The organism is Lederbergia panacisoli, assembly GCF_024626525.1.
Lineage (GTDB): Bacteria > Bacillota > Bacilli > Bacillales > Bacillaceae_C > Lederbergia > Lederbergia panacisoli.
Map to the genome: position 1 here is coordinate 1 of NZ_JANJGU010000016.1, position 57,671 is coordinate 57,671.

Annotated in this window: 48 protein-coding genes and 4 pseudogenes (1 of these 52 running past the window's edge); 16 read left to right on the forward strand and 36 right to left on the reverse strand. The window is 36.4% G+C overall.

Translation table 11 applies throughout. From position 1 onward, the window contains the following. Positions 1-357 precede the first annotated feature (357 nt). Both NQ185_RS16745 and NQ185_RS16750 read left to right on the forward strand, forming a co-directional pair. A complete protein-coding gene (locus NQ185_RS16745; protein WP_257583165.1) occupies positions 358-1,341 on the forward strand; it encodes an outer membrane protein assembly factor BamB family protein in 984 nt (327 codons plus the stop codon). A 447-nt stretch (positions 1,342-1,788) separates the two neighbouring features. After that, positions 1,789-2,028: a hypothetical protein gene (locus NQ185_RS16750; protein WP_257583166.1), complete on the forward strand. Its 240-nt coding sequence runs from the start codon at positions 1,789-1,791 to the stop codon at positions 2,026-2,028. Between the two features lie 102 nt (positions 2,029-2,130). Here NQ185_RS16750 and NQ185_RS16755 read toward each other — a convergent pair whose 3' ends face one another. Continuing rightward, positions 2,131-3,339 (reverse strand): ATP-binding protein, encoded by a 1,209-nt coding sequence (locus NQ185_RS16755; RefSeq protein ID WP_257583167.1) that lies wholly within the window; start codon positions 3,337-3,339, stop codon positions 2,131-2,133. 240 nt (positions 3,340-3,579) lie between these two features. Here NQ185_RS16755 and NQ185_RS16760 point away from each other — a divergent pair, with 240 nt between their 5' ends. Beyond that, positions 3,580-6,390, forward strand: a complete 2,811-nt coding sequence (locus NQ185_RS16760) for a DUF8487 domain-containing protein (RefSeq protein ID WP_257583168.1) — start codon at positions 3,580-3,582, stop codon at positions 6,388-6,390. Between the two features lie 71 nt (positions 6,391-6,461). After that, positions 6,462-7,058, forward strand: a complete 597-nt coding sequence (locus NQ185_RS16765; protein WP_257583169.1) for a DJ-1/PfpI family protein — start codon at positions 6,462-6,464, stop codon at positions 7,056-7,058. Positions 7,059-7,269: 211 nt separating this feature from the next. Here the strand turns inward: NQ185_RS16765 and NQ185_RS16770 are convergent, their stop codons facing one another. From NQ185_RS16770 to NQ185_RS16825, 12 genes are all read right to left on the reverse strand, one after another. After that, positions 7,270-7,875 (reverse strand): lysozyme inhibitor LprI family protein, encoded by a 606-nt coding sequence (locus tag NQ185_RS16770; protein ID WP_257583170.1) that lies wholly within the window; start codon positions 7,873-7,875, stop codon positions 7,270-7,272. A 154-nt stretch (positions 7,876-8,029) separates the two neighbouring features. Beyond that, positions 8,030-9,505, reverse strand: coding sequence for a multicopper oxidase family protein (locus NQ185_RS16775; protein WP_257583171.1), 1,476 nt, complete (start codon positions 9,503-9,505; stop codon positions 8,030-8,032). A 287-nt stretch (positions 9,506-9,792) separates the two neighbouring features. Beyond that, positions 9,793-10,890: a signal peptidase I gene (locus tag NQ185_RS16780; RefSeq protein WP_257583172.1), complete on the reverse strand. Its 1,098-nt coding sequence runs from the start codon at positions 10,888-10,890 to the stop codon at positions 9,793-9,795. A gap of 95 nt (positions 10,891-10,985) precedes the next feature. Continuing rightward, positions 10,986-11,609, reverse strand: coding sequence for a DUF1102 domain-containing protein (locus tag NQ185_RS16785; protein WP_257583173.1), 624 nt, complete (start codon positions 11,607-11,609; stop codon positions 10,986-10,988). Between the two features lie 161 nt (positions 11,610-11,770). Continuing rightward, positions 11,771-12,406, reverse strand: a complete 636-nt coding sequence (locus NQ185_RS16790; protein ID WP_257583174.1) for a LuxR C-terminal-related transcriptional regulator — start codon at positions 12,404-12,406, stop codon at positions 11,771-11,773. Next, positions 12,403-14,130, reverse strand: a complete 1,728-nt coding sequence (locus NQ185_RS16795; RefSeq protein WP_257583175.1) for a sensor histidine kinase — start codon at positions 14,128-14,130, stop codon at positions 12,403-12,405. The genes NQ185_RS16790 and NQ185_RS16795 overlap by 4 nt, the downstream gene beginning before the upstream one ends. Before the next feature lie 4 nt (positions 14,131-14,134). Next, the gene (locus tag NQ185_RS16800; RefSeq protein WP_257583176.1) at positions 14,135-15,229 is read right to left on the reverse strand and encodes a DUF5305 family protein; all 1,095 of its coding nucleotides are present in this window, start codon (positions 15,227-15,229) and stop codon (positions 14,135-14,137) included. Between the two features lie 33 nt (positions 15,230-15,262). Beyond that, positions 15,263-15,811 (reverse strand): hypothetical protein, encoded by a 549-nt coding sequence (locus NQ185_RS16805; protein WP_257583177.1) that lies wholly within the window; start codon positions 15,809-15,811, stop codon positions 15,263-15,265. A gap of 1,466 nt (positions 15,812-17,277) precedes the next feature. Then, positions 17,278-18,459: a hypothetical protein gene (locus tag NQ185_RS16810; protein ID WP_257583178.1), complete on the reverse strand. Its 1,182-nt coding sequence runs from the start codon at positions 18,457-18,459 to the stop codon at positions 17,278-17,280. Between the two features lie 13 nt (positions 18,460-18,472). Continuing rightward, the gene (locus NQ185_RS16815; protein ID WP_257583179.1) at positions 18,473-19,303 is read right to left on the reverse strand and encodes a hypothetical protein; all 831 of its coding nucleotides are present in this window, start codon (positions 19,301-19,303) and stop codon (positions 18,473-18,475) included. Continuing rightward, positions 19,300-19,989, reverse strand: coding sequence for an ABC transporter ATP-binding protein (locus NQ185_RS16820; RefSeq protein ID WP_257583180.1), 690 nt, complete (start codon positions 19,987-19,989; stop codon positions 19,300-19,302). Before NQ185_RS16820 ends, NQ185_RS16815 begins: the two co-directional genes overlap by 4 nt. 11 nt (positions 19,990-20,000) lie before the next feature. Beyond that, positions 20,001-20,369, reverse strand: a complete 369-nt coding sequence (locus tag NQ185_RS16825) for a GntR family transcriptional regulator (RefSeq protein ID WP_257583181.1) — start codon at positions 20,367-20,369, stop codon at positions 20,001-20,003. Positions 20,370-21,003: 634 nt separating this feature from the next. On the opposite strand from NQ185_RS16825, the gene NQ185_RS16830 reads away from it, so the two are divergent. From NQ185_RS16830 to NQ185_RS16840, 3 genes are all read left to right on the forward strand, one after another. After that, positions 21,004-21,270 (forward strand): adhesin, encoded by a 267-nt coding sequence (locus NQ185_RS16830; RefSeq protein WP_257583182.1) that lies wholly within the window; start codon positions 21,004-21,006, stop codon positions 21,268-21,270. A 15-nt stretch (positions 21,271-21,285) separates the two neighbouring features. After that, positions 21,286-21,627, forward strand: coding sequence for a rhodanese-like domain-containing protein (locus NQ185_RS16835; RefSeq protein WP_257583183.1), 342 nt, complete (start codon positions 21,286-21,288; stop codon positions 21,625-21,627). Positions 21,628-21,894: 267 nt separating this feature from the next. Continuing rightward, entirely contained in the window at positions 21,895-22,104 is a 210-nt protein-coding gene (locus NQ185_RS16840) for a hypothetical protein (protein ID WP_257583184.1), read from the forward strand. Between the two features lie 165 nt (positions 22,105-22,269). Here NQ185_RS16840 and NQ185_RS16845 read toward each other — a convergent pair. From NQ185_RS16845 to NQ185_RS16895, 11 genes and pseudogenes are all read right to left on the reverse strand, one after another. Then, a pseudogene (locus NQ185_RS16845) lies at positions 22,270-22,817 on the reverse strand (LysE family transporter). Between the two features lie 54 nt (positions 22,818-22,871). Then, positions 22,872-23,198, reverse strand: a pseudogene (uraD, locus tag NQ185_RS16850) (2-oxo-4-hydroxy-4-carboxy-5-ureidoimidazoline decarboxylase); the annotation flags it as partial. A 646-nt stretch (positions 23,199-23,844) separates the two neighbouring features. Then, positions 23,845-24,132 carry a hypothetical protein gene (locus NQ185_RS16855; RefSeq protein ID WP_257583186.1) on the reverse strand — a complete coding sequence of 96 codons (288 nt, stop codon included), beginning with the start codon at positions 24,130-24,132 and terminating at the stop codon, positions 23,845-23,847. Between the two features lie 173 nt (positions 24,133-24,305). Further along, a complete protein-coding gene (locus tag NQ185_RS16860) occupies positions 24,306-25,184 on the reverse strand; it encodes a DMT family transporter (protein ID WP_257583187.1) in 879 nt (292 codons plus the stop codon). A gap of 259 nt (positions 25,185-25,443) precedes the next feature. Then, the gene (locus NQ185_RS16865; protein WP_257583188.1) at positions 25,444-26,919 is read right to left on the reverse strand and encodes a chlorohydrolase family protein; all 1,476 of its coding nucleotides are present in this window, start codon (positions 26,917-26,919) and stop codon (positions 25,444-25,446) included. 688 nt (positions 26,920-27,607) lie between these two features. Then, positions 27,608-29,263: an extracellular solute-binding protein gene (locus NQ185_RS16870; protein ID WP_257583189.1), complete on the reverse strand. Its 1,656-nt coding sequence runs from the start codon at positions 29,261-29,263 to the stop codon at positions 27,608-27,610. A 58-nt stretch (positions 29,264-29,321) separates the two neighbouring features. Beyond that, a pseudogene (locus NQ185_RS16875) lies at positions 29,322-30,029 on the reverse strand (carbohydrate ABC transporter permease); the annotation flags it as partial. A 1,085-nt stretch (positions 30,030-31,114) separates the two neighbouring features. Then, positions 31,115-32,155 carry a sugar phosphate isomerase/epimerase family protein gene (locus NQ185_RS16880; RefSeq protein WP_257583190.1) on the reverse strand — a complete coding sequence of 347 codons (1,041 nt, stop codon included), beginning with the start codon at positions 32,153-32,155 and terminating at the stop codon, positions 31,115-31,117. A 38-nt stretch (positions 32,156-32,193) separates the two neighbouring features. Next, the gene (locus NQ185_RS16885; RefSeq protein ID WP_257583191.1) at positions 32,194-32,475 is read right to left on the reverse strand and encodes a hypothetical protein; all 282 of its coding nucleotides are present in this window, start codon (positions 32,473-32,475) and stop codon (positions 32,194-32,196) included. Next, entirely contained in the window at positions 32,475-33,014 is a 540-nt protein-coding gene (locus tag NQ185_RS16890) for a PIG-L deacetylase family protein (RefSeq protein WP_257583192.1), read from the reverse strand. The genes NQ185_RS16885 and NQ185_RS16890 overlap by 1 nt, the downstream gene beginning before the upstream one ends. An 813-nt stretch (positions 33,015-33,827) precedes the next feature. Continuing rightward, complete coding sequence (locus NQ185_RS16895; RefSeq protein WP_257583193.1) at positions 33,828-34,502, reverse strand: GntR family transcriptional regulator; 675 nt, start codon at positions 34,500-34,502, stop codon at positions 33,828-33,830. A 171-nt stretch (positions 34,503-34,673) separates the two neighbouring features. Here NQ185_RS16895 and NQ185_RS16900 point away from each other — a divergent pair. Next, positions 34,674-34,961 (forward strand): annotated as a pseudogene (locus NQ185_RS16900) (DUF2628 domain-containing protein); the annotation flags it as partial. A 599-nt stretch (positions 34,962-35,560) separates the two neighbouring features. Beyond that, the gene (gene dacB / locus NQ185_RS16905; RefSeq protein WP_257583194.1) at positions 35,561-37,159 is read left to right on the forward strand and encodes a D-alanyl-D-alanine carboxypeptidase/D-alanyl-D-alanine endopeptidase; all 1,599 of its coding nucleotides are present in this window, start codon (positions 35,561-35,563) and stop codon (positions 37,157-37,159) included. 260 nt (positions 37,160-37,419) lie between these two features. Here the strand turns inward: dacB and NQ185_RS16910 are convergent, their stop codons facing one another. From NQ185_RS16910 to NQ185_RS16935, 6 genes are all read right to left on the reverse strand, one after another. Then, a complete protein-coding gene (locus tag NQ185_RS16910) occupies positions 37,420-37,875 on the reverse strand; it encodes a hypothetical protein (RefSeq protein ID WP_257583195.1) in 456 nt (151 codons plus the stop codon). A gap of 181 nt (positions 37,876-38,056) precedes the next feature. Continuing rightward, on the reverse strand, positions 38,057-38,479 hold the full coding sequence (locus tag NQ185_RS16915; protein WP_257583196.1) for a hypothetical protein: 423 nt from the start codon (positions 38,477-38,479) through the stop codon (positions 38,057-38,059). After that, positions 38,466-39,707 carry a replicative DNA helicase gene (locus NQ185_RS16920; protein ID WP_257583197.1) on the reverse strand — a complete coding sequence of 414 codons (1,242 nt, stop codon included), beginning with the start codon at positions 39,705-39,707 and terminating at the stop codon, positions 38,466-38,468. The genes NQ185_RS16915 and NQ185_RS16920 overlap by 14 nt, the downstream gene beginning before the upstream one ends. Further along, on the reverse strand, positions 39,704-40,594 hold the full coding sequence (locus NQ185_RS16925) for a DnaD domain-containing protein (RefSeq protein WP_257583198.1): 891 nt from the start codon (positions 40,592-40,594) through the stop codon (positions 39,704-39,706). Before NQ185_RS16925 ends, NQ185_RS16920 begins: the two co-directional genes overlap by 4 nt. A gap of 386 nt (positions 40,595-40,980) precedes the next feature. Further along, entirely contained in the window at positions 40,981-41,205 is a 225-nt protein-coding gene (locus tag NQ185_RS16930; protein ID WP_257583199.1) for a hypothetical protein, read from the reverse strand. Between the two features lie 103 nt (positions 41,206-41,308). Continuing rightward, entirely contained in the window at positions 41,309-41,515 is a 207-nt protein-coding gene (locus NQ185_RS16935) for a YwbE family protein (RefSeq protein WP_257583200.1), read from the reverse strand. A 489-nt stretch (positions 41,516-42,004) separates the two neighbouring features. On the opposite strand from NQ185_RS16935, the gene NQ185_RS16940 reads away from it, so the two are divergent. The 7 genes from NQ185_RS16940 (at position 42,005) to NQ185_RS16970 (ending at position 50,668) form a co-directional block, all read left to right on the forward strand. Further along, on the forward strand, positions 42,005-42,670 hold the full coding sequence (locus NQ185_RS16940; protein WP_257583201.1) for a lysozyme inhibitor LprI family protein: 666 nt from the start codon (positions 42,005-42,007) through the stop codon (positions 42,668-42,670). Between the two features lie 78 nt (positions 42,671-42,748). Next, positions 42,749-44,470 (forward strand): sensor histidine kinase, encoded by a 1,722-nt coding sequence (locus tag NQ185_RS16945; RefSeq protein ID WP_257583202.1) that lies wholly within the window; start codon positions 42,749-42,751, stop codon positions 44,468-44,470. Beyond that, on the forward strand, positions 44,471-46,069 hold the full coding sequence (locus NQ185_RS16950; protein ID WP_257583203.1) for a response regulator transcription factor: 1,599 nt from the start codon (positions 44,471-44,473) through the stop codon (positions 46,067-46,069). A 179-nt stretch (positions 46,070-46,248) separates the two neighbouring features. Beyond that, positions 46,249-47,742: an ABC transporter substrate-binding protein gene (locus NQ185_RS16955; RefSeq protein ID WP_257583205.1), complete on the forward strand. Its 1,494-nt coding sequence runs from the start codon at positions 46,249-46,251 to the stop codon at positions 47,740-47,742. A gap of 232 nt (positions 47,743-47,974) precedes the next feature. After that, a complete protein-coding gene (locus NQ185_RS16960) occupies positions 47,975-48,844 on the forward strand; it encodes an ABC transporter permease (protein ID WP_257583235.1) in 870 nt (289 codons plus the stop codon). 18 nt (positions 48,845-48,862) lie between these two features. Next, entirely contained in the window at positions 48,863-49,750 is an 888-nt protein-coding gene (locus tag NQ185_RS16965; protein WP_257583206.1) for a carbohydrate ABC transporter permease, read from the forward strand. A 57-nt stretch (positions 49,751-49,807) separates the two neighbouring features. After that, the gene (locus NQ185_RS16970; protein ID WP_257583207.1) at positions 49,808-50,668 is read left to right on the forward strand and encodes a sugar phosphate isomerase/epimerase family protein; all 861 of its coding nucleotides are present in this window, start codon (positions 49,808-49,810) and stop codon (positions 50,666-50,668) included. 169 nt (positions 50,669-50,837) lie between these two features. On the opposite strand, the gene NQ185_RS16975 is transcribed toward NQ185_RS16970, so the two are convergent. From NQ185_RS16975 to NQ185_RS17000, 6 genes are all read right to left on the reverse strand, one after another. Next, complete coding sequence (locus NQ185_RS16975) at positions 50,838-51,824, reverse strand: HNH endonuclease domain-containing protein (RefSeq protein ID WP_257583208.1); 987 nt, start codon at positions 51,822-51,824, stop codon at positions 50,838-50,840. 8 nt (positions 51,825-51,832) lie between these two features. Beyond that, the gene (locus NQ185_RS16980; protein WP_257583210.1) at positions 51,833-52,162 is read right to left on the reverse strand and encodes a nucleoside triphosphate pyrophosphohydrolase; all 330 of its coding nucleotides are present in this window, start codon (positions 52,160-52,162) and stop codon (positions 51,833-51,835) included. A 446-nt stretch (positions 52,163-52,608) separates the two neighbouring features. Continuing rightward, positions 52,609-54,228: a DNA cytosine methyltransferase gene (locus tag NQ185_RS16985; RefSeq protein ID WP_257583236.1), complete on the reverse strand. Its 1,620-nt coding sequence runs from the start codon at positions 54,226-54,228 to the stop codon at positions 52,609-52,611. Positions 54,229-54,251: 23 nt separating this feature from the next. Further along, the gene (locus NQ185_RS16990; RefSeq protein ID WP_257583212.1) at positions 54,252-56,330 is read right to left on the reverse strand and encodes an AIPR family protein; all 2,079 of its coding nucleotides are present in this window, start codon (positions 56,328-56,330) and stop codon (positions 54,252-54,254) included. A gap of 17 nt (positions 56,331-56,347) precedes the next feature. Next, positions 56,348-57,286 carry a PD-(D/E)XK motif protein gene (locus NQ185_RS16995; RefSeq protein WP_257583214.1) on the reverse strand — a complete coding sequence of 313 codons (939 nt, stop codon included), beginning with the start codon at positions 57,284-57,286 and terminating at the stop codon, positions 56,348-56,350. Then, positions 57,273-57,671: the 3' portion of a Z1 domain-containing protein gene (locus NQ185_RS17000; RefSeq protein WP_257583215.1), read on the reverse strand. It continues 2,316 nt past the right edge of the window; 399 of the gene's 2,715 nt are visible here — the last part of the coding sequence; the start codon falls outside the window, past its right edge; the stop codon is at positions 57,273-57,275. The genes NQ185_RS16995 and NQ185_RS17000 overlap by 14 nt, the downstream gene beginning before the upstream one ends.

Sequence of the window (57,671 nt, forward strand, 5' to 3'; positions counted from 1 at the left end):
TATCACCTCCATTTCTATAATTCAATTATACGAAATGGAACATATGTTTGCAACTCATTTACATGATATCTAAGAAGGAAAACACCCATTCATCCCACGATTTAAATCACGGGTGTTCTGGGCGTTGACATAAAACTTTCATAAAAATATAGTAAGTTTTTCCTAGTAAGTGGTATTATTAGGGAGTATTCAGATAATTAAAAGGGGTAAGGGGCGTTTTGCTTGTATAAGAAACTATTAATCATTATTACTTCATTATTTTTATTTATGATCAGTATAGGTGGTCATACATACGCTGCTTCCTATCCACCTGCGCTTGAACATAAATGGACATCGAAATCATTCAAGGCTGTTGATATGTTTGGGCCTTACATGAATGAAAGTGGATATACTACAGTAAATTATTATCAAAAACCAACTAGTTTAAATAACTCGATCCTAGTGTACAATTCACAAGGTAAAAAAGTTTATGAAAAGGCAAACGATGCAAGTTTGGGAACTGTTTCTCAAGTTTTGGCAAATAAAAATGGAATTATTATTAATTCACAAAAGGGCTTAAAGAAAATTAACTTAAAAGGAAAAGTAGAATGGTCTAATAAAAACCTTCTGAACGGTGGATTATTCACAACAAAGAATGGAGATCTATTTTTTTCCGATCAATCTAGAAAAAAAATAAATAAGATCAACCCCAAAAATGGAAAAATCCTTTGGACGTACAAGTTAAATACTAAGGACGAGATAAATAACCTTGAGATTAATCCCAAAAACGGCAATTTCTACTTTGTTACTAATAAGAATGTATTTGTAATGAATAATAAAAAACTACGGTGGAAAGTGACCGCGCCGAAAGGACATGGAATTCAGGAGATAATTCTTTCCCCAAATGGAACGGCAGCCATAGAAATGTATAACAAAAAGGGTTACTACTTAAAGGTATATTCAAATAAAGGAAAGCTAAAATGGCAAAATAAATCAAAAGATTTCTACATAAGTAGTGGCATATTTAATAAAAATGATGATTTTTGTATGATAGACGGTAGTAATCAAATCATATGGTTCAGCTCAAAAGGAAAAATCATTAGTTTATTTAAATTAAACGAGAATAATTACCTTGCTCCGCAAATATTTTCGGCAACAAACCCCCGAAGTATTTATGTACGTTACTTCCAAAGGGATGCGAATTTCCGAAGCACTTACTATATACGCAAATTTAATAAAAACGGTAAGGTATTAGCTCAGTCAAAAACGAAGGATTTTGATTTTAATACTTATACAAGCGGAGTTTACTCATTAACCCACAAAAAAGGCGCATTTCAATTTAAATATTATACGTTAAAATAAGCATAAGGGGCTGTTTTGAAAGTCAGTTAATCGACTTTTAAAACAGCCCCTTTCTTTCAAATAGCCAAGCCTTTAGAAAACAAATGATTCATGCGGTAATCGGTCTTGAACTACGTATTAGATAAGATTTCCCACTAACACTTAGCACTACCTCCCATGATATGGTATATATCGATGAAGCCGAAGAAAGGACACCTTGGTTCGTGAAAAGATTTATGAAAATGAGGAAAAGAGCATCCTTGTATTGGGAGATTAACAAGAGGATCCCCTTTTGCAAATGTGCAGACGTCCAGCAAGATTGGTTGCAATATTTAAATTAAAGCTATCTATTATATTAAATGGTATATCATTCAGAGGTTATTTAACTTCAAGTCAATTAATGTTTTTATGAATATAATGAAACATTCTAAGAAATTTCTTGAGTTTAAACGAGAGAGGTTAGAACTTATGGAGAACCCTACCAAAATGGAAAATAAAAATAGACGCCGTCGATCTATTGCTGAATTGTATTCTTGTGATATTAATGAAATTGCAGAGTTAGTATTACGAACAGTTGATAATTATATAGAGGTTGATGAAATACCTAAGAAAACTGCACAGGAAAAGGCATTGGCCGATTATATGTTTTGGTATAACAATGACGAAGAAAAAAGACGTGAGTTGGAACGTATTGTTTATAGTGAGTAAGACTACAAAAGGGCAGATTAGCAGCTGCCCTTTTGTTATATTTTCATGTATTCCTCGAGTAAGGGGCTAATTTTTCATAAAATTAGCCCCTTACTCGTTTACTTATAAATTACTTTTTGAAGGAAAGCGAATTGTAACCGTAGTTCCTTCACCCTTCGAACTTTGGAAAACAATGGCGCCATTATATTTTTCTGCAATATTGTAGCAAATCATCATACCCAAGCCCGTGCCTTTACTTTTTAATGAGTAAAAAGGAGTACCTAAAAACTCAACTTCCGCTTCAGACATTCCTTGCCCATAATCAGTTACTTTAATCTCAACAAAATCATCGTTTCTATCAGCGGTTACCTTAACTAAACCACCAATTTCCGATGCTTCAATTGCATTTTTAATAATATTGAGGAATAACTGTTTAATTTCGATCGTGTTCGCGTCGATAAAACACTCTTCCTTCACATGCAGTTCAATATGATTCTCACGCAAAAGTCCATATGAACGCAGTAAATCTGTTACACTCTGAAGTACATTCATTACATTCACTGTTTCCACGCTTTCATCATTATTTGGCTTTGCAACAGATAATAATTGGGAAATGACGTGATTTGCAGTATTCAATTCATCAATCATCAAACGATAATGCCTCTTTAAGTCATCATTAACTGCAGGATCTGTTTCGTAAAGCTCCAAAAATCCTTTTACAACGGTCAAAGGATTTCGTATTTCATGAGCAACTGCAGCTGCCAAATGGCCAGTTATCTTCAAACGCTCCGTCTGCTTTAATTCTTCATAATATAATTGTTGTTTTTTTATCCGACCATATGTTAAATAAAATATAAAGAAAATGATCACTTGAATCCCAAAAAAGTTTATTATATTTCCTATTAAATCCTGTTTAACGAAGTAGTCTTGACCAAAAAGTATGATATAGATATAAGTAATCGTGATAGATATACTGTTTAATGCCAAAGAAAAGTAAAAAAGCTTGGCATTAAAAAACAAGATGGAGAATGTAGGAATGAAACATAGAAAAATAAAGCCCGACCCAGTATCTGGATATAAAAAGAAAATCGTATAAAAATAAGCGGAAGCTACAATTATTATGATGATTCTAAAAACGCGGGTTTCATATCTAGGATACAGTAATAAACAGATCGAGAGAATAACAACAAGTGCAACATGCAAGATATAACCGATCCCATAATCACCCATACGGGGATTATCAATAAATAACCCCATTGTCATAAAAATGATTAGACTGAACATTATAAAATAGTATAATTTTTTATTTACATTAGTATAAAAATCTTTCATGCTTACCCCTTTTTTGATGCTTCATTTAATATTCTCATGGATATATTTTTGCATACACCCCATCTTACTATGAAAGAAAGATAAAAGCCCTCTTTTTACAGGTTTTCCGAAACACAATTGATCACCTTGCCTTCTCCTTTTAGCAATTCTCCAGATCTTTATTTCATTGTTTCCAAGGAATATCATGATATGGTTAAATTATACAAAACAACATAATTACTACTTGAAATGAGGAATTTTATGAAACATGTAATGGACTTAAGCGGCGGATGGGGCTTTATGCTGGATAATGAAAAAAAGGGGTTGCAAGAGCATTTTGAGAATGACAATTTTACAGACTCGATAACACTTCCCAACACTACTTCTTACGCCAAAAAAGGAGAACCCAACCCGGAGGTAGCTCTAGGACATTTAACAGATACATATAAAACAGAAGGTTATGCTTGGTTTTCAAAAAGCCTAACGATTGAACCTTCTGATATAGGCAGGACTGCAATTCTTACATTAGAACGCACTCGCATTTCTCATGTTTGGATTGATGACCAGTATGTTGGCACCGAGAATAGCCTATGTACTTCCCACAAATACGATGTAACAAAATACATCTCATCAGCACAACATAAACTTACGATTATGACAAGCAACGTCGATTATCCTGTTGGCGGCGGACATATGACATCCCCTGATACTCAAACAAATTGGAACGGCATTTTAGGTGAAATTTCATTATCTTTTTACGATGCTTTTCGGATTACTAAGTTACGCGTTGAATCGAAAGAAAACGTTCAAGCCCTTGTTAACATCACCGTATTTTCAGAAATGGATTGCAACACACAATTAGTACTTACAGCGGCTCCCTATCCGAAAAATCAAACATATCCTATCCCTGCACCTTTTTCAAAAGCTGTCCAATTAAACAAGGGGGAAAATCATATTAATCTAGCATATGTTTTTCCTGATGATGCTGTATTGTGGGATGAATATGACCCTGGTGTCTATCAAATTACTGCAACCATTACGGACGAACAAACGAATTCAGACTCTGAAACTACTTTTTTCGGATTAAAAGTATTTAAAGCAGAGGGTACCCATTTTTCTATTAACGGACGGAAAACATTTTTGCGAGGTAAACACGAGGGCATGATCTTTCCGTTAACGGGGTATGCACCGATGGATGTAGATGGATGGTATGCTCACATGAAAACCTCGAAAGAATACGGAATCAATCATTATCGTTTTCATACATGCTGCCCTCCGAAGGCCGCTTTCATTGCGGCAGATCTATTGGGAATTTATATGCAGCCGGAATTGCCTTTTTGGGGTACCTTTACGGAAGAGAAAGATGAAAATCATGACGCATCTGCCCAAAACTATTTGATTCAAGAAGGTTTCCGTATGTTGGATGAATTCGGCAACCATCCATCGTTCGTGATGATGTCAATGGGAAACGAGCTTTGGGGCAGCCCCGAATCAATCAATGAATTAGTTGGCCGTTATAAAGAATACGACAACAGACACTTGTATACCCAAGGCTCTAATAACTTTCAGTGGGTACCTAATATCCAGCCAAACGATGACTTCTTCAGTGGCGTTCGTTTCACCATGGATCGGCAAATTCGCGGCTCCTATGCTATGTGTGACGCACCTTTAGGACATGTACAAGTGAATAAACCCGGCACAAATAGAAACTACGAAGAAGCGATTCATCCTCCATATACCGAAAAAGCTACCGAGGTGGGCGAAGATGGCACAATTGAAATTCAATATGGAACAGGTGTGAAACGGGTTAAATTAACCGATCTAAAAGAGGAATTGGTTCCGAAAATACCCGTTGTCTCTCATGAGATTGGTCAATATCAAACATATCCCAATTTTGCTGAAATAAAAAAATATACAGGTCCTTTAAAAGCACGTAATTTTGAAGTCTTCCGCGAGCGCTTAGAGGAAAAAGGGCTTCTTTCATTGTCTGAGGGTTATTTTCACTCTTCCGGGAAATTGGCAGCTGCCTGTTATAAAGATGAATTAGAAACAGCGATCCGCACAAGCAACTTGGCAGGCTATCAAATATTGGATCTACAGGATTTTTCCGGGCAAGGAACAGCTTTAGTAGGCATGCTCGATGCGTTTATGGACAATAAAGGCATCGTAACAGCGGAAGAATGGCGGATGTTCTGTTCGGATGCTGTACTTCAAGCAGAATTTGCTGATTATATTTTGGCTGGCGCAAGCAAATTAAAAGTAAACATGACACTCTCTTACTATCGTAAGCAGTCTTTAGTACATCCTGCGATTCGTTACAGTCTGAATGGTGTTAGCGAGACGCTTGATGTTGCGGATATTACAGATACAGGCGTCTTTCACTTAGGGGCAATAATGATTCAGGTCCCTTCCGTCAGCGAACCGACGAAGATGGAATTAGCGATTTCCATTGACGAGACAGATATAAAAAATACGTATGACCTTTGGATCTATCCCGAATGTCCGGATGTTACAGAAATTTCTTACGTTACATCGGTTGACGCAGCCATAGAGAAAGCTGCAAATGGCAAGAATGCTCTATTATTGTTAGAACCGTCGCAAAATCCTAACTCTATACAAGGTACATATAGCACCGACTTCTGGTGTTATCCGATGTTCCGTTCAATTTCTGAAAGTATGGGAAAAGAAATACCAATTGGTACAATGGGCTTGCTAATTAAAGAGTCCCATTCAGCATTAACCTTTTTCCCAAGTGAATCTTATTCAACTCCACAGTGGTGGGACGTTGTCATGAATTCTAGTTCTACCATCTTGGATGATACCCGTATCGAACCAATTGTTCAGACAATCGATAACTTCGAACGCAATCATCGTCTTGGTTTAATCTATGAAGTCACTTTGGAAAATGGCGGGCATATTCTCATTTGCTCTAGCCCTTTACACACCCTATCATCAGGAGGATCAAAAGATGCGGCTTGGCTCCTATACAGCCTAAGTCAATATATTTCAAGTGATGCACTGTCACCGTCGTACACCATGACATCCGATGAACTGAAAAGTTTATTTATTTAGGCGACCATAAAAATTGCTTAATTTTCAACACCTTTTTAAAGCATTGCCTATTATTAAGGGGAGATGATGGTATGGAGGAAGTGCGGCGACCTAGAAATGTAGCAATCTTGATTTTCGACAATGTAGAAGTATTAGATTTCACAGGACCGTTTGAAGTATTTATTACCGGAAGCAACCGGGGGAAAGATTTCAACGTCTACACAGTGGCTGAACACAACCGCCCTATCATTGCATTAGGGAATCTCAGCGTCAACCCAACGTATACCATTTATAACTGCCCTAAGCCTGATCTATTAATCATACCGGGAGGATGGGGCTCTAGAAAAGAAATGCAAAACGAAATCCTCACGAATTGGATTCACGAGGTATCAAAGGACGTTGAACATCTCCTATCTGTTTGTACTGGAGCTTTAATTCTAGCCAAAGCAAATTTGCTGGATGGATTAAAACTTACGACAAATCGCCTTGCTATGAACGAATTAAAGGAAATTGCTCCAGAATCAGCGGAAATAATTGAAAACGCCCGTTATATTGACAATGGAAAAGTCATCCTTTCAGCTGGTGTATCTGCTGGAATTGATATGTCCCTATATGTAGTGAGTAAATTATTGGGAGAAGAACGGGCGAAACATACAGCTAAACTGATGGAGTATGATTGGAAGGTTTGACCCAGTTAAATTGAATGATTCCCTCTTGGACAAGGGAACTGCTCATCTTCTCCCTAAGTCCATTATACTCAAGGTCATGTGAAGGGCTTAGATATTCATGATCTAAGCCCTTCGGTTTTATAATGATTGTTAAAGCCAATCAGCACCTTAATCATAAAAAGTTACTGTTAAGATGATGGCCATCTTTGCACTGAATGATTGGGTAAAGTTACTACATATAATTTTGAACTAATTCATAGCATCTTTCTTCCGTAAGATTTGCTTGCACAGTTACATATTCTAAATGTTCCGCTGTACCGCCTTTGTATTTTAGAGATGCCTCCAATGCAGTATCATCTCGATATTTTATCCAATCCCGTTGCTCTATTCTCAATTGGTCCATTTCTTCTGTAGAAAGCTGTTCCTTTAAGACCCCGTATACCTCATTCAACCAATCATCCCAAACATCATAACGATCATCTTCCACTTTTTTCATTGCGTATGTTGCTGTATCCTTTGAATTCCTTTGCAATTCATCCATTTCTTTTTTAGTATCATTGAATTTTTCCAGATATTCTTCCTTGTGATTTTCAGAACTATCACTTTCAAGATTACTAGAATTCAGCTCTTCATTTGGATCTATAGATGTGTCTTCTTGATCACTTAGCTCGGAATTGTCGGCTTCTTCTGATGAGTGTTCTGTTTGATTGGCTGCGTCCACATTTGATGACTGATCATTTGAGGCGGATTTTAACTCATCATCTGAATTTGCACAAGCTGCTAATAAACCTAATACTACTGTTAACATCACTATTAAAAGCTTCCGATTCTTTTTCATTTTTTAAACCCCTTTTGAAAATCATTACTTATAGCATTTTGTATCTACTATTTATAAGGGTAACACAAATATGAAAGTTCATTTGATAAAATCAAAAAAGCAGGAACATCGTCAAATAAATGTCCTGCCTTCAAAAGTATAATTTTATCCAATCTTAATGACCAGCATGGTCACCAGCATTTTCCCCTTTGGGAAGTGTTGTCGGTACATCCTCTTCCGTACCAGGTTCAACGAGTAAAAATTGGCCCATCATGCCATCATCTTCATGACGCAATAAATGGCAGTGATACATAAGCGGGAAATTGGGATCGGAATAATTCGCGAACTCCACTACAATTCTTACCTTTGACCCATTAGGGATAAACACGGTATCCTTTCTTCCCCTTTCGTACTCAGGGGGTTCCTTATCATTTACGCTCAAGACTCGAAATGCTGCATTATGGATATGAAAGTTATGAGAATGACCAAAGTTATTGATCTCCCATATTTCTGTCGCACCGGCCGGAACAACCTCGTCAATTCGATACATATCCATATATTGATCATTAATTTTGTTTTCCATCGTTAATTTGAAGAGGCGAACCTTAGCATTTTCTGGGGCCTCAATGTCTGGAACGGTTGAAAGCTTCCCGTCTATTGGGGCTGACTCAGTCAATTCAGGAGCAGCAATCATTTTTAACAAATCAAATTCTCCAATACCAATACCAGGAGGTCCATTAAAACTATGGAGCACTGTTTCCTCTCCCGGTTCAAATTCAACAACAATTTCAGCACGTTCACCTGGACTTAATATTACACGGTCCATAGTGACAGGCTCTTGTAGAAGCCCGGCATCATTTGCTACAAGCTTAAAGGTCTTGCCATCGTTGAACCCAAAATTATAAGCTCTTGCATTTGAACCATTAAGCAAGCGAAAACGTACCTGGCTTGCTGTCACTTTAAGATAAGGGTCATACGTTCCATTAACTAGTATTTCATCACCAAGTGTGCCAAATATCCCCTCATCATCCTCTAAAAACTTTCCATCATCCGTAAACAACTTGTCTTGAACAATGAGTGGAATATCATCGACACCATAATTGGAAGGAAGTTTTTTAGAGTCCTCATCATCGATAATAAACATGCCTGCAAGCCCACGATATACATGCTCCGCTGTTTTTCCATGCAAGTGAGGATGGAACCAAGTAGTTGCAGACGGTTGGTCAATAGTCCAATGCGGCGACCACGTCTCACCTGCTTCAATCATTTGGTGCGGTCCCCCGTCCATAACAGCTGGCAACTTCATACCGTGCCAGTGTAAAGTGGATTGCTCACCCAAATCATTTACAACATCGAAAGAAACCTTGTCACCTCGTGCCGCCCTAATCGTCGGACCCAAATACATACCATTAATCCCCGCTGTATCTGCCATCTTCCCCGGCAAAAACTCTGTCTTTCCTGTTTGCATCGTTAATGTAAAATGTTTTGAACCATCAGATTCCATTGTCGGTTCCAGTAATGGCGGAATATTTAAAGGCTGATCAAAGTCTAACTTACCAACATTCGTTACGACATCCCCTTTTCCGCAACCCGCTAAACTAATAGCAAGCAGCGAAATGAATAGACCAATATATATGTGAAATGATTTCAATTTTTTCGTTACTTCCTTTCTTACTCATTGGTAGTTATATAAACTATTGTACTACCATTTCTGGATGATCCATTGGTAATTCTGATTTCTTCATAAAATTGGCACATAATATCTAACGGGGTCGTTGTGCAGTATTAAATTTTCCTTATATAAAATAAAAATCAATTATTCAAATCGCAAAAAGGCTTTGTCGTAGGTACCTACAAGGGAAGATTAAAAAGGCAAGTACAGAATAATTATCTATACTTGCCTTCAATAAATCTCTATGGGGTGAAAATTATTGCTTATTACCAATTTCTTATATACTTCCTAAACGGTATAAGCCATCCGTAAACCTTTCTTCTTCCTAATTGAGTCCGTTTTGACCACCATATATACAAACCAATATTTAACAGAACCCCAGGCATAAATATTATGGATAACGGTAACAGCTTGTGTTTGGAATACATATAATCTATCCATTTAACCGGTAGGATATTGGGGTAGGCAACTTTATGAATCGTTTCCGTGTACGCACCTACTTCCCCTGGAGCCACAATCGTCGCGGTATAATCGTAATATTGATTTGACGAAAAAGACAGCTTGGGTGGGTTCACGACAGTACCTTTGCTTTTTGGCTCCAAAAATACCACAAAAGGCAGCCAAGTTTTATTTTCTAGACTTAATTCTCTAGTAAATTCTTCTCCAGGTGTAGGAGATGAAAGTCCCTTTGTACTTACAACGATGAAGGGGATCTGATCCGTATTAGAGCTTTTTACAGTGAGCCCAATAAAAATAGAATTTAGAATTATAATTGCACAAAATGCTATGAATACAGGGTCAAAAAAAGAAGAAATATGTATCAAGCGCAGCCGTTTGGCATTTTTTCGTTTATAATGTTTAGGTTTTTTAGAAAAGGATTTAAATAGAAAATCAACCGCGTATAGCCCTACAACAATTGCAATGAGTGTGAAAATATTAAATTTCTCGGATATTGTGCCTAAACGTGGAATAATTAGCGGGGTCCCGTTTATCGTAAAGACCTTTCCTTGGATCTGCTTATGATTGACAGGGGGTTCTCCAACCTCTTGGTCTAAAGACGGGTTATTATCTCCTTTTGTTATAAATGTATGATCTTCCATCACATCGACTATTCTATGTGTAACATAAGGCTCCTTTAAGAACTTCGGTTTGAAAGTGATAATATCACCCACCTCGTAGTTCTTAGAATGAATAAGAAAATACCCATCATTTGTCATGATAGTGGGCTCCATGCTTTCGGAATAAACATACCCTAGACTGACGGGTAATTCACTCCCCATAAATCGGAAGGCAATAATGAATATTAGTCCTGTGATGATAGTTACATAGAGTAATATGCTTGTTATTTTCGATAGTTTATCCAAATCCCCATCTCCGATTAAAAGATGGAACTTCGGGTTAGAGTGTAATCCAAAGTTCCATATATGTTTATTCAGTATTTCAAGAATAGCTTTTCGTATTAACGTGTAGGTTTAGTCGTGCTGGCTTTAACTTTTACTGTATGGCTCCAATCACTTCCTGGACTTCCATAACCATTTGCTAGCACAGTATTAACATAAATATTTACATCAAATTTTTGGCCAGGGCTTAGTAATACGTAAGCCTCTTTCCCTACTCCATTTACGAAGTTCATTCCAGTACTATCCAGAAGATTTTTTCCACTAGGCTGAGTGTTTCCATACCAAGCGTCTACGTTTGTTACAACACCGTCTGTATTATTAATTCTGTATTGAAGACCTGCATTATGTTGTGAACTCCACCCGTCTGCTTCCAACCAAACGTAAACGGACTTTTCACTTTTGTTCGTTACTGTAAATACTTCATTGAATTCCGAATTCGCTTGAGGGTTAAAACCTTTCCCACCATTAGCAGTATTCGTGAAATCAAGCGTCAACTTCCCACTTGCTGCTTCTTTTGCATACAATCCGTCACCTACTAGTGATATAAGACCGTTTGTATCTGTTACGACCTTCATCGCTGCAGAACGATCCGCCTTAAATACATCAATCGCTCCCGTTCCCATTGCTGCTGTTAGCGCTGCTACAATTAGCAGTATAAAAGCTACAAAACCTTTTCTTTTCATTTTTACTTCCTCCTCGTATTGGTTTTATTTACAACTTAATAGTATAAAAACCTACGAGGGTTAACATCACACCTAATGGTAGTTTCATAGGAACAATTAGTGTAATTGTCTACTACTACTTAAGTAGCATGTCTAAGATGATAAATATGTAAAAAAATTTGCTATACGAGACTAAGGTCATGCTTGTCCAGTTCCAGGTTTTTAACATAAAGTGCCGCTTGTGTACGATCATGCAAACCAAGCTTTGCAAAGATTTGGCTCATATGTTTTTTTACTGTGTTCTCTGATATAAATAGCTTTTTGGCGATTTGCCGATTATTCAATCCCTTGCTCAGCTCCTGTAGAACTTCCCATTCCCTTGAAGTCAATTGTTCATTAAAATTATTTTCATCTTGTTTAAGTTTATATTCCAGCAACTCCGGGTCATAATATTTTCTGCCGCGGCCAACCATGCGAATAGCATAAATAAGTTCCTCTGGCAAAGCTTGTTTCAGAACATATCCCTCCGCTCCATGTTCCTCCGCCATCATAAAATCTGAATAGGAGGCGGATGAAGTTAGGACTATAAATTTACTATTCATATCCAGTTTCTTGGCTGCACTAATAAGGTCTAATCCACACTCTCGGCCTAACTTTAAATCAACCAAGACTAAATCAGGGTTTTTCATTCGTATCAATTCTATTCCTTCTGATATACTGTTGCCTACTCCCAAAATTTCAATATCACTTTCAAGGTTGAGTACAGAAAGAAGTCCCTCGATGACTAGAGGGTGATCATCTACGAGTACGATTTTCATAATTGCAATGCTCCCTTCTTATTAATGGTTCCACTGTTTGCCTTCTTATTCGGTATGGTTACCTGAACGATAGTTGAAACATCTATTTCACTATGAATATCGAAACTGCCTCCCAATTCATTCACCAATCTTTCCATATTTTGCAACCCCAATCCATAGCCGTTTTTAATTCCAAGATTGGTTACATCAAAGCCCTTGCCGTTATCTGAAATGCTTAGTTCCGTATAAAAATCTCCTATAGTAAGTCTAATAAATAATAGAGTGCATTTCCCATGGCGAATCGCATTACCGGTTGCCTCACAAATAACTCGATACAATCCTCTTTTTTCCGAAAGCCCAAGTAATTGTTCGTCCCCTGTAAATTCAACGTCTATGGCTATGTCGTTTAATTTAGAGATATTGTCAAGATAACTCATAGTATCTTCCTGAAAGCTTTTGCGCCCCTCTTTTCTCGAGCTAAGTCCATATATAGTGGATCGTAACTCCTTCATGGCTAACCGTGCTGAATCTTGCAAAAGCAGGAACTTTTCCTGCATTTGAAAGGTAGTCATGTCCTCCCATTTTTGAATAACACTATGGACCATATACGATATGCCAAATAGTCTTTGTGCAACACTATCGTGCATTTCATTAGCGATCCGATTCTGTTCCTCGGCAACCATTAATCTTTCATTCACTTCTTCTAAATGCAGCCTTTCAAGTGTGATTGCACTTAATTCAGAGACGAATTCTAGTTGCTTCCCATATTCAACTATGTCTGATTTAAGGTTATCTATTCTAATTCCAATCATCCCATATTCCTTTGATAGGGATTTTACGACCACGACAATAAATGTATAACCGCCTATATCCAAATTCACTTTATTATCTAACTGTAATTTGTTCCCCCATAAATTACCTAGGGAATTCATGAGATCCCCTTCGATGCTTTGCGGAAAAATGCCTGTCGTATATTGCATTACCTCATTCTTCTCATCAGATTCAATCCAATAAAATACTAAATCTGATCGTGTAAGTTTAGCGGTATAATCTACAAAAGTCTGATATATATGTCTTGGATTATGCTGGGTAGCAAGTGCTTCAACAACCTGATACAGCGACATAATATGTTCCATTGTTTCTTGTGTCCTTTTATTGCTTTCTTTTAAAAGGATATTTGCCTGTTGCAACTCATTTCTCTGCTCTTTTAGTTTATTTGTTAAGCCTGTCATTAATTTGGCAACAAGTGTGATCAGAATAAATATCAAAATTAAATGTGAATTAGCGGATAAAATCCCGAATAAATTCACGCCATTTTCATTAAAAAGTAAATATGGGATTACGGCGGATGCAGATAAATAGCCAAATAAATTTAACCAACAAAAGTATGGTGATGGAAAACCTGTTGAAATTAACACTGGATTTAATGCATACCAAATAAATGGGCTATTTAATCCCCCCGTCGGCAATAAGACTAATATGATTCCTACTGTTTCAAAAATTACAAACGCTTTTGCACCTTCAGTATTAATCCCATATTTCTTATATGCCTTTGTAATGATCACTACCGAAATATATAAAAGAATGATAACCGCAAGTTTAAATATCCAGTGTGATGGTGGGTTCCCGAAAAAGTAAAATAACGATGTGAAGAACCATGAAAAATACCTGAATGTATGGAATACCTTTTGCTGCTCAGATTCAAACTCATGTATGCCTATCTTCTTCATAATATAGCTAAGCATACGATTAACCCACCTCTGTATAAGAGCCGGAAATAATGCTCGTTTGATAAATAAAAACATACCCCTCATCAATCACATAATAATCTTTTTTTCCACTGCCACTATCTTCGTAAGTATAAATAATGGCATCCTTCTCATCTGAAATTTTCAATAATGACGAGAATGAATCCAATACAACTCTTTTATTGCTATCGATGGTAGAAATATTCGATTGTAATACGCTAACCATTCTTGCTTTATACTTTTTATCGATTCTCTCTTTCTCTGAACTTGAACTAGCAGTATTTGCTTTAATATATCGAGCAATCATGAGTATTGCGGCTAATAAAAGTAAGTACATTACAACGCTTACAACTTTTATTGCCCATAAAGAAACTTCCTTGCCAAAAGGATAGAATACACGCTGTATGGCTGAAGTACTTGATATAGGGGTTGTTGTTACAAGGCTTGTCTCATCACCTAATGTAATCTGTGTTCGTGAATACTCTAGATTCGTCCGTGCATTATGGGCGATAGATATTTCCTTATCGTTATATGTAATTTTCCCTGTAATGATAGGGCTTATTTCAAAATTATAGCTAGAGGGAATAGCATTTATACTTTTTTCTACATCATTCATAAATTTTTCCAATTGTTTCAAATTGATTGGATAGTCCTTATCTATTAAATCAATATTTGTGCCTTCCAATTCAAAACTATCTTCTTTTCCCAATAAAAAGTCCTTTTGCCAGAGTCCATTTGCGACCAAGTTTAACACTATTTCTTTTGACCCGTTTACTTTGATAGGTTTATTAGATTTTATAGAAGATTTAACGTTCACGATTATATCATTTGTAACTTCTGTGAAACTTCCACCTTCTATATCAACAATCCCACCTTTAGGATGAAGCGCAAATGGGGCTACATCCGCTTTAAAAGTAAAGACAGTTTCTTGGGTAATATTGTTTTCGGTGTTTGTTTCCATGGTCTCAAGCGGAAGTACTAGAATATAATAAAGTAGAACTGTTGCTACAATACTTAAACCTATCAAAATACTGTTAATAAACTTTCTTTGTTTTTTATTTTTAAGCTTAAAATTATTTTTTTTTCTTTTCGACACCTTTTCCACCCATCTCATAAATGATGTTCCTGCTTATACCTCAGTTTGATCCTTCGCCTCTTCAATGATTGTTGTATTTATAATTACATTTTTTTGAATGTTAATATTTCCATTGTCCCATCTAAAATATAACGTTGCTTTTGATTCCGTACTTTTATTGTTTGAACTCATGAAGTCATTCCCATCAAAGCTGTTCGTAAAATCCACTTTCACATTTTCATTTATTCCTAATGACAACCCATTATTTTGAAACTGGAAATTCAAATTATCAAAATGTATTTGGTCGAGGTAAATCGGTTGGGCCATATTATTTTTAATTGTTAAATTATGATCCACATCCGTGATTTGCACTATTTCTTCTGTTCTTTTAAGTTTCTTCTCTTTTGTATAAACATTAGTTGATAATCTCAAGATTTTAATATTCAAGGTTATTGATTCGGGCAATGCTATTAATGCATTTTCGTAATCTGCAACTTGCATGGAGACCTCCCTATCAGCTTTGAATTGTGAAATCCCTGACGAACTGATAACCACTACAAGCGTACATATTACGGTAACGGCAAATACAATAATCAATTTCAAGATCAACTCTACCTCCTCATTTTATTTAGTTAACGCGAATAAAGTTTTTAGACTAAAGGTTTGGAATTACAATGCCACTATAAAATTCAGAAGGTCTTTTTCGGGAATTTCCCCCTTTTTTTGTGTTCATTTTCTTTTTCTTTTCTGCTTGTTTAATGTAGGATTTATTATCTATACACCCAATTACTCGATAGAAAAACAATGCGCTATTATTTTTCTATGACGACTCTGCTACAGGTCCGTTCATTATAGTTAACAACCCCTTCTCAAATTCCAACGTTTCGTTCGATATAGTGTACAAATTGAGTATAGGATAAAAGATATAGATTGAAAAACCCAAAAATAGGCCGTTATACTGTTATAAAGAACAATTTTTATTGCTTTTCTCCTTAAATCTCCGTTTTACGTAATATTTCATATTATAACCAGGGGAATTGTTCTCGATAGTGAAATAAAGAATGAGTGGAAGATAAAGTATGGTCATAGTGTTCTATAGTTAGTTAATAGAAATTAGCAACGGAAGGTAAGAATAGAACAATCGGTTCGCAGGTTTCAAAATGACATATCGATAGCATAAGTAATGAACTGATTAATCAAAGTGGCTTTACGGAACATATGAGACATTATCTGTTTTGAACACAGAACCATTTGCTATTGTCCATCATAGAATCATGTAAAATGGACGTAAGGAGAATCATACTGTTTGAGGTTTTAGGAGGAGTAAATAATGTACATAACTGATAAAGCAAAGCAATTATCGGAAAGATTAGGGGCAGTAGGAATTCGTTTATATACGGTTCCAAGTGCCAGTGATGGACCTCAAAATTATTTCCTGCATTAACCGAAAATTCTCCGCCTATAATTCACATACATAACGAAAATCAACAATAAATTATAACAGAGCTTTTTATTAAAAAAGCATATGGCTAAAATAGTTTACAAAAAAGAGTCGTACAAAAGGAAAGTGAGAAAAGCCGATGGACTTTGGGTTCGTACCCTTGAGTTCTAACATAGGTAAATGAATACCCCACCCAGGGATGACTTGGGCGGGGTATTCATTTACCTTTTAACGATCATAAATTTCTAGTTATCTCTCTAGTTGAAGCCCCTCGAAACCTTTAATATATGCATCCCAATCCTTATCAAAGTTTTTAGCCCCTTTTACAAACTGGGCAAGATTGGTTTCAATATCGTCAGAGATTGTTGTTTTTAATTGGGCTGCTTCATTGGATGTTTCCGTATCAATGTATATTCAACTTGGATACGCTACGGTCGTTGCATACGTCACATAATTTTTTCTTCTTCCTCGGTGAAATCCTCATATAAATGAAGCACTTCTGATCTAATCACTTTTTCTCCCTCCTATTTAAGGATTTACCTAATAGATGGCAGAAGGTCTTGGCACCCAAGTTATTTTGGAATCCAGCACCACAATACTTTAAAGCAGGACTTTTTGCTTACTTCCCCTACTGCTGCTCAATTGAATAAATTTCCAACCGGTTATCTACCTTATCTTTTCCCGGGTCCTTTATCCTTAGCTTCCCTTCATACAATGATTCCCCTGTACGTAAATCACCGATAAAGACTGCCTGCCCATCATTTGTTGACTGAATATTATAGACCCTTCCATTCATTAGCTCCAATACACCTCCACCTTCCTCTCTTGTCGGGTAGGGCAGTGCAAATGTCCGCTTATTTATCCATTTTTCTGCCTCAATATCGTATTCTCTGATTTCAATCCCATTTTCAGCTTCAGCCGGTACAAACAAGCTGGAATCACTGATTGTTCCCGAATATAAGGATGGCGGCCTTTCATCATCGGAAATAGCCACTTTTTGGGATTCGTTGGTTTCGATATTATAAATAATTGTATCAGCCAATACGTTTTTCATTTCGTCTCCGTTATCCGAATGATTATACTCTTCCACATTGATTAATACATATTTTTGCGGTTGGATGGAATAGCCATTTATTATGGCAATATTCACTTCGTCGGCTTTGGCAGAAGCAATCAATACCGCATCCACAAGCTTTTGCTCCGCTAAATCAAATGTATAGACATTCAAATCGCTGCCACCCGCAGCAGGAAACCCTTGCGTGAAAACCTTCAGCTGCCCATCCACCAATTGGACCTCTTGGACATACCCCCAATAATACTTTTCCTTATTCGGTATGTCCGCTTTAAAGGATGTGATCTTTTTCGATTCTTTATTTAAAAGCGCAATGTCCATTAAGGAATGGTTAGTTGGCCCGTCATAACCCGGACCCTCCATATAAGCATAGGCAATAAGCTGCTCATCCTCATAGAAATACTCCTGATTTAATCCTTTCCCGCGCATAAACTGTTTATGCTCTTTGATTAACTTCCCCAAAGCAGGTGTTGCGTATGTCTTGGTTAACTCCTGAATCAATGAATGATGGCTTCTTTCACGCGTTCCGTTCTTTGTAATCTCCCAATTACTATACTGATTGCCCATATCATAGCCGCCGTATAGAATTAGATCATCTATTTCATCCTCGTTGCCGCTGATTTTCTCAAATTCAATTTTCATCGGCTTTTGTGCCGCTAGGCTCGACTTCATGTAAAAACTACCAAGCACAATGACGATTACCATACAAAGTAAGATCGATTTCCAATACCGTTTCATTTTTACACCCCCATTAAACCCTAACTTTATTTTTTATCAAATAATGGCCTGTCCATAATGTACAGAACAAAACAAGCAACATGATTGCTACTACCATAAGGAATATTTCCAGTGGATAAAAATATTTGTCAAGCATTAAATCGTTCACCAATACAGGAACAAATACCAGGAAAACAGAAATGACACTATATAAAATGCCAATGATTGCTCCTTTCAGGCGGAAAGATCGCTCAAACAAAATCGCGGTAAAAATAATCAGCACCGCAATCATGCTGCTGCCATAATAAAGGATAAAGTCTAAAAATGATTTCGGAAATATTACTTGCCAAAACGGGTCATACATTAATTCATTTACGGAAACACTTAAGCTAAATTCATTGGGAACCATCCATAATAACACTTGATTGCCAGCCCCCATTATTAGGAGCTGCAAGGCAACCAGTCCTAATAAAGCTAGAAAAATAATGGTCGCTTTTGCTAGATAAACATGGATTCTTGCAGTCGGGAGCATCAACAAACGATAAATAAAAGTATTTTTTCCAAACCAATCGCGGTACCAGATAAAGAAAACATAGATTAGTAAAGTTACTCCGCAAAGCGCAACCGGTCCCTGGAACCAAAGTGAATTGATAACAGAAGACAACGACATTTCTCCAATCGAATCTAGGACTTCACTTTTTGACATAAATTCTTTATACATCAATTCATTTACTCTATGTATATAGATTCTTGAATCAACGATCACACCAGCGATTTGCACAAGAATCATCATGCCCATTAACACGATATACAATTTCCAAAAACGATTGAACTCGAAATTGACAAGCTTCAAATAGCGATTCATGCCTCATACACCTCTCTCATCACATCAATGACGGATTTCCCTTCATGTTCCCTAACCGCTTCAGTATCGAATTCCTTCAGCACTACTCCATGATCCAGAAGTACGACTTTATCAATGAGATGCTCGATATCATTAATTTCATGCGTCGTAATAATCACACCGCGGTCCTCAATCAAGTGGCTCGTAAATACATCTGCGATTTGCTCCCTGCTGAAAATATCAATTCCTGAAAAAGGCTCATCCATCAACACATAATCAACATCCATTGCCAGCCCCAAAAGCAGATTTACTTTTGCCGTATTCCCCTTTGACAGATCCGAAATACGGTCTTCTTCATTCAGCTTAAAAAAATTTAGCATTTCATTTGCTCTTCCTTGATTCCAACAATCATAGAAATCCGCCATAAAGGTAAAAGCATCCTTAATTTTCATCTCAGGCAGCATCGTGATCGCATCGGGAATAAATGTGACTTTCTCATAACTCTTTTTATGAAGTTTTTCTCCATTGATCAGGACCTCACCTCCGTCTTTCGGTGTCAGTCCCATAATGATCTTCATGATCGTTGTTTTCCCCACCCCATTAATCCCAATTAGACACGTAATCTCCCCCCTTGCCGCCGTAAAGGAAACCCCGTTCAATACCTTCTTTTTCCCAAATCTTTTACTTACATTCTTTACCTCAATCACCTAAATCCCCCCTATTCATGCCTTTCATACTTGTCTTTTACCAATTCCAACACATCATAAAGCGGAGCATTGATTGTTTTTAGCGATAGAACAAATGCATCAACTGCCTCATCAATCAATTCCTCCCGCACCTGGCTAAGCACCTGCGCGTCTCGTGTAATGCGGCTCGGCAAATTACCCTCTGTAAAAATCAAACCCGCTTCCTCCATTTCTTTATACGCTCGCTGCGCCGTATTTGGATTAATTTTCAACAGATTAGCCAATTCCCTTCTCGATGGAATCTCCTGCCCCGGCTCAAAAGCCCCCGTCGCCAACTGTTCCTTGAAATGCCGAATCACCTGCACATACACTGGATCGCGATTATTAAACTTCACATTCATAAGCCCAACTCCCGAAAAATAATTGAAATCCCTATTTGACACTGTTTCCCAACTGTACTATAGGGTTAATAAACCTATAATAAAAAAATAGAATCGACCCATGCATCCTTGTTAATGGAATCAAAACTACCCATATTCTGCCTGATATATACGAAACTAACTGTATTATACAGTTAATACACATACATCAAAAAAAAAGAAATGTCCTCCCATGCTGCCAGCAAAACTAAAATTAAGTTATACCTGTATTATGTGGTTAATACACTCGCGATAAAAAAACACACACTTTGCGTACTGCCTAGTTAATACACTCGATACATGTACTATATACTTAATACACATTGAATGTCAATATTATTATGGTGCCAAGTTTTTATGGATAACACAAATTCTATTAGATGGTTCACCCGCACGACTATATTGTGTTGGAAGCTGACACCGTAATAAGATACATTTGAATTAGACAATTAAATAGAGTCATTTTCGAAAAGGGAAGAATTACCCCGCTTTGAACGACGAAACCATTTGCTGTTGCCCATTCATTTAATCATTTAAAATGGACGTAAGGGGAACATGTTTGGAACCCATAGTACTGATGAATGTTATATTTTAGATGTTTTAGGAGGAGTAAATAATGTATATAACTGATGATGCAAAGCAATTATTGGAAAGATCAGGGGTGATAGGAATTCGTTTATATACAATTCCAAATGCCAGTGCTGGACCCCAAATTGCTTTAGCAATAGATGAGCCGCATGAATTTGACCGCATTCAAACGATAAAAGGAGTTCAAGTGGCGTTTGATCCAAGCGTAACAGGCACCGATATCTTAACATTGGATATAGAGGAAAATGAAAACGGGACGGGATTAGTTTTGACTATTCCAGGAAGTTATTCTTGATAGGAGAATGGTGACATGAGTATAACGGTGATTACACCCAAGGAATTATTTCAAAAAATGAAGGCGAACGAAAAGGTAATCCTTTTAGACGTAAGAGCTGAGGAAAAGTATCATGATTTTCATATAGATGGTCCCAAAGTCGATAGTTACAATATACATAAGGAAGAAATCTTCAATCTTGAGAAGGCTGAAAATCTGGCCAATGAGTCCTTACCAAAAGACAAAGAAATCATCGTGACATGTACAACTGGAAATTCCGCCACAAAATGTGCTAACGTTTTATCTACGCTCAACTACAATGTTACTGTTTTAGAAGGTGGCATCACGGCATGGAAGGAATATCTAAAAACGAAATAAGGGTGTACAGGCACTTCGCCAAAGGCAGAAATTTTAACCGTAAGTAAAAGTCCAATGTATGAAAAAATACCCTATAGAGTAGACCTTCAGAGATGGTCTGCCTATAGGGTTAGTGATATGGTGGCACGGAGCAAGACTCTATTTACCAAATCACGCTCTGTTTATTTATGTACAAGCTCATGCTATAATGAAGAACTTAGGATAATTGCAATTGCGCGGATTCCCAGAAAATTCTTCGTCTAGCGATAAAATAAGAGGTGTAAAAGAATGAATAAACGATGGACTATCAGTAAAATCAAAGACTTTGTTGAGAACAATTCGGATAGTAAGTTGCTAACGACGGAATACCACGGTTTTTCTCAAAAGTTATTATTTAAATGTGCCTGTGGCAGCAACTTTGAAAAAACATTTACAAAGTTTAAAAATAACAATCAACGAAAATGTGACGTGTGCCAACCGCCAAAAGCGTCACGCTAGGCACTTTTAAACCATACTTCGTTTTATTTAAATCCTCGATATGAAGGTGCAAAAATTACTTTTCATCATGCTCAAGGCCTCAGTATCGGGGGACTGACCCTTGTATGATAATTGCCTCTTTAAACATATAAAGCTAAAGGATATTGTAACCCTTTAGCTAGAAAATCAAATATACGATTGAATATCTAAATAAAATTCATATAAGAAGTAGCAAGCGAAGCCAAATAATAGAATTCCAGCAATTATAGACGTCCATTTAATCATCTGTCGATTCATAACTTTTCTTGTTACAGATACAACTGATAATAAGCAATATCGTGCAATAAGATCCCCGTTATAATACCAATTGCTGCAATAATAAAACTACCTGAATAAGAATCTGCTAATACAGCTCCAAATACAGAACCCCAAAATACTAAGTTTCCTGAAGAAACTGCTACAAGTAATCCATTACGATACGTATTACCAAGAGATTTATTTACTTTTTCACCTGCTAAAGTAAAGTCTTTGTCCGCATTTTTAATGGAATCATAGGCTAACAAGAATAAAAAGCCTGCTCCTATTATCCATAACGGCATTTGGATATAAGGAAGTGCCAATACTTCAGCAAGTCCAAAGTAGAGTGCTAATATGAGTAACACATCAATTGTCATTCCCCCAATACCTACAGCCCATCCGTGAAAAAAACCATTTTTTAAACCTTGCTTTGTCATCTCGACAGTAATTGCTCCAACAGGAAGAGCAATCGATAAACCTTTTTCACCATCTATACGCCTACGCAATGTGCTCAATATTGCATCTTTGTCCTGGCTTCGAATCGCTAATATAAAAGGAAATCCGAATTTTTCTTTGTAAGCTTGGCTATAAATTGCAAATTCATTAAATTTTTCGCGTGACAGTTTATCTAAACCAACACTATGCTGTTCATTAATGGATGCTTCAGTCATTTTCAGCTTCCCAGCTAAATCTGGATGGGTACGAATCAATCCAATTTGCTCGTCTAAATCGGAGCGTTCGACTATATGCTCACATTTTTTCATTAACATTTCCAACGAAGAAAAGGGCGTTCTTCCCATGCTTTTTCTATGATCCATGTAAAATGTTCAAATATCCACCCTAACTTGCAGACAAATGTTTGTTTATCCATATTATTAATCAGATTAATCGGATCTATAGATATTGCCATGTCACCTTACTTTCTAATGGATTGGTTTTCCAGCTTAATTACATTGTACGGTTCAAAACTGTTGGACTGCTCCCAATTCCTTACTAGTCCTGTTTGAATATATGCCGTATATTGATGAATCAGTTCGATGTAAGCGGGTTAACTCTTCTTTTTTTTGATAGGGATGCGCACTCAACTATTGGGGGTTGCTTATCCCTATGACGCGGCCTGCCAAGCGTCACTCCATTGCGAGGCGTATCATTTTCAATGATTAGGTTAAGTTCGGGATTATACTTGTTGAATTCGCAAATTATCGTGGAAAAGTCGATCAAAGCCTCTCCACAAAAGCTTGTCTCTTAGATAGTTAACTCATCATAGGCATCCTTCAAGTGCGTCTGGGACAACGCAATCGGAGCAACTAACACATAGTACGACAAAATACCTCTTCCATACCAAGGTCTTTTCAAAATCTAGAACACCTATTGGTCCTCGTTTCTTAGCCCGGGAATCTTTCTTCCATCGAATCCAATGCGCATCGTTCTACTAATCTTTTCTTTAATTAAGTTATTTTATTTTTAAGAAATCCGGTATATTCCCCGTGGAAACATTGAAATCCACTTAGCCCCATCACCCTTTACTGCTGCCACATCACCCGAACATACATGACCTAGTCCGGGAATCGTGAAATTGGGATGTATTTCATAGATTTGATTTGCCCTTACAACAGGTGATTCCGAATCAAACGATTTGTCCCGATCTGCGTTCAGATACTGTGCAGCTCCAGGATCTACGTAACTGTCACTCATAGCATGACAAGATTGGAAACGAAAAGGATCATTCATTCGCGTATATGCAATAGTCATCAATCATGGACTCCAAGACATCGCCTATGCAATGGATCGGGAGGGTTATATTGTCCTAAGTTGCCCTTCAATCCATAACTCGTTCCGTACCCCTAACCATATGAAATAATGTATATTCTTTTTGATATGACGAATTCAAAAAGCTGATCAATATAATTTAAGAATGAAGCATTCTACCAGCTAACAAAAAAAATTGCAATGACTCCTATCATAACACCTAGCCCACCAGCAGGCGACAGCGTTTCTCGATAAAGTATTGCTGATATCAAGGTTAATCCTATAATGACGCTCCCACTAACAGCTGAAAACAAATAAACGCCGGGCAGCTGCCACGATAGCCATGTAACTAACGCATTTCCTAAACCTGCGGCTAATCCCAACATAATTATTTTAAGCCATGTACTTATTTTCCAAAAATGAGTTGCCCTATCAGACACGTTCGGAACAAGTCTTTTTAATATTAGGAAACATATAGCAGCCACAAAAAAGCCTATTGAAAGAAAACCGAATACTTGATCCCCTTGCATTTTAGTCTGCTGTATTTTGGAGAATACTGGGATCAGACCATTGAACAATAATGTTAATGTCGCATAAACATACCATGAACGGGATAACCTTCCATCACTTTTTCGTTGACCATAGATCATAATTAGGTAAAAGGAAACTAGAAATAATCCAACACCTATTATTTGAACTGGGTTAAATACTTCTTTCCAAAACAAGGCACTTAAGATAACCGGCAACACCATACTTGCAGAAAAACAAAAGGCAGAGTAAGCCAGAACACCTTCAGACATAGCGAGTTCATAACAAATCATGGTGAGGGCAAAGCAAATACCAAAACCGCATGATGTCCAAAAACTCCATAAACTAAATTCAGCCCCACTAATGATCCAACAAAGTCCCAAACCACAAGCCGCAAGCATACTATAAGTCACATGAATATCAAAAGAAGCGATTTGTCTACGTTTTATTAGTTTCGAATATTCCTTAAGGATAACCGATTGAAGTATAAATAATAGTGATGCAATAAATGGAAGACTCCATATCAATAGTCATTCACCTCATCTAAAAACGTGCACTCTCAAGTTTCCAATTTAATATTTAATTTAATAGCATTAATAGCAAAATAAATGAGTAGAAGAATATGATGCCTAGCTTGATTATTTCTACATTCATTTTACAATCTTATACAACCAGCTGATCCCTCAATTCCCCTAAAATGATTTATTGTATGATTTCCTATCTTACTTCACCTTAGGCAAAGGGACCCTTTACTGTAAGGGTTAAGCTTTCCCCAAAATACAAACATCACTTTATCATCCTAAATGCAGGTGGAAATAAAGTGTCCACATCTTTCTGTTCCTTATCGTGATATGAATAATTATCTTTATATTTGTCGAAACATTTTTGGGCTTCTCGACGTAACCCATCTACATCCAATCCCGGGATACACCCATTACGCATTACAACTTTCCCATTAATAAAACAATCACGTACGTTTGAGCCAGTGGTGTTCATTATTAATGTACGAATTGGATCCTCAACAGGTATTGTCCTAAGTGAGTTTAAATCAATTACAATGATATCCGCTTTCGCGCCAGGCGAAAGTTTTCCCAGATCGTCTCGACCAATAGCCTTTGCGGCATTTGTAGTTGCGGCACGGAATAAATCAGCTTCAGTAGTTTTACGTGTAACCGTGCTTCGTGGTCCACCATATGGGTTAAAGATTTCTCCCCTCTCAAATATACGATTAAGGTTCCATGCAAAATTCAGATTTTGAATCATGTCCGCAGGGTGTGTATCCGTACCAATCGTCATATTCACACCTGCTTGCAAATAGTGACTGAAACTGTATAATGCTTGCCCACCGTGGGATTCAGCAATCGGTGTGTGAACAACAGAAGTACCTGATTGTGCCAAAAGTGTTAGTTCATTCTTTTTAGGAAAACCATTTGGAATCATAGATCCAGTAAATATTGCATGTGGAATTAAAGTTTTTTTACCAAGAAACCCAATGGATTCCAAATATTCTATTGGAGTCATATCATACTTTTCACGCAAAAATTCTACTTCCTTTGGATCTTCACAACAATGAAGACGAATTGGTACACCTGTTCGGTCACTAAAACTCTTTGTATCCAAAAGTACTTGTTCAGTTTGATTCATTAACTGGCAAGGTGATAAAAATGTTCGTATTAGGCTTTCGAAAGTATTATCAAATTTCTCAGCAAATAAAAAAGCATCTTCAACACTTTTTGATCCACGATACTGATCAATATCTCCCAAAGGATATGGAGCCATTCTGTAACTCGGACCCAAATACATTCTTATCCCCAATTCGTATGCAATGTTTGCTCCATCCGACATTTCTTCGTAAGTTTCCGCCCAAGCACGAAATCCATCACCGGCAATTGGCATTCCTGTTGTAATCCCGTTCATGATTAATTGTGCAAAAGATAATCTCTGTTTGATTTGATGCTCTTTTCTTGTAAATAAATCCGAGGTACGAAACTTTGACATATCCCTACTGAAACGTAACTTCGGGTTTCGAGGAATAGCAACATCAAGAATACCATGGTCGATATCAACCAATGCATCCAAATCAATAAACCCTGGGCTTACTATGGCGTTCCCAGCCGCAATCTCACGATCTACATTACCCTCATATGATTTACCTACGTATTCTATAGTATTACCTTCAAAAACAACCTCACCATTCTTATAAATAACATGATCATCTCCATCATGCCCTATCACATAAGCACCCGTAAGTTTGGTTTTCATTCAGTTATCTCCTCGTATAAAAATAGTATAGTCAAAGTTTTTGGAAACAGGTTATTAAGTCTAAAATGGGTAAGTTTTATAAAAAATTGCCACCTTCCCAATTCTATGAAAAATGGAGGTTACTATTCTCAAAAACATAGTATGAAAGTGACAAATTGTTGCCCCGATTAATAAACTATTTATTAATGTTTGTCATAACTCTTGGAAAATACTTCAACTAGTTCATCATGTGGAAAATATACATTTATATAATATTGTAGGTATCTTCCAAAAATAAAAAGCACGCTTATATTTGATGGAAGCACCTAAAGCTACCTTATCTGCTACGCCACCAGTTGAAAGGGGAAAATAAATTACATCATATAATGATGGAATTAGGATATTTTGCTTATTTTTAATAACACTAACGTTCCAACCAAGTTGTAACCTGTTTCCAATCCAGATTTTATCTTTATCTAACCTTCTTTAATGCTTACTTCCCATAAAAAGTAGCTTCAAGTCGTATTCTCCTAACTATATATTATGGTATAAAATAAATAGCCAATTAAAAATTTAAATAATTGTGAACTATTTCCGAATACAGAGAACCTATTACTATTACTGAATACTTAAATTTAATAGATGTCGAATTTGTAATATAGTAAAAGACCACTTCAGTTTCTACTCCTGAAGTGATCCCAAACTATTATTAGTTACCAGCCATTCTATCTCTATTTTCTTGCCATTTTTGTGTTTTGTATTCCAACACCTTGTCATATCCGACAGCTTGTGCATCTTTTTCGGCACTGTCGAGGATGCGAAGAACTTCATCTTCGCTTTTCGCATAAAGTGCTTTTGCTCTTGCTTCATCGTAAATTTCATTGATACGTTGTTCTGCCATACCTTCTTCTGTTTCTGGAAGAGGAGATAGATTTTCGAATTCAGTTGAATTCATTTGCGTCTTCCAAGTAATGCTCATTTGATGTCTTGTACCCCAGTTTTGTTGTTCTTCTGGTAACGTCTTTTCAAATGCAGCTTTGGATTTATCGACATAAACTGTGTTACCAGCCCATTGGAAGTTGATTGCTGCATCCATTAACTTGGTTAGGCCTTCAACATCTGTTACATATTTATCCGTGAATATTGGTGCTTCATCAATGCCTTCAATAGCTTGTGTTCCGTCCCAATACTTGCCTTCCGGTCCAAAGGAAATAATGCGTTGCCCTTCTGGACCTGTCATCCAATCAAGGAAAGCAAAAATAGCTTCCGGATTTTTAGCGGCTTTTGTAATAACACTTGCGTTCCAGCCAAGCTGACTCCATGTTCCTGGAGTGATATTCTCTTTGTTCAATCCCTCTTTATGGATTGGCCAAATCATTTTAAGACCCGCATCTGGATCCTGCGATTTTAATTCCGTATGGGCAGGGATTCCATTTTCTGTAGGTGAGTTATCTGCATATACAGCAAACTTACCTGTAACAATTTTTTCTTTCACTTGTTCAGCCGTTTGAGTCAATGTATCTTGAGAAATTAATCGTTCACTGAAAAGCTTATTCATGTAGACCATTGCTTCCCTAAATACAGGATCGATAAAGATAGAAGATAATTTATCGCCATTTGGTACGAATTTGTTGCTCGTGAAAAGGTTCGGATGTTCTTCTGCAAATGCAGAAAATAGAACGTCAAGTCCGCCACCTTGTCCAGCTTCAAAGGGAACAACATCTGGATATTTTTCTTTTACTTGTTTCAAATAAGCATATAGATCATCTGTTGTTTCAAGTTTAGGTGAACCAAGTTCTTTATAAATTTTTTCATTTACTACATAACCGGAGTTACCATTTGGTTGTGTAGTATACCAGTTGGGAATCGTATAAACATGGCCATCTTCAGCACGAAGTATGTTGAGAGTTGATTCTCCAACCCATTTTTTAATGTTTGGATATTTTTCAATATACTCATCTAGTGGAACGAGCATATCAGCTTCACGAAGTCTGTCCAAATCCGCATTACGATCTAACCATATTACATCTGGAAGGTCGTTTCCGACAATCATCGTGTTGAATTTTTGTGCTGCATTACCACCAGAACTGATTGGCTTAACGTTTACTTTTTTGTTTTCTTTAATCCATTTTGATGCTGCGTCTTCACCCCAGTTTGGCATTGTGTACCAGTCATAGTGACCGTACATTGTATACTCTAGCTCGTCCTCACCAAGAACGAAGCCATCGCTAGCTTTACTATCGGAATCTTTTGATCCGCCTTTATCGCCGCCACTAGCACTATCATTATCACAGCCAGCTAATATACTAAAGGCCATAAGCAAAGCAACTAGAGATAAAGATAAAAACTTCATCTTGCTCTTCATTTCTTATCCCCCTAAAAATTTATTATATATTTAAAGCTTGCACCTTAAACCAAGTTGATTACCCTTTCAACGAACCAACCAATACCCCTTTTACGAAATATTCCTGTACGTATGGGTATACACAAATGATTGGTATCGTTGCGACCATCATCGTCGCCATGGAAAGAGATTTTGTTAAAACAGATTTCAGTTTATTCATGTGAGCTGCAGCTGTAGAATCAGCTTGCGCCATTTGCTCTGTCATGATCTTGGAGCTAAGAATTTGCTGTAACATCGTTTGGATTGGAAGTAGCTTTTGATCCGAAATATAGATACTCGGAGAAAACCAGCCATTCCAGTGAAACACAGCGGTAAATAACGATAATGTTGCGATAACTGGGCCAGATAGTGGAAGGACGAATCGAAAGAACGTTCCCCAATATCCACAACCATCAATTTTTGCGGATTCTTCAGGTCCTGCAGGCAAGCCTTGGAAGAAGGTTCGGAAGATGATCATATTGCATACGCTGACTAAGCCCGGAATAATCATGACCCAAAATGTATTGAATAGCCCCAATCCTCTGATTAATAGGAAGGTAGGGATCAAACCACCACTGAAAAACATTGTGATGACACAGAAAATCATATAATAATCGCGACCAATCAATTCTTTTCTCGACATCCCGTACGCGAAAATGGCGGTAAACATAACAGCTGTCGCCGTTCCGATGACTGTACGAAGAACGGAGATTAAAAATCCATTTAGGATACGAGAATCCTGGAAAACGAATATCGACTCCCCACGATTACTTCTTTAGTGTTTCACCATATATTTGAAAGTTATAAATTGACAACGCTTACACAAAGTCAAAGAAATAGATGAAAAATGTATGCAATCCCTCCTTCCCTTTTTAGCTCTTTCGTTGAAATTGCGATATTCCTCAATGCATACTACTGTTAGCAGTTTCATAGTTTTACACTAGAAATTCCTTTCAAACTTTATCATGGAATTCAATTGTTTTTTACAAACTAGGCTACATTTTTAAAAAAATAAGTCTATCTTTGCGAGGGATGGGCTCCCATGTTTCTTAAATGCAGGATTAGTCGCTTTTCTTGCAAGAGGTGTCAAACAACATTGAATTTAGGGAAGGCTTTGTCAAAAAGTGCACATCGTTTTAACACTTTTACTGACACCTTCAGCGCCCCTGCGCATTTTTGTGGTTTGATTTCGACGAACCATTTCCTAATAAATTTTGTTCGATCCAATATTCCTCAAGACAATCAACCATTAAATCAGCTGTCACCTTTGATTGTGTACATGTCAGATCAAGATGATCATTGTTTACACCCAATATCCCACACGGGGTTAAAAATTCATTTCCAAAGCCGTGGTCAGCTGTTTGTGTATTCGCCTGCTTTTGACTTGAAAATGCCGATTTTCACCCTGTCCTTGGTATCAACAGACAATCGAACAACATTGCTTTTCCCGTGATATTCTTCATGCACCTTTTTAAGATTTCCAAAGATGTCATCCGTTTCCTTTATTAGTGTACTTTTTATCATAGTTTACATGTAACCGTAGAAAAGCGTTTAAGGACTTGACTTGGAGCCTTTGTGAGTATGAGTTGTCTTGAAAGGCGGAAGCCGTTGTTCATCTGGCAAACCAGCTATCATACCCACCCCTCCAAGTAAAATCCTACCGTTGTTTACGGTGAAAACTATAATTATTAACAATATATAATGCTTCTACAAAGATACAAATATAGTATCTTACTTACGTTAAATATGATGGGAAATCATACTACATTTAATGGCTAGTTATTTATTTGAGCGTGCCTTAAAGGGTAGTTTTAACACTAACCAAGGGCATAATTAATTTTTCTTTTTCCCTAATTCATGCAATAAGCCAAATAAATGCTCACGCGCATGTTCTAGCCTTTCATTCCTTTGATCATAATAACTAGGTTTTTCATATTCATGTGGATCTGGATAGATATTCTGTTGAATCCTTTGTTCGCATATGCGGGCCATTTTTACTAATTCAGCAACTTCCCCAATATTCAAATCTGGATGACTATCTCTCCATTCCTGGACAAAAATGTCGCAATGCATTAGTCCTTTATGATCCTCAACTTGCAAATGGAGATTTGGTTGGTGTTGATTTAATATTTTGATAATTTTTTCAAAGTCGACAATCCCCTGTCCTGGAGGCTTAACCTGCCGTACAAGTCCAGTATCTGAAAAGTATAAAATACAGTCTTTAGCATGCACTTGATGTACATATGGTGCTGTCCTTTCCGCAACTGCTACAGGATCTTCCCCACGTGCCACAACGTTAGCCGTGTCAAAAGTTACACCTATGACATCCTCTCCAACTTCTTCAATGATTCGAAGGATTTCATAGGAAGTAATTTCTTCATGTGTTTCTAGGTTGATTCTAGTTCCTGTTTCTTTGAGGACAGGGACGAGAGATTTTAAAAATTTTGTTGTTGCCATTAGTTGATCCTGCCAAGTAACATCAGTCCGAAAACGATCATAAACATGGTATCCGGAATGCATCTCTTTCCATCCCGCTGTTACTCCTACCAATTCCTTTACACCCATATGGGCAGCAGCAAATAACATTTTTTCAATTGCTAACTTGTAGTCCCCTCCACCAAGAAGCCACACATCGGGTGTTTCATTAGTATTGAAGGGATTGACTCGGCCAATGCCAAGGTCGATATACAACCCCATATCGTTGGCACAATCAATAGCGGATTTCAATTCTCCCATGTCCAACGAGGATGAAATAGAAAGGGGAGATTTATAATAAATCCCTTCAAAACCTTCAGCTTTTGCTCTTTCCAACGCTTGCTCAACGGGCACGTCTTCATTGATAAACCCGTGATGCATATCAACACCAATTTTCATGTAAATCTCCTTTCACATTTGAAATTCAAGCACAAAGTTTAATTAAACATAGGGAACATTTCACGTATTCGGTCATCACTATACTTGTTACTATAGTCAGCAATTTCAAATGGCTCTGCAAACTTCACATTTTTGGCCTTTGCTTCTCCATACCATTTTTCAAGACCTTCATACATTTCTTCAGAAACCTCAAAAAACGCTTTCCAGCCCGTTAAAAGATATTTCTTTTTACCCTCCCAATCCTTAGGGACTTGATCTAGAGTGCCATTTGCCCAAGGGGTAAATTCATAGAACTGGGATGCATGTGCATCGCAGGCCATTAATTTTTTTCCAACACACTACCGATATCAACCACAATATCCGCCTTATAATCATCTCTTTTAGAAAAATCCGGCATTAATAGAAATAGTGGCTCATGTTTAATGTACGGAACCTCAGGTACAGCATTTGGATTTGCTACAAAAGGAGCAGCATCCATTACGGCAACACCAGCATATCTATTGTCAGAATGTCGACCTGCTGGATGGAATGATATAACAATGTCAGCTTGCCATCTTCTAATTTGTCTAATTATTTCTTTTCTAACTTCTAATGTTGGTAAAAGTTCTCCATCATGTATATCAGTAATTACATCATATTCCAGTACTCCCAGGCGCTTAGCAGCCTCTTGTGCCTCTTGAACACGGCGCTCTACCAATTCACTTCCAGATTGTTCATAGTGACCGCAACAGCCATCAGTTAACGCTAAAAACTTTACCTTGTGTCCCATTTCAGCAAACAAAGCGGCTGTTCCTCCAGCATAAATATCTGGTTCATCTGCATGTGCACCTATGACAATAATATTGATTTCTTTTTTCATTGATCACTGTCCCCTTTAATGATTATTTTATTGGATCATAATAAACAAATTTTAAGAGTCAATTGACTAATAAACATAACAGGGCGTGTAGCACAAATTGTTTTTTTTAGAACAATGCCACCCTTTTACAGCACCTGTAGTTAACCTTTTTCAATATATCTTTTGCATGAATAGATAAACTATGATAACCGGTATTGCAGTAGACGCGAAGCTGCTGGCATTATTCCGTAGTCAGTACCAAATTGTGTACTTATGTTTGGAAAGTGGCACAAAAATATTGAAATACAATTTTAATCTGTTATACCCATCCATAACTGCTTCTTCTAATTCCCTGATATTTTTGCTATATAACTGGATCTATAACAAATGGTAGGCAACCAGCTTTATCAACGAATCACTAGCGCCATTACTAAAATCCGTCCCGCAACCGGATAAAACAAGTAAAGATATCGCTATCAACATGAATGTAAGCATAAAAGGTCTACGCATTTTTCTCCTATTTTAAAGCCTCTTTTTCTGGCAATACTTTTACCATGTTAAAAATTCTTATATTAATAACTCTCTTTTTCGTTATTTCGATCTTAATTCCAATTTTTTATAAGAATTAAAAACCTTACTAAATTGTTTGTCTAAAAATATTATCGATTGTTATACCCCCCTAAAATATAGAATCTATTAATAAAAAGATTGCTTTTTGAGTTTGCTTCATATTGTAAAAACATATTAATAGCATGTATACAACGGATATAAAATTTTATTCAATATTGGGTTCCAAATTGTATACAATTAAGTATATAAAAAAATCTGTTGCCATTAAATTTTACCACGTTGACTGAATATTTCAGCCAATCCCTTTGGCTTTGTAATTCTTTCATCAAAATTTAAACATCTTTCAAGTTGATGTAGATGATCCACCATCAATTTTTCAGCTAAATTTACATCACGTTTATTTATTGCTTCAAATATTTCCTTATGATCATTACAAAACATTTGATTCGAACCGTAAAATGCAATGATTACATATGTCAGAGCTACCAATTCTTCCAAATGTTGATAGAAATACTGGTTCCCAGACATTTCGGCAATTTTCATATGAAAATCCCTTGTAATATTTAAAGCTTCATAAATATTCCCTTTTTCTTGTGCATCTACTTCATCTTCTAGCATTTTTTCTAATTCTTTTAACTTGTCGTCAGATGTTTTTCCACATACCTTACGAATAATCGCTGCTTCCAATACCCTACGCATTTCAAAGATATCCTTCGCCTCTTGAATTGTGGGGCATGAAACAAAAGTTCCTTTGTATGGTACCACATTAACCAACTTTTCTGTGGCAAGTCTACGAAGGACATTACGAACTGGCGTCCTACTAACCCCAAAAGTATCAGCAAGAACATCTTCTACCAGTTGTACATTTGGTCTTAACTTCTGCTGAATTATCGCTTGTTTAATTTCCAAGTAAATATGTTCTTCATTTGGTTTACACACAAAACATTACTCCAGTCTTAACATTTATACGTTAATATTCGTGATGCTATTTTCATTAAAAGTAAAAGATTATCATTCCTCCAATTCCTGGGTTAAATTTGTTAGTATCAAAATAACACAGATTTTTCAAAACTGCAAGTAACTTTGAAATTATCAAATTATTAGGCCGGCGGTGTAACAAAGGAAGTAAAAGTTGGATTCAGCTGGACTACATTCTTTTTCGGGTTCTTCCCTGCACTTTTCCGTGGTGACTTAAAATGGGCAGCAATCATGTTTATTATTTCTGCCGCAGTCGGTACATTTACATTAGGATTTGGTGCGTGGATACCTGGGATTGTTTTCTCCTTTGTCTACAATAAAATCTACATTAAAGAATTGATCGAAAAAGGCTACCAACCAGCTAACGACGAATCAAGAAATCTATTGGAAAGCAATCAAATCATTTCAAGAACTGCATAATTCAACAGGCTAGCCAAAGGGAGCAGATAGCGTCCCTTAATGGATAGCCTTTTTTTATCGAATCTCCTAAAAAATGCGTAGCTCCCTTAACGAAAAAAATAAACGCCGTAAAAAAGTTAATGGGTTCCCTTTTGAGGTGCCAAAAGTAAAAAAACAGGTTAAATAACTGACTAAAACCATTTAAACCCTCGAAATGGGAATGGGATTTAGTTAAAACGTATTATTCATTGCTGATTTTCGTGTAGATAGGCGGAGAATTTCCGGCTAATGTATATAGGAACGGATGAATAGGTAGATATAAACGGAGATATTCCGATTAACTTTTTCAAATAAGACAAAAATAAAGATTTTGATAATATAAACGGACAAACATCCTTTATTTTAAGGAAAATAAAGGTATGTTCCAAAATAAACGGAATTTCTCCGTTTATTTTGAAAACACGGCATAAGTGGATGAAGCTCCCTAAATCTAGGTAGAGAACGGGAGCTTTATGATTTTTTAAAGTAGATTAAATTCAGAAGATTTAGATGAAACCAGGTAATTTCTTGCAGACTTTGGTATTATATTAATAAAAAAATACATATAATAGGGGTTCAATATGGCAGGATACTTTTCTAAAATCGCTATGAAAATCAGCATCATACTAGCCATTCTTCTTTTCATGCCTGGAACAGGGTCCATGGCAAAATCAGGCTCCCCGGTAGTCGTAACTAAGTTACCTTCATTACGGCTAATCACGTTAAGTGAAAAAAGATTGGCTATGCTTGCGGTTGTATTGCCTGAAGAAGTGAAAGGGTCGAAACCGCTATCAAAGAAAATTGAAGAGATTTTACAAAATCCTCGTCTTGAAGGGGCGGTCACGGGTGTTAGTATTAGAAAAGCAAGTGATGGAGATCTGATTTATTCGCATTTCGGTGATACACGTTTACGGCCTGCTTCTAATTTGAAAATGATAACGGCGGCAGTTGCTTTGGAGACGCTTGGACCTGGGTATCGATTCAAAACAGAAGTATTAACGGATGGAAAACTAAAGAATCGGGTACTGGATGGAAATGTATTTTTAAAAGGAAAAGGGGACCCGACATTAAGAAAGGCAGACTTCGATCAGTTTGCCCGTGATCTGAAAAATAAAGGCATCGATCAAATCAACGGTGATGTAATTGGAGATGATCGCTGGTATGACGATATGCGCCATTCACAAGGGTTGTATGTGTCGAATGAAAATAGTTATTACGGTGCACAAATATCAGCACTTACTTTATCACCGAATGATGATTTTGATGCAGGAACGATCCTTATCGAAGTCGCGCCTGGGACTAAGGATGGTGCCCGTCCAAATGTGATTTTGAAACCTGAGACGGATTATCTAAAAATCATTAATAACGCGAAAACCGGAAATAAAGGAGAAACGGATACGCTGACGATTGATCGGGGACATGGTACCAACGAAATCATCGTTGAAGGAACGATTCCTTTTGAAGGAAAAAGCGTTGGTGAGATCCTTTCTGTGTCGGAGCCGACTGGCTATGCATTGGATGTTTTTAAAAAGTCGCTAGAAGAACAAGGAATCAAATTAAGTGATGACGTCAGTATGAAAATAGATGAAACACCTGATGGCGCGCAAATGTTAACTTCCAAAGAATCAATGACATTAGAAGAGTTATTATTACCTTTTTTGAAATTAAGCAATAATATCCACGGTGAAACACTTGTAAAAGAAATGGGGAAAGTGATGTACGGAGAAGGCAGTTGGGATGTTGGCCTTAAAGTAATCGGTGGAACCATTGCAAAATTCGGGGTCAATCGGAGTAATGTAAAAATTGAAGATGGATCAGGCCTATCTCATAGTAATTTGATTCCTCCGAATGAACTGACGAGGATGTTATATGAAATCCAGAAAAAAGATTGGTTTCCCATTTTTGAAAAATCTCAGCCAGCTGTCGGAGAATATGGTCGCTTTGGCAGCGGAACCCTAGGCTATCGAATGGCTGAGAGCGCAGCTAACGGAAAAGTGCACGCAAAAACGGGATCGTTGGACGGGGTAAGTACTCTGTCAGGATACGTCACAACAGAAGATGGTGAAAAACTTGTTTTTTCAATCATGATGAATAACTTTATCAGAGGGTCGATGTCTGAAATCCAAGATCAAATTGTGATGATATTAGCGGAGCATCGGTTGGATGGTGGCGGTATTTGAGGATATGCGTTATAAATGGGATTCACCATATAGGGTGGGTCTCCTTTTTGATTTGGATGAATAGCCATATGCTCTTCTTCAATGTTTCAGAAGTATACTTTTGGAGATGAGCAAAGAGCCAAAACCAGTATTATCAAGGATTTGGCTCCCTTCCGTCTTTATATTGTTTAAGCAGTTTTTATACATCGTTAAAAAATTCCCGTTTTCGGCTTTTGAATAAGCCTATATCCAGTCTCTTGTTTAACTAAGGCCGACAAGAACTATCTTGGTAAACCGCTCATTCCCATGCCCTGGCTTGGATAACCGCCCATTCCCATACCCTGGCCTGGATAACCGCCCATTCCCATGCCCTGGCTTGGATAACCGCCCATTCCCATACCTTGGCTTGGATAACCGCCCATTCCCATACCTTGGCCGGGATAACCGCCCATTCCCATGCCTTGGCCCGGATAACCGCCCATTCCCATGCCTTGGCCCGGATAACCACCCATTCCCATGCCTTGGCCCGGGTAACCGCCCATGCTCATACCTTGGCCGGGATAACCGCCCATTCCCATGCCTTGGCCCGGATAACCGCCCATTCCCATACCTTGGCCCGGGTAACCTCCCATTCCCATGCCTTGGCCCGGGTAACCTCCCATTCCCATGCCTTGGCCCGGATAACCGCCCATTCCCATACCTTGGCCCGGATAACCTCCAAACATTTGTCTTTCCATTTTATATCCCCTCTCCTTAATTGCTTCAAAAATAGTGTATGTGTCCATTTTCAAAGCGGGATAGGTAGTTGCCTATTTTATATGTATTTTAATTCAATAGAAACTTGCGTTTGTATTTCTGCTATCCATTAAAGGACTTGGTTTTTCCGTATTAGATAAGGTTTCTCTCTAACATTTAGCACTATGTCTCATGATATCCAACTAAACAAGGAAACTTGCTTTGTTGTTTTTTTAAATCGTGGAAATTGAAGAAGCGATTGTTTACATATACGACTTGATCCGGAATAATTTCGCGGCATCTCAATGGTCTTTGACCTGTTTCCCTCAACAAAAGCTTTTCCGCTTCCTCTAGATTTTTGGCGAAAATAAAAATCCATGGGGTGTTCCTAGCCTTTAGTGCAAACATCTTAACTTGGCAAAAACCGAGGTGATTTTCTTTCACCATTTTTACTAGTTTCGCAGAATCAGGCTGCACCTCGGATAGGATAGAATCATCATCTTCCAATGTAATTTTCTCTTCCTTTAGCAAGCAATAAATATAATGAGCCAGGAAGCTTTCCTCATAGCGAATCGCATCCTCAAAAAGCCTTTTAACTGTTGACATCTTGGATCCTCCCTGTAAATTGATTATAGTCTGCATTGACAGTCGCAACTGGACCGTTGCGGTTTTTTGAAATAATCAGTTCAAGCTGTTTCTGGTCTGAACTTTTATCATAGTACGTGTCACGGTAGAGAAAAATTATGACATCCGCATCTTGCTCGACACTACCCGATTCCCGAATGTCAGACATCAAGGGCCGCTTATTTTGCCTTTGCTCCACCGCTCGATTTAACTGGGCAAGCAATACAACTGGGCAGTTCATTTCCTTGGCGAGCACCTTCAAATCCCTTGAAATCTCCGTCACTTGCAGATGCATGTTTCCGCCATAATCTTGTGCCGGACGGATTAGCGTTAAATAGTCAATAAAAATAATTGGCTTTTGATCGGGAAATTGCTGGATCAACTTTCGAGTTTTCGCCCGCATCTCCGCAATTGTTTGCCTGGCGCCATCAAAAATCTGCATATTCGTATTGGATACACGCCCGATTGTCTCCGGCCACTTTTCCTTCTGCTCAAAACTTAGATCCCGATTCGGGTTCCGTAATTTAATGCGGTTAATCCTTCCTGTTGAAGCAATTAATCTTTGCACCAAGCTTTGATACGGCATTTCGATTGAAAAAATAATCGGAAGATACTGTTGCCAGCCCGCTTCTTTCGCGAAGTGAAGCATCACATCAGTTTTTCCCATCGACGGCCTTGCCGCAATAACCGTAAGCTCCCCTGCTTGAAAGCCGTTCGTCATTTGATCTAACTTTTTAATTCCCGTCGGAATCCCTATTGTTTGCTGCCCTTCTTGCCATGGTGCCTCATAAATTTCAGCGAGTGCCGTTGTAATGGACAAGTGGTCACCCATTCTCGCTTCGTCAATGACATTTAAAGCATGGATTACTTGCTGAATGCCCCAATCTTCCTCTCTTGCCCGCGTTAAAATATTTCGTTTCTCCCGCTCTTTCCATACGTCTAGAAGCAGCTGCTCATACTCATCAAACTTTTCGGGACTCGCATACGCTTGTAAATCATAGAGGTAGGATATTCCCCCAAATGGCTCCATATCCACGGTTGTTGTGAGAGTGATAATATCAACGCTCGTCCCCTTTTCATGCAAAAGCCGCATTTCCCTCAAAAGCGCTTGATGACGCGGGTCTTCAAAATGTTCCGGCCTGACGATACTATCCGATATGTAAAAATTCTCTTTCAACATACAACCTAAGAGCGCCTTTTCAACAGTCACCTCGGGTCCTCCCCTTCTGAAGGATTATGTTCATAAATCTCAAGGTTATTGGGTATTGCAGAAGATACCTTTTTCTGTTGTTCAAACTCTTTATCAAGGGCCCATACATCTCCCAAGGTTTTCACCCGTTCATCACGCCATCTTTTCAAAATCCCGTATGTATACCGCCAGTTTCGCTTACCCACTGTTAAAGATATTTTCATAGCCTCCAAGACAAGCTCTTCCCCAAATTCATCAACACTATCAAGAATTTCTTCTGTGATAAAGGGAGAAAGCATCCCAAAGTTCTGTTGGTAAAAATCAATCACATTTTCCTGACCACGACTACCACGTAGTAGTTGTTTTTGTTTTTGTTTTTGTTTTTCTTTTTCTTTTTCTTTTTCATTTTCATTTTGTCCACGTATCGTTAACGTATCGCCAACTCCCGCTTGGTTACTAGCTTTTGCATTATTTGAAGATTCAAAAGGCACATCTAAATATGACTCGTACATGTCTCTAAATCTTCTATTTGTAATACGTTCTCCTACATAACGAATTAGTTCTCGATCTTTGACCTCTTCCATCTCACTTCTTACACAATCCTCGACAGGCTTTCCACCGCGAATAAAATTGTATTTCCCCCAATTCTTAATCGCGATTTCCCTAGTATCCGGGTTATATTTCACAAGCTTGTACTGTTCAATCAAACGTTCCAAACTACTGTTAACCGTATCTATACAAAAATATGTATCAAACGCCATCTGCCTCTTCGAAATCGTATAAATGCCAATTTGCTTCGTATGTTTATTCGTTAACAAATAAAGAAACAAATGCCTATCCTCAAGCACCATCTCCTCCACCTTTTGATCTTCCCAAAAATGAGTATGAACTACACGATACTTCGCCATTGTTTTTCCTCTTTTCCTTGAAATATTTTTTAATATGAAACCCTTTCACTTTGTATATATCGATGAGGTTGAGAAAAGGACACCCCTGTTAGGAAAAAGATTTATGAATATGAGAAAGAGGCAAAAGGCGCGAATTCATATCTGTAAAGTGAAAAATAAAAAACTCCCCAAAAGCGCGGTAATACCGCTGTTTTTAAGGGAGTCTTAGTTTTTTTACTGTCAATGTTGATAAAAGTTTATAAAAAAAAAAACATCGTTGCACCGAAAGATCGATGACAAAGATGTCCTTTGAAAGTTGATGACAAATTTAAAATAAAAAAAATTCGCGTGAAAATATTCCTTTAAAAATAACTCCACTTCATTATTTTGAATAATCATTATTCTATTTATAAATATCCCCTCGATACATATCCTTCATCACTGTTTAATTGTTCCAATTCCTGTTCCGATAATGGTTCCTGATCGGAATCGGCCTTATCAATCTCTTCCCATACTTTTGGCTTCTTCCGGGAACGTTGAACGAGGTATTCTAAATAATCGAATGCTGCCTTTTTGCCCCTTTCATCCAAATGATCTATCAACCGATATAACTCTTCTTTGCGGGTAGCCACACATTCCACCACCTTCATTTTGTTTTTAAAAGGAATATAGGGTCTGGCTCTTTAGTTGTCGGTTTACTTACAATCCAATAGAGTGTCTTGCCCCCCGTGCTGCTTATGGCATGTCGGGAGATATTACTTTTTTGACTCTCCCTATTTGACCATCATGCAGACGAACTTTGATGCCATGAGGATGTGAAGCTGATTTTGTCAGAATATCCTTAACAGTCCCCCGAGTTAACTTACCCGTTGGTTGATCTATTTTCAATACAATATCCACTGTTTGTCCTGCTTGTATATCCGATCTATTTCTACCATTCATATTGACAATCTCCTTATTTGAAAATATCTTTAACTTCCGATTAACTTTTGCATGGCTTTTAGTGCGAATCGCTCCCATTGGTATCTCTTTACTAGTAAGATTGCTCCCTAATCAGTATCCAGATAAAAATTCCACACACATTATCCCGTAAAACGGAAATCATTGCAACTCAGCCTTAAAATGGGAGATCCCTAATAAGTATAGAATGATGACCTTTTCTGTATTTTTCGTTAAGCAGTATGGGTTAAGAAACTCATAACTTAACCTATGATAAAATTTCGTTTTTAATGCGCTTGGCCATTTCCATAAATGTAAAGAGACTGCAAAAATGTGAAACTCCTTTTAAAAGCCACTTATCAAAGGTATATTTTATTTTTGTGTTAACATTAATAAATAGTTGGGAAAACTTTTTTTCAACTAGGCGTTTACGAGTAATTTTTACGTGAAAGGTTATTAAAACGTTAGTTTGTTACAAAGGGGTTTGAAAAAATGAAAAATAATCGGAAGTTATTAATGGTCATGTTAACAGTAGTATTCATTATATTGGCTGCATGTGGAAACACTTCTGATGGAGCAAATGCAAAACCGAACAACCAGTCATCAAACAAAGGCTCAACTGAATATGCAAATGCCGACACATCAGATAAAGACTCAACAATTATTGATAACAATACAACAGAAAACTTTTCAGAAGGTGCTGAGAACACTCAGCTAAATGATCAAGAAGGTAATTCTAATACATCTACAGATTCAAATGATAAAGAGTCACCGAAATCTAGTAATAACGATAGTGAAATAACTGAAAGTAAAAAGGATGAATATCTCAAGAAACTTAATGAAATGGAAGAAGCAGATAGAGATGAAGAAGCTGGAACAACAATGGCAGAACTAGAGGAACAAGAAACGGACAGATATAAAAAATGGGATGAAGAATTGAACGTAATTTACGGAGTATTGAAGGAACAACTTAGTAGGGAGCAGATGGATAAATTAAGAGATGAACAACGACACTGGATAAAAAGCAGAGATGAAGTTGCGAAAGAAGCATCACTAAAATATAAAGGTGGGTCAACCGAATCATTAGAATATGTGGCTACGCGAGCAAGTCTTACAAGAGAAAGATGCTATGAGCTAGTTGCGCATTATATTAAATAATTATCCAACACAAAAGAGTCTTTGATTTTTCAGGAACAATCTTATTTCTAAATAATAGATAGAGTGTAGGTGACATACATGATTCGGAACTCTCTTATTGTAAAGTTATTTTGCAGCATTTGCCTCATTCTCGTTCCACTTATCGTCATTTTAATCATTAATAATTATTACTCTGTTGGTGTAATAAGGAATCAGGTAGAGCAATCAAATAAAAAAATGTTGAATCTGCATATGAATGAAATTGACAAGCAATTGGAAAACACCGGGAACTTTGTATATCAACTATCAAATCACGTGGATATCTTATCCTTACAAAAAAAGGAAGATGTAGATTACAATAATGTCGTCAAAGCAAAACTACGACTATATCAAACCATTTCTAAACAAGCGAATTTTTATATGCCGGTAGATTCACTTTTCATCTATACTGCGGGTTATGATGAAATGATTTATACGCAAAAATTTGGCAATAGCTATACGGAAAGAGTGGAAACGGCAAATGAAATAAAAAATGTATTACATAAAAACGGAAAAGAATTACCGGATGGTAAATGGACCCTCTGGAAAGGGGAGCACCATTATTATTTGCTTTATATCATTAATAATGAAGATGTGTTTACTGGTGCATGGATGAATATTGATAAATTAATCACCCCTCTAAAACACATTAAATTTGGTGAACTAGGCAGAACCGTGATTACTACCTCTAACTATCTACCAATTACCCATAATAAATTTCTTCAATCAGAGGACATTGAATTAAAGAAGCAATCTGAGTCGTACTTAATTAAAGGGAAAAGTGATCAGTTTATTGTCATGAATGAGCCATCCATAAATGGAGATTTCAATATTGTTGCCTTAATACCTGAACAAACTATTTTACAAGATTTGCCGTTTATACAACGGATTTCGATATATATTACGATAGGATCTATTCTATTTTTGTTGCTGTTTGTTATATTGATGAGAAATATATTTCTAAAACCCATCCTTCAAATTGTCCATGCGATGAAAAAATTACGCAATGGCGATTTGAATATTCGTCTACCAAAGGCGAAAAGTTCAACTGAATTCGAAATGATGAATGAATCTTTCAATCGGATGATTTCGGATATTCATCGTTTGAAAATTGACGTATATGAAAAGAAAATAAATTTACAAAAGGCAGAATTAAAACATTTACAGTTGCAAATTAATCCTCATTTTTTCCTAAATTCCTTGAATATTATATATAATTTAGCAACAGTGAAGGACTTTTCTTTAATCCAACAGATGTCCCAATCTCTAGCTAATTATTTTCGGTTTATGTTCAAGAGTAATTCATATTTTGTCAGCTTAGAAGATGAACTAAAACATACACAAAATTATTTAAACATCCAGCAATTACGATTTCCTGATGCTTTTACATATCACCTCGATGTTGACCCAAAGTGGAATAAAGTTAAAATACCTCCACTTATTATTCAATCACTTGTTGAAAATATTATAAAACACGGACTTAATTTGGATGATACAATGGAAATTCTGATAAAAGTATGGCAAAAGGATTCAAAGGATGATTTTATTTTCATTCAAGTAGATGATACAGGAGATGGGTTCTCGAAGGATATTTTATCCATGCTAAATAAGGACGAACCTATTATTACAGAGAATGGTGAGCGTATTGGCATATGGAACATAAAAAAGAGATTGGAATTACTATATGGGAAAGACAGGACGAATATTGAATTTGGAAATCAAGTAGGGGCTTCGGTAAAAATAAAACTTCCATTAAGTACAAAGGATGTAGGGGATGAATAAATGACAAACATGAATGTACTTATTGTCGATGATGAAGTTCATGCAGTTAGAGGAATCTTGGCAGGTGTTGATTGGGAAGAGCTTGGAATTGTATCTGTATTTACGGCACATAACAAAAAACAAGCCCAGTCTATATTTGAACATCATCATATCGATTTATTATTAAGTGATATCGATATGCCAAAAGGGTCTGGAATCGAATTATTATCATGGGTAAGGGAATATCATCCTGACACAGAGGCCATTTTTATTTCTTGTCACTCTGAATTTGCGTTTGCAAAACAGGCGGTCAAATTGAAAAGCTTGAATTATTTGTTAAAGCCGATTGACTATAAAGAATTGGAAGATGAGATCAAGGAAGCCATTCAAAAAATCCAAGAGAATCGGAATCTAAATCAGCTAGAAGAGTCATTTTTACATCTGCAGGAAATGCATCGTTCCAATCAAAAAGAAACCTTTTGGAGAAATTTGATTGACGAAATGATTCCTTCTTCGGAAAAGGAAATAAACGATTATCTGAATAAATACGAAATTAAATTTGGCATAGATGCACAGTTTCTCCCTATTCTTGCGCATATACAATACCGACCTAATGAGGAGCTTTTATTTCACGAGGAAGCGGAAAAAAAAGCCGCTCATTATGTTCAAACAGAAATAATGAAACTGGAATCAAATGTAACGGTGATTCAATTATCAGCAACTCACCTACTATTTATTTCGGAAGAACTAGTTAACCATAACCAAATCGTCAATCATTGTGATCAAATTATTACACAGTTCAAACAATCACTTTATTTGGACTTTTGTTTTTATATAGGGAAACAAACTGAGTTAAACAACTTGGTCTCGGTTGTGCACGAGTTAAAAAGAATGGATAAAAATAATGTTATACATACAAATAAAACATTCTCGATAGAACATCATAATAGTAGCTATTTTACACCGAATCTACCAAAGACAACGTGGATTGAATTAATGAAAAATGGTTCCAAAGATAAGATTCTTGATGAAATTCAACAATTTATTACATCTTGGAAAATAGCAGACATGAATGTCACACGAAATTCTCTTCATGTGTTTTACCAAGATTTTTTGCAAATTATTTTCTATCTCTTGCAAACAAAAGGGTTGGAAGCAAATAAAGTTTTTTCAAACAAAGTGTTGCTAAATGAACTAGAAAACATAGGAACGATAGATGACTTCAAGGAATGGATCCTCTTCTTAACGACATTAACGATGGAACAAATTCATCCGAATGAAGATAGCTGTTCCGTGGTTGACAAAGTTAAGGAATTTATTAATGAAAATATCAGTATCCACAAATTAACGAGGGACGACATCGCTAATCATGTCTATTTAAATCCCGATTATTTAACAAGGATCTTCAAAAAACAAACTGGCGTATCTATATCAACATATATGCAACATGTAAGAATGGAAAAGGCAAAACAACTGCTTACACAAACGGAACTCCCTATTAGTACAGTAGGGCTAGAATGCGGTTATACAAATTTCTCCTATTTCTCAACCTTATTTAAAAATTATACCCATCTAAATCCAATGGAATTTAGAAGAACAGTTATGAATCAAGAATCCTGATTAAACATGTGCTCTGCAATTTCTGTAGAAGCACATTTTTTTGTGCAGCAGTTTTCGCATGGTTTTGTTTAAAAGTCTGAAAAACAAAAATGATATGTCGGATTATGAAAAGTATATTGTTAGAAAGTTCGTTATAGTTAATCAAGAGAAAAAAATATTGAGTATAGGGGGATTTTGAAATGTCAAAACATTTAAAATCAATGAAAACATTACTGACGATACTGATTGTATCCTTATTGGTTATTTCAGGATGTGGATCAAAAAAGGATGGAAATACAGCGGGTTCCAATGGGAAAGATGCAGCACCATATGAATTGACGATGGCCTATATTGCATCTTCCAATGTTGATGATATTAAAAATGTCCAAGAAGAAATTAATAAGATAACAAAAGAAAAAATTAATGTCAATGTAACATTATTACCTATTGGTGGTGGTGCATGGACACAGCAAACAAACCTGATGTTAACTGGTACAGAAAAACTAGATTTAATTGTATCCTCATCTTTCTATAACTATAGTACACAAGCCGCTAAAGGGCAGCTTCTTCCGTTGGATGAACTACTAGAGTCACATGGAAAAGGCGTCTTAGAAACTATGCCAGAACATATGATCAATGCTACAAAAATTGATGGAAAAATCTATGGCGTTCCAAGTGTTAGGGACTGGGCATCAGATCATGGATTTATTATGAGAAAAGATTTAGTTGAAAAATATAACATTGATTTATCAAAAGTAAAAACAATTGAAGATATGGGCGACATTTTCAAAACGATAAAAGAGAATGAACCAACAATAGACCCAATTGTTAACACAGGTACATTACTTTCCGTTGCTGAAACATATATTTATCCGTTTTTTGATCGTTTAGGCGATAATATCGGAGTATTGGAAATGAAAGAAGATAACTGGAAAGTTGAAAACCTATTTGAAAGTCCGATATACAAAGATGCCGTAAGTTTAGCAAGAGAATGGTATAAAGCTGGCTACATTATGAAAGATGCTGCAACTTCTGATGAAGTTGGTTATAACATTGTGAAGTCTGGTAAAGGATTTGGTTATTTCACGAATATGAAGCCAGGACTCGAAACACAAGAAACAATCCGTTCAGGTCATGAAATGGTGGCTGTAAGGGTAACAGAACCATTCCAATTCACAACTTCCGCAACAAGTTTTATGATGTCACTTGCAAGAAATAGTGAAAACCCTGAAAAAGCAATGGAATTTATGAACCTTTTATATACTGATGCAGATATTATGAACTTATTAACTTTAGGTATTGAAGGTAAGCACTACACAATTGATGACGAAGGTTTTGCTGTACAGCCAGAAGGTGAAAGCAATTATGTATTTAACCAGTGGTTAATTGGAAACAACTTCCTTACTCATGTTTGGAAAGGGAATGAAAAAGATTACTGGAAACAACTTTCTGAATTTAACGAAAGTGCAAAAGCCTCTCCTGCTTTCGGATTTAGCTTTGATGTTACACCGGTAAAAACAGAGATTGCTGCGACTGCAAACGTACTGGAACAATACCGAGCTGGATTGGAAACAGGAACATTGGATCCTGAAAAGTCATTGCCAGAATTTATTAAGAAATTAAAAAGCGCCGGTTCAGATAAAATTATGGAAGAAAAGCAAAAGCAACTTGATGAGTGGAGAAAGAAGAATTAATCGTTGTATACAAACGATCATAAATAAATCGTAAGTAGAGAACTGTTTTACGTTCTCTACTTATGTGATTTTACAACTTAAAACATATTTAGGTAAAAGCTTTTATTCCATTTTGAAGAGGTGATATATATTGGAACATGTTTCAACAATCAAACCTAAAAGAAAAGTAGGATCAAAGGCAAAATCAACATATAAAAAAGCGAAATTTTTAAGATTTCTTCCTTTATTTATCATGATGTTACCAGGATTAATCTATCTACTAATCAATAATTATCTACCTATGTTTGGATTAATTATTGCGTTTAAGGATGTTAATTATGCTACTGGGATTTTTGCCAGTGATTGGGTTGGATTTGAAAACTTCAAATATCTTTTTGGAACAAGAGATGCATTCATTATTACTCGTAATACGATTTTATATAATGGTCTATTTATTGTTTTAAATACAGTTTTTGCTGTAGCAGCTGCCATTTTGTTAAATGAAATTAAAAATAAATTTGCGGCTCGTTTTTATCAAAGTGCGATTTTATTGCCTTTTTTGATTTCAATGGTAATTGTTAGTTATTTAGCCAATGCATTTTTAAGCACTGATGTCGGCTTTTTCAATAATACAATTTTACCAATGTTGGGCAAAGAGGAAATATCATGGTACACCGAGGCTTCGCTATGGCCATACATATTAACATTCGTTAGTACTTGGAAGGGCATTGGTTTTTTATGTGTCATTTATTTAGCAGCCATTGTTGGAATTGATGGAGAGCTCTATGAGGCGGCTACATTGGATGGTGCAAATAAGTGGCAACAAATACGCTTCGTCACCATACCGCTCATTATGCCCATTATTATTATGATGACATTACTTGCGATCGGTAAAATTTTCTACTCCGATTTTGGATTGTTCTTCCAAGTGCCGATGAATTCAGGGGCATTATATGATACAACAAATGTTATCGATACGTATGTGTATCGTGGTCTGATACAGCTTGGGGATATCGGGATGTCTGCTGCGGCTGGACTTTATCAATCTATCGTAGGTTTTGTGCTTGTTCTATTATCCAACTGGGCAGTTCGAGTAAGAGATAAGGATAGTGCATTATTTTAGAGAAAAGGTGATTTGAAAATGGTAACATCAGACCGTATAACACAAACCGTATCACATATTTTCCTGGCTCTTCTCGCCATTCTTAGTATCATTCCATTCATTATCTTAATATCTTCTTCGTTAACGTCCGAAGAATTCATTTTAAGAGAAGGGTATAATTTTATCCCTGCTGAGTTTAGTCTTTCAGCATATGAATATTTAATAAAGAATTCTAGCAGCATCCTGAGAGCATACGGAATCACTGTTTTTGTGACAGTCGCAGGAACGATTGCAAGCTTAGCCATTACCGCCATGCTTGCATACTCACTTTCAAGAAGAGATTTGCCGTATCGGAATATCCTAGCATTTTTCGTATTCTTTACATTACTGTTTAACGGTGGACTTGTCCCAACCTATTTGGTATACACTCAAATTTTTGATGTGAAAAATACAATATGGGCACTTATTGTTCCAGGATTGTTAGTGAATGGATTTAATGTTTTACTCATGAGATCCTTTTTTATGACATCTATTCCGGAACCCGTTATCGAATCAGCTAGAATGGATGGTGCAGGAGAATTTAGGACATTTTATTCAATTGTTTTACCACTATCATTACCCATCCTTGCAACAATCGGTTTATTGCAAACCATTGTCTATTGGAATGACTGGTTTAATGGGTTAATTTATATTACGGATAAAGAAATGTTCAGCATCCAGAATATGTTAAATAGAATGCTTAGTGATATTCAATTCTTAGCGGAAGGCACTTTAGGCACAAATGCAAGTGAAGCTGCATCGCAAATTCCGAGTACATCCGTACGAATGGCGATAGCGGTTGTTGGTGTGCTGCCTATCATTGTGGCTTATCCTTTCTTCCAAAAGTATCTTGTAAAAGGCATTGCATTAGGTGCAGTTAAAGGGTAATCATCTAAAGTCACGATCACCTGTGTTCATAAAAGGTTAAATATTGGGGGGAAAGTAATGGCTGTAGAATTTGGATTGCAATTGTTTTCTGTTAGAGATGAAATAAATAAAGATTTCATTGGAACATTAGAAAAAATAGCTTCGATCGGGTATAAAAATCTTGAAATATTCTTTCATGGAGATGATCTTTCCTCGACGATTGGAGATTTGACACCTGAAGAGTTAAAAAGTGAATTAGATCGACTTGCATTAAAGGCTGTTTCTTCTCATATAGCAGAGGAGCATTTGGAAGCTGGAAAAATAGACGAGGTAATGAAATATGCTAAAGTGATTGGAATTCAATCACTCGTTGTTGCGATTGCCTATTTTAAGAATAAAGAAGAGGTAGTAGCTTTTTCGAAAAAATTAAATGAAGCTGGAGCTTTACTTGCGAAAAATGGGTTGCAGCTATATTATCATAATCATTATCATGAATTTCAAACTTTCGATGGTGAATATGTATTAGACATTATGCTAGAAAATACGGATAAAGAATTAGTGAAAATAGAGTTTGATACTTATTGGGCTCTTAGAGGTGGGATAAACCCAGTGACCTATCTAGAAAAAATAGGCGAAAGATGTGATCTTATCCACCAAAAAGATTTATCGGCGAATGTCGATGTGATTAACGTATTCAAGAAGTTAGAAAAGGATACCGTTCTAAACAGAGATTCGATGATGAAAATACGTAATATTGACGACTTTACGGAAGCTGGGCAAGGGATCATGGATATTCCCGCGATTGTAGAAACATTTAAAAACAATTCCAATTCAAAATATCTTTTTATAGAACAGGATTGGACGAAGAAAAATCAATTGGAAAGTATCGAAATTAGCTATGAGTATATTTCCAAGTTATTTCATGATCAAATAAAATAGGCTTTAGGTGACAAATGGTGTAAGGGATTATTGATACTGTAATCCTTTACACCATTTTTATTTGGAGATAGAAATTAGAATTTCCTTTTGCTTCACAAATCCCTGATATTCTTTTGAAATTTTACTAGAACCTAACATTATCTTTAGATGTCATGACTTTATCAAATATCTACCTAGGTGCCCACAAAGTATCGAAACCATTTTCGATGGAATAATCATAAAGTAAAATAACTTTCTTATCCTTGTAGTTTTCCATAAGTACGGTTGATTCAGTTGGCATATGATAAAGTTGCTCATTTCGATCAATGATGATATCTAAAAACGGACGTTGCGGTACCTTATCACTTTTTGATAAATTACAAGTTCGACATGCTAAAACCAAATTCCATATTTGATCGGATTGCACGAAAGACCATGGGATGAAATGATCGACATGAATATTACCCATTCGCTCCGATAACCTCTTTCCACAATAAAAGCATTTATTTTCAAAATGGCTCAATAGTATAGTTTCAAATCGCTTTAGTGATCCCCTTTTCGCTATACTCTCCACCTTATTCAGCAAAAAGTTAATATTCATATTTTCATTCAATTCTTCAATCATCACGGCCATATGATAGTTTACGAGATTAACTAGCAATCGTTGATACCTTAACATAAATTGATGAACAACAGGATGTAGTCTAAAAACTTCCAATTTGTGATCAAATGCGTAAAACTGGCCTCTAGTATCTCCATAAAGGGCGCCAAAAACATTCTCCTTCATGACACTTTTCATGAAGGAAACCAATTTCAATTGTAAGGTTTCTTGAATCTTGTCAAAGCTAAACTCACTTGGAATAGCATGTTTCTGTTGAAATTCCTGAATAACAGTGACAGCTCTGGCATTTTTCGGCCCTCTATTTTGCTTCACTAAATTGTGATGAACTACTAAATTCCAATATATTTTTGCAAAAGAGTAGGCAAGCTGATTATAGGTTAACTCATACTGATCATTGATCTGATATAAGTTTTCAATGATCGATTTCATTAAAACATACTTATAAGTGGAAGATTTTACAGATTTGCTGGACAATACTACTGTGAAAACTCTCCATATCTCTTCATCTGTCATGTATTGTTCTTTAAGTTCTCCAACTTTTAGCTTATGACTCATGTTGCACCTCAATCAAGATCTTCAACTTCTATTAAAAACACCCTATCCTCAAAAGCTCCAAGGTCTTCAGCTTTTCTTTTGCGAATCGCTTCAACCTCTTCCATAGAGCTGCTATGTAATTTAACTAAACCATTCATAATTTCAAGTAAATCAGCTAACTCTTCCAAAGCTGCTTCATTTGTTTCAGCATTAAGGTATTCATCCAATTCTTCTTTTGCCTTTTTTCTTAATTCATCGAAGTAACTTTTTTCTGTCAATATGGAAACCTTTGCTCGTTTACCCTTCTCCTTAATAATATAAGGGATCCTATCACGAACAAGTTTGTTGTATATTGGCATAAGTTTTTTTCACCTCGCACTTTTATTATTAGAATAGCTTTGATAAATACAAAGTTGCCTTATAACGAGTTCAACAAATCTTTATGTATCTCTCTTAACTAGAGCTATGGGATCTACAATCCAAATGTACCTTTTCATCCAAACTCACTTTCCCAAATAAATCCAAAATGCTTATTACTGCCTTTTAAACCCTTTTTTAAAAATTTTTTGCGGTTGATTCATTGCTTTCACCTAACTCAAGAGTTTGACTTACCACCCCTTTTTCGGCTCAAATATCTTCATTTAATGAAACTTCTAGATCTATATAATGACTTCAGTGTAATGCTTAATGATAGTATTGAATTTATTGGAATTGTATGTATTATCAATAAAAAAATAAAAAGTCCTCTGATTATGTTAATATATCTTACATTAATCATTAAACTTTTTATCTACCAATTATATTGTTAAGCCTTAGTATCTAGCTCTACCTTATTTACGGGTGTTTCCCCGAGCAACTCAGCTAGTTTTTGGGCAATGGCCCTTGCCATCGTTGGTGGAACAGCATTTCCTATTTGCTGATACTGAGAATCTTTAGTACCTAAAAATCTAATATTATCAGGAAATGTCTGTAGTCTTGCTGCTTCCCGGATACTTATTGCTCGATCAATAACGGGATGGATCCACATTGATTTACGCACATTTGTAACAGTTCCCGAAGGTTTATTATATCGAAGTCTTAAATAAATTGAATTTTGCGTCCGCTCCGGTTTGGTATAAGTATTATTAATTAGGGATTTCTCCAAGTCGTGGAAATTTTCCCCTGGTTTTAATGCAGCAAAACGTTTCAATGCTGTTTCTCTCGTTTTAGTGGTTATATGGTTGTACAATAAATTGGTGTTTCTCAACTCTTCTTTCAACGCGGTTTGTACAAGAGTATCAGAAAGTTGAACAGGCTGCTCGTCAATTGTATAACCAGGTTCAACTTCTTCCAGATCTCCAATTGCATCCCATACAGTTCTATAATTCTCTAATGTAAATGCTACTTCAGGTAATAAAGGCTTAATATTCTTTTCTACTGCAAAATCTTTTCTTATTCCGAGAGCAATATAACGTTCTCTTAGTTGAGGTGCTCCATACCAAGCAGCATTTAAAATGCCGTCATCAATTAAGTATATTTTCTCTAGTTTCTTAGTTATATATTCAATAACGGTAATAGATTGTACTTCAATAAATATTCCTTGGTCACTGATATCTAAATCTTTTATAATGATTTCATTATCAATGAGCTCTTTTACATTAGATAAAAACATCTGGATATTAATAAAGGTATCCATATATGGTTCTGCCTCTGAAAATGTCAAACTCCCATCTACATAACCCGAAAAATAAGATAGCAATTCTTTTTCTAAGTCCATATAAGCTGGTGGAACGTTAGAGCTCCTATCAGGAATTGAATTAATTATATTATAAGCCTTTTTCCCACTCTTTTTAAGAACAGTTCCTCTTGTCTTTTGATTTAGTGATTTTTTTAGGATTGTCCGGAGAACGATAAGGGACTTCTCAGGTAATAGTAATTCTTCAATGCGCTCTGGTATAAATAAATCCTTTATTGAATCCTTAACAGGAAAAAGTCCATCATATAGGCAAATTTTTTCCACTTTTAAGCTTACTTCCAAATTATTAAAATTATCATTTTGAGATAAGTAGAATCGGTGTGTCTCAGACTTTAACATACGAACGTTTTCCATAACAAATGCTAATGGCTTGAGATTTTCTATAACTTCTACATACTTTTTTATAAGACTATTATTATGACTTATTATATGGTTTTTTTGTCTGTTTGCGTTTGAAAACCCTTGACAAGGAGGTCCGCCCACAACAATATCAAAGTCTCCATATGTCCTTTGAAATTCCTCATAATCATTAATATCCAGAATGTCCTCAAGTAATATAGTATTCTTATGAAATTCTCTATATGTTGCCCGTGCATGCAGATCTTTTTCAACAGCAACAGGTATTTTGTATTTTCCTGTTTGTAAAAATCCGAGACTCATTCCCCCTGCTCCTGAAAACAAATCTAACACTTTAAACAACTTTTTTCACCCTTTCATATTTCTTTCCAGCCTTCTAATTTTGCCTTCTCTACTAAAGAAAGTAATAACTGGCTCTGTATTGAGTTTGGCAGCTTTAACGGCAATTTGCAAGCAATTTTTAAAGACTGCATTTCCTGTAAGGTTGCAACTCTTTTGTTAATAATAAAGTCATATAAATTACTCCAATATTCTGCTCCCTTATTAACAACCTCAGTTTGAGCTTCTATGCCTGTAATAACTTTTTGATCTCTTGCCGCTTGTCTAATTTCAGATTTAAATTCCTTTTTATCTAATAAAACTGATTTTATTTCTTTATCAAGCAGAATATCTAATTCAGCAATACCTTTCCAACATGCTTCTTGTTTACACCATTGTGTCACGTTTGCATTCCCTCGATTTGGATCCGTTATTGATTCATATACCCGCTTGGTAATTCTCACCATCTGATTAGAAATAACATCTGAAACTGCTTGTTTGTTCCATATTATTTGTAAATCTAAAGTGTAATTATTGTACTGCTTCTTTAGTAAATGCGCAAATAACGCTATTGAATACGTTACAATATTCGCTCTATAACCTTTCTCATACCAAGGCTGATTTGGAACCAACTTTTCAACATGTTTAAATAAAATGTATAAGGCGATGGATTCCTGGAAATATCTTTCATTAAAATTCTCTGAAGATGTAGACCATTCTTTGTCTATCCATTCTGCATACTCGGTAAAATTTCTCTGAGCCCCTTTACTAACTATGTGAGGCAAACAACGCCATGAGTTTCGAGCTTTAGCTAAGTCCGTTTTAGATACTAATTGGCTTTTGGGATTTTGTAATAAAAACCGATCCTTCTCACTTTTTTTCATACGCATTTGCGCTTGAAGATACTGTCCTCTAGCTCTCTCATAAAACCAATGAGTATCGTGTTGCGCACCACCAATTGCTGGAGCATACACCCTTCGTGATATTTGTTCCATTCGAATATGAAAAGGGTGTGTAGAAAAAAAGTCGGCATCACTTACTTTATTTTGGCTATTTGACGAACGTGAAATTTTTTGAAGAAGTCCCTGCGTTTCATCAATATCCTCGTTAACTTCTGTCAATTTCATTTGTAAAGTAATCTTGCTTAAATCTGCCTTATCACGAAATCTCGCATTAGACAGGGATGCAGTAGTCTGTCCTCCGTTAATAATTTGAAAATCTCTAACGTAGGTAATAAATTTCCCTTCGGGTTTGTTTTCAACTGTAACAGAGGTTGCCGTTGCAGAAACACCATTATTGAATGCAAAAAACATTTTTGGCTCAGTTAATATTGTTTGCCTAATTTTTTTATTGACTGCTACTTTGGTACTTAAAAACGATCTTACATTCCCTTCTAATAATTGTGCTCCATAATAGTCGTAAATATCAGCTAAAAGCTCCCCGGGAATCACACATAAAAAACAACGATAATCTTCAATTCCTTCATTGCTAGCTTCCAAACATGGAATGCCTTTAGGTACAAAACTTGTGAAATTTATTTCGATACTTTCTCTTCCAGATTCAGCTTGAAATATTTTAAACACACGTTCTATATCCCAAATTTGATATTCGACAGGAATGCCATCATATTCACCAAATTCAAAGCTTTCTATCCGACCGCTCATATATCGATCGGTAAATAATAAAATTCGATATTTACTAATTTTCCCTTTATTCCTAACAACCAAATCTATTAAGTCAGCAGCAGAAGTACTAATTTCAACTCTCTGACTTAAATTATTCTTATAAATTTCATCAATAAAGCGGAGTGGCCATAGAAAAATCTGTTCGGCTTCTTTACGCGTTAAAATGGTACCCTCTTCGTTTGCGCTATAATCTGAAACTATTAAATTTAAAGTATTATCAAATTCATCTAAGGCATAGCCATCAATTCTTATCTTTCTATTCCTAATTCCATGCCCCATATAGAATGCACTTATAAAATCAGAAATTACTTCAGAGTTAACTAGGTTATCTGCCATAATATTTACAAAAGCTGTACTTGTTCCTTCTCCATAAGCAGCTGCTGTAGAACGCACATCTTCTAGTAATTCTTTTCTAAATTCCTTAATATCCATAGTATTTTCTCCTCCAGCTAAACTACTTTCCAAGGTTCTATTGCCTGGATACTTAGCTGGTAACCTGCACTAACAATTTGATTAGGCACATTTCCTTTAACAAGTTTCGGAAACTTGTCATCTACCTCATACTTGCAGACTTTTCCTAATCTATAAAATTGTTTTTGATATTCAGGTAAATCAATATATCCAATCTGTAAAAGTTTTTCATTAAAATTATTAAATGCTTCTCTATGACTGCTTAAGCACTCCCAAATTTCACTTATTAAGCTATGAAGGGTAAATCCATTTATATCGTAGTGTGCAGTCTTATCTAAAAAATATATAATTAATTCACCAGGTAGTGTAGAGTCAAATTGTTCAAGAGATGAAATAGTTACCACATTTGAACTTAGACCAACAACCTTAATCTCATGCCATCCATCGGAAAATATAAAGTCCTGGTCCGCCTTTTCAGGACCTAACCAGCCATTCACCGCAACACCTAAAGACATTCCACCTTCTATCACTTCTTTTAAATAATAGAGTTCTCCTATCAATCCTTTTTGTATTGACTCACTAAGTACACCCGTCTTATATATTTCCATTAATTTTGCCCACTGATTATACCTGCTTATAACAAACTCTAACCCTGATAGGTTATTTTGCTGATTACGCGAGGACTCTATTAGATCGGAACATAGTCGAATAAAAACATCTTCTTGTTCAGCGCGAATTAATTTAAAAGACAACACCCAATTACCATCAACACGTTTCCCAGAAGATACTTGGATAGATTTAGAAGAAGGGAGAGTATCAGACTCATATTCAGCAACTAATAATAATACTTTCTGATTAATATTTTCGTATCCTATATACCACTCTAATGAATGGCTGGCATCTATCCTGACAAAGGCATTAGCATTATAGGTTAAAGCATTCCACTTTTGAAGTAAAGTTTCATTAGTTATCGTCATCTTCATCCTCTTCATCATCTACATCCATCCAATCTCTTAATTCGACAAGGTTCACTACATAATTTGCTGTCTGCACCTCTCCATCGCCTGGAATTCCAATTGCAAGTGCAAAAAGTGTATCTGGAATTTTCGGGTTTGGTTCATCTTTATTCTCAAGTACGTGTAATATCAACAAAGGATTTCTTTCCGCGATTAAATAGGCACTATCGGGAATACTTCTTTTCCCAGGGTTAGCTTTTAAAAACGCTTCCTTTACTAGGTTCACTTGTTTTTCAGATAGGCCTGCGCGGGTTGCCCCACCTGATCCAACCCTTACCTTAGTGCCTGATACTTTAATCATTCCATCTTTTTCTTTTAAGATACGTTGTTGCTTGTTAACAGTAAT

What these genes read in the sequence shown, in the direction of transcription:
- NQ185_RS16995 (WP_257583214.1), bottom strand. Translation starts at nt 57,286, where the DNA reads ATGACGATAACTAATGAAACTTTACTTCAAAAGTGGAATGCTTTAACC.
- NQ185_RS16790 (WP_257583174.1), bottom strand. Translation starts at nt 12,406, where the DNA reads ATGAAAATCGTACTCGTAGATGATCACCCTCTAGTCATCGAGGGACTT.
- NQ185_RS16835 (WP_257583183.1), top strand. Translation starts at nt 21,286, where the DNA reads ATGAGTATAACGGTGATTACACCCAAGGAATTATTTCAAAAAATGAAG.
- NQ185_RS16870 (WP_257583189.1), bottom strand. Translation starts at nt 29,263, where the DNA reads ATGAAGAGCAAGATGAAGTTTTTATCTTTATCTCTAGTTGCTTTGCTT.
- NQ185_RS16925 (WP_257583198.1), bottom strand. Translation starts at nt 40,594, where the DNA reads ATGGCGAAGTATCGTGTAGTTCATACTCATTTTTGGGAAGATCAAAAG.
- NQ185_RS16880 (WP_257583190.1), bottom strand. Translation starts at nt 32,155, where the DNA reads ATGAAAATTGGTGTTGATATGCATCACGGGTTTATCAATGAAGACGTG.
- NQ185_RS16965 (WP_257583206.1), top strand. Translation starts at nt 48,863, where the DNA reads ATGGTAACATCAGACCGTATAACACAAACCGTATCACATATTTTCCTG.
- NQ185_RS16975 (WP_257583208.1), bottom strand. Translation starts at nt 51,824, where the DNA reads ATGAGTCATAAGCTAAAAGTTGGAGAACTTAAAGAACAATACATGACA.
- NQ185_RS16940 (WP_257583201.1), top strand. Translation starts at nt 42,005, where the DNA reads ATGAAAAATAATCGGAAGTTATTAATGGTCATGTTAACAGTAGTATTC.
- NQ185_RS16885 (WP_257583191.1), bottom strand. Translation starts at nt 32,475, where the DNA reads ATGGCCTGCGATGCACATGCATCCCAGTTCTATGAATTTACCCCTTGG.
- NQ185_RS16825 (WP_257583181.1), bottom strand. Translation starts at nt 20,369, where the DNA reads ATGAATGTGAAGTTTAATAATCGCGATCCAGTGTATGTGCAGGTGATT.
- NQ185_RS16830 (WP_257583182.1), top strand. Translation starts at nt 21,004, where the DNA reads ATGTATATAACTGATGATGCAAAGCAATTATTGGAAAGATCAGGGGTG.
- dacB (WP_257583194.1), top strand. Translation starts at nt 35,561, where the DNA reads ATGGCAGGATACTTTTCTAAAATCGCTATGAAAATCAGCATCATACTA.
- NQ185_RS16745 (WP_257583165.1), top strand. Translation starts at nt 358, where the DNA reads ATGTTTGGGCCTTACATGAATGAAAGTGGATATACTACAGTAAATTAT.
- NQ185_RS16970 (WP_257583207.1), top strand. Translation starts at nt 49,808, where the DNA reads ATGGCTGTAGAATTTGGATTGCAATTGTTTTCTGTTAGAGATGAAATA.
- NQ185_RS16915 (WP_257583196.1), bottom strand. Translation starts at nt 38,479, where the DNA reads ATGTCAACAGTTAAAAGGCTTTTTGAGGATGCGATTCGCTATGAGGAA.
- NQ185_RS16755 (WP_257583167.1), bottom strand. Translation starts at nt 3,339, where the DNA reads ATGAAAGATTTTTATACTAATGTAAATAAAAAATTATACTATTTTATA.
- NQ185_RS16955 (WP_257583205.1), top strand. Translation starts at nt 46,249, where the DNA reads ATGTCAAAACATTTAAAATCAATGAAAACATTACTGACGATACTGATT.
- NQ185_RS16960 (WP_257583235.1), top strand. Translation starts at nt 47,975, where the DNA reads ATGATGTTACCAGGATTAATCTATCTACTAATCAATAATTATCTACCT.
- NQ185_RS16945 (WP_257583202.1), top strand. Translation starts at nt 42,749, where the DNA reads ATGATTCGGAACTCTCTTATTGTAAAGTTATTTTGCAGCATTTGCCTC.
- NQ185_RS16770 (WP_257583170.1), bottom strand. Translation starts at nt 7,875, where the DNA reads ATGAAAAAGAATCGGAAGCTTTTAATAGTGATGTTAACAGTAGTATTA.
- NQ185_RS16855 (WP_257583186.1), bottom strand. Translation starts at nt 24,132, where the DNA reads ATGACTATTGCATATACGCGAATGAATGATCCTTTTCGTTTCCAATCT.
- NQ185_RS16910 (WP_257583195.1), bottom strand. Translation starts at nt 37,875, where the DNA reads ATGGAAAGACAAATGTTTGGAGGTTATCCGGGCCAAGGTATGGGAATG.
- NQ185_RS16750 (WP_257583166.1), top strand. Translation starts at nt 1,789, where the DNA reads ATGGAGAACCCTACCAAAATGGAAAATAAAAATAGACGCCGTCGATCT.
- NQ185_RS16795 (WP_257583175.1), bottom strand. Translation starts at nt 14,130, where the DNA reads ATGCTTAGCTATATTATGAAGAAGATAGGCATACATGAGTTTGAATCT.
- NQ185_RS16890 (WP_257583192.1), bottom strand. Translation starts at nt 33,014, where the DNA reads ATGAAAAAAGAAATCAATATTATTGTCATAGGTGCACATGCAGATGAA.
- NQ185_RS16935 (WP_257583200.1), bottom strand. Translation starts at nt 41,515, where the DNA reads ATGAATGGTAGAAATAGATCGGATATACAAGCAGGACAAACAGTGGAT.
- NQ185_RS16840 (WP_257583184.1), top strand. Translation starts at nt 21,895, where the DNA reads ATGAATAAACGATGGACTATCAGTAAAATCAAAGACTTTGTTGAGAAC.
- NQ185_RS16810 (WP_257583178.1), bottom strand. Translation starts at nt 18,459, where the DNA reads ATGAAACGGTATTGGAAATCGATCTTACTTTGTATGGTAATCGTCATT.
- NQ185_RS16950 (WP_257583203.1), top strand. Translation starts at nt 44,471, where the DNA reads ATGACAAACATGAATGTACTTATTGTCGATGATGAAGTTCATGCAGTT.
- NQ185_RS16990 (WP_257583212.1), bottom strand. Translation starts at nt 56,330, where the DNA reads ATGGATATTAAGGAATTTAGAAAAGAATTACTAGAAGATGTGCGTTCT.
- NQ185_RS16815 (WP_257583179.1), bottom strand. Translation starts at nt 19,303, where the DNA reads ATGAATCGCTATTTGAAGCTTGTCAATTTCGAGTTCAATCGTTTTTGG.
- NQ185_RS16760 (WP_257583168.1), top strand. Translation starts at nt 3,580, where the DNA reads ATGAAACATGTAATGGACTTAAGCGGCGGATGGGGCTTTATGCTGGAT.
- NQ185_RS16765 (WP_257583169.1), top strand. Translation starts at nt 6,462, where the DNA reads ATGGAGGAAGTGCGGCGACCTAGAAATGTAGCAATCTTGATTTTCGAC.
- NQ185_RS16980 (WP_257583210.1), bottom strand. Translation starts at nt 52,162, where the DNA reads ATGCCAATATACAACAAACTTGTTCGTGATAGGATCCCTTATATTATT.
- NQ185_RS16865 (WP_257583188.1), bottom strand. Translation starts at nt 26,919, where the DNA reads ATGAAAACCAAACTTACGGGTGCTTATGTGATAGGGCATGATGGAGAT.
- NQ185_RS16785 (WP_257583173.1), bottom strand. Translation starts at nt 11,609, where the DNA reads ATGAAAAGAAAAGGTTTTGTAGCTTTTATACTGCTAATTGTAGCAGCG.